This is a genomic window from Rhodococcus sp. BP-160, assembly GCF_019836205.1.
GTDB lineage: Bacteria > Actinomycetota > Actinomycetes > Mycobacteriales > Mycobacteriaceae > Rhodococcoides.
Genome location: NZ_JABUEK010000001.1, coordinates 1253837 through 1310292, shown reverse-complemented (window position 1 = coordinate 1310292; position 56456 = coordinate 1253837). Strand labels below are relative to the sequence as shown.

The following is a 56456-nucleotide window of genomic DNA, read 5'->3' as shown; positions in this document are numbered from 1 at the left end:
GAATTTGCCGAGCGCCTTGGCTCCGTCTCGGGTGGCCAGTGCCACAGCATCTTTGACTCGCAGACCGATGTTGGTCACCGAGGCGCCGCTCTGGTGGGCTACCAGATGTTCGTACGCGCGAGCGGCGTCGATCGTCGACCGCATCGCAGAGAACATGTCGGAACTGAACCAGACGGAGCTGTCGATCGAGAGGGAAGCGTCGATTCCGTGGCGCCGTAGGTGATGGACGGGAGGGTAGCCCTGACCGCAGGTGCTCTCGCTCTCGGTGGACAGGGACACGTTGCCGCCGGTGCCCGCGATCTTCTGGTAGGAACTGTCCGACAGGGACGCTGCATGGACATAGGTGTGACCGGGCTGCATCACGCCGGCTGCGTACATGTTGTCGATGGACTGGTCCCCGATACCGCCCCATACGCCCGCATGAGTGGTCACGCTCAACCCGAGATCCCTGGCTGCGTGGAACGCAGCGATCTCCGGGAATTCGGCGTCCTTGTTCATGACGTCGAATGCGAGCAAGGTTCCGTACAGAGCGGAGTCGTCGCGGCACTCGGCCAGGAAGGATCGGATGGCGGGGTCGGCAGTCCACTGCGCCGGCGGTGCCCACGCGTTTCCGTACGCGAGAAAGAATCGGCCAGGCGAACTCACGAGCGCATCTCGTGCGGCTTCGGCATGGTCGAGAGTCTGCAGTCCGTGCGACCAGTCGACGCTCGTGGTCACCCCGGATTCCAGTGCATCCAGGGCGGAGACTGCGTTCCCGGCTGCGATGTCCTCGGGTCTGAACTTGATGCCGTGGTTGAAGAAATACCACACGGCGTACTGCGCCAGCGTCCAGTCGGCGCCGTATCCGCGCATGACCGACTGCCACATGTGACGATGAGTGTCGATCATTCCGGGCATGACGATGCCGCCGGATGCATCGATGACGTGCGCGTCGTCCGGGGCGGTCACACCATGGCCGACTGCGGCGATCCTGCCGTCCACGACCAGGACGTCGGCGTCGCGGAGCACGGTGTCCGCACTGTCCATGGTGACGACGATTCCGTTGCGAAAGACGATCGGCTGTCGTGATGCGGCTGCTGGGGAGGGTGATGTCACGGGGGTGAATTCCTTGTCTGTCGAGGATGATCGGTAGTTCACAGGCTCATGACCCGGTTCTCGGATCCGAGGAGCACCTGTCCGTAGGCTTCTCGTCCGAGGTTGGGGTCGATGTAGGCGTGGCGCGTGATGATGGCGGCATCGGCCCAGATCTGCGAGAGGATGTTGGTCTCGAAGAAGGCCCCCGAACCGACGACCGTCATCAACGAATCGATTGCCGCGTTCGCCATCTCGGCGACCACGCCGATGTTGTTGCGGAGTTTCGCGCGTACCTCGAAGGGCAGTTCGACTCCTGATCTGGCAGCCCCGTCCACGGCTCGGGCGGCTTCGGTCAGCAACAACTCGGCGATGTGGATGTCGGTACTGGCGGTCGCGACAGCCACCTGATGCGTCGGGGAGTCGGCGGCATCGGCATAGGACGTGTACATCACCGGCTTGCCGGGCACCTTGGCGCAGCAGATCTCGAGTGCACGACGAGCGAGTCCGATGTGCACCGCGACACTCAGCAGGCCGGACGCCGCGGGGATGGACGTCCGCGCGAGGGGTTCGTCGCGAAAGGGCGTCGCCGAATTTCCGGCGGTCATGTCCTCCAGCAACTGAACTCGGTGGTACGGCACGACGTGGGAGTCGACGATGATCGTGTTGCTGCCGGTCGCCTTCATGCCGGCCACCAGCCAGGTGTCCTCGAGGGTGAACGCCGACGACGGTACGAGTGCCAGTCCCAATCGTGGTGGGCCGACGGGTTGCTCGATGAGAACGCCGACCGTGGCCCAGTCCGCGGCGAACGATCCCGTGGAGTACGGCCAGCGGCCACTGATGCGGTAGCCGCCCTCCACTTCCTCACCCACGCTTCCCGGCGCGAACGAACCCGAGAGCCGGGTGTGGGGGAGGTCGGTGCCGAACACATCGTCCTGTGCCTGCTGCGAGAAGGTGGTCGCGAAGCCGGTGGCTGTCACCAGGAGATTGCTGACCCAGGCAGCCGACCCGTCACCGCGGGCCAGCTCGGCGACGACTGCCGCAACAGTCTCGAAGGTCGCTCCCGGCCCACCCAGGCGCTGAGGCAGCAGCATGCGGAAGATGCCGGCGTCGTCGAGAGCTTTCAGGGCTCGCGGTGTGAGTCGCCTGTTCCTCGTCCCCTCTGCGGCCTCTTCCCGGAGGAGCGGAATCAACGCGGTCGCCCGTTCGACGAGGGACAGGTCCAGTGTGTCGGGGTGGTCGTCGTCGGTCCCGATGGTGATCGTCATGTGTGCCTCCGATAGGTCGATGGTCCAGGGTCATCGGGACCGTGGGTGAACAGTGTCAGTGGTGCCTCAATGGGCTGCACTGCACCAGGTTTCGTCGACCTGCAGCGCTGTCCTTCCCCAACCGCACCCGTGAAATCGGTGCGAAGTCCCGCGTCTCGATCATCGCGCCGGGATGTGACTCGGGCAACACCGCGATATTTCGTCACCACCATGCGTCCAGCGCATGGAACGTCGTTCAGGTGTACCCGGCCGTCGGTTCGCCGGTGAGAGCCGGACTGTCGGAGTCGGTGTCGGTGTCGACCCGAATCAGCCCGCGATGTTCTTCAGTCGCAGCGTGCGTGCCCTGACGACGCCCAGTGACACGGACACCGCGCCCACCGTGATCGCGAGCGCAACGCGCTCCCTGTCGAGTGCGTGTGGGGTGCGGGCATCGATGGAGATCGCGCCGGGTCCGGTGAGCGTGAGTGCCGTGCAGGCAGCTGCGAGGACGGCCGGGTACTCGTATCCGCCGTTCTGAGCGAAGAACCCGCTCGGACGACTCACCGCGGCAGCGGACACCATGGCTGCCGCGCCGAGTGCTCCGCACGCACGGGTGCCGATACCGGCGATCATCAGCGCTCCGGCGGTCTCACTGACTCCCGCAACGACGGCTGACGGGCGCCCGGGCTCGAAACCCATTGCCTGCATGCCGCCGGCCGTGGCGGTCAGTCCCGGCCCGCCGAACCATCCGAACAGCTTCTGCGCGCCGTGGGCGAACAGAGTCCCTCCGACGGCAGATCGGAGTAGCAGCAACCCCACGTCCGTCGCTGTGCCGTTCCCGTGTCCAGTCATCGTCATGTCCCCGTCGTCGGGCGGTCGTGCGTGTGTGCGAACTGCATGTCGGTTCGATGTCGCCGAAGTGCCTGTGCGCGAGCGCATCGCCGCAGTGACACCCATCCCCGGATTCTCGGGAAGAGAGTGTCGTAGGTTGTCGATGCGACCATCTTGTGACTGGGCGATGCCCGTGTACACCATCACGAAACACTGCGACCGAATGCGTGGGACGCATAACGGCACTGGGCACAGCACGACGCGGCGCTCGCAGACGGCAGCTCGACGTCCGACGGCGTCCTGCCGAGTGGTCAGTCGGCCCTGTCGGATCGAACCGACGCGATCGCGAGCCGTGCGGTGGTGTCGATGTGATCGCGAACTCGGCGGGACGCCTCGTCGGCGTCGCGCGCGACGATCGCGGTCAGGATGGCTGCGTGTTCTGCAGCAACATTCCTGCTCGGCAGTTCCGACATCTGACGCATGATCTCGGACTCGTCGTAGAGTCGCGCGCGAATGGAGAGCAGACGCCTCGACCCACACGCGGCTGCACACGCGTCGTGGAAGGCTCGGTGCGCCAGATTCCAGCGACGGTCGGCTTCCATGTCGACGAGTGGAGACACGAGTGGAGTCAGGGTCAGCTGATGATGTGCCGCGACCACCGAGGACTCCCACGCGGCGTCGCCGCGCTCGATGGAGCGACGGACGGCCAGCTCCTCGATGTTGCATCGCATGAACGCCAGGTCCGCGAGTTCGGTGATGGAGTTGTCGGGAGCGTAGAAGCCCCTGTTCGGCTCCGACCGCACCAGTCCCTGTGTCGCGAGACGAGTGAGGGCCTCGCGGACGACGCTGAGGCTGACGCCGCTCTCGGCGCACAGGTCGGCGAGATGAAGTCGCTGATTCGGTGCGAACCGGCCGTGGACCAGTCGCTGGTGCAGCTCGCGGTACACCAGCTCCGTTCTGGACCGTGCCTCGCCAGTCCCCGCCATGTCACTCCTCAGTGGGCGCCGGCCCGGTCGCAAAAAATGGATCTTACATCGAAGTATCTATTTTGTTGTCGACCATCGATTCTCGATGACCACCCGTGCCGGCGACCGGCCCGCCCGATACCTCGGATCACTCGTCGTGTCGGGGATTCCGCGAGCGCACCACGTCGACGCGCCGCCGCTGCTGCGCTGCTGCTCTAACGTCGAGGCCCACCGAGCGCTGGTCGAGTAACTCGCTGATTCGGGTACGAAACTCGACGGGTTTCGCATCGTCGAACTTGAATTTTGCTTCGACCTCGAGCACGTCGAGGCGAATTCCGCGGATGCCGGACAACATTCGGCCGTAGGGCGGATTGTCGGGGGTGACGGTGCTGTATCGCCCCTCGGGCTGGAAGTCGGCGAGCTGTGTCTCGAGGAGGTCGGCCTTCTCCTGCGGATCGTCGACGATCGTGGGGTGACACACGAACTGAACGGCGGCGTAGTAGCTCGTGGGTACACCCTCGTGCTCCGGCGCACCGTTCTTCGCGCGCCAGAACGTCGGTACATAGGCGTAGTCGCCGATGACCGAGAGTCGCACCTCCGCAGCCGATTCCAGGTGCGACCAGATCGGATTGGGTCTGGCGAGGTGAAGCACCAACGCCTCGTCGGACGACATGGTGAAGTGTGTGGGCACGGCGACCGGTGCTCGGGACGGGTCTGTGTTGTTGACGACGAGGGTGCCGAACCGGTCCGTCGTGGCCAACCACTCGCGCCACTCGGCCGTCGAGAACGCCGCATCCCAGGGTTGAATGAACACTTCTCAGTCGCCCCTCGTCGCGTCGGACTGTTCGATCAGTCTCGTGGCTGTCCGGACGTTCGGTCCCATGTGGTCGAGATGACCGCTGAGCAGGGCCACGGCCTCCGTGAGAGATTCGGCAGGAAATGCTGCGAGCGTGTCCAAGATGAACAATGCAGATGTGCTGCGCTCGGTCAGTCGTGTCCTGCTGCCCTGTCGCCAGTTCCACCGTCGGCAGGTCACGCCGATGTCGTCCCGCCAGACCACTTCGCCCGGTAGCGGGTGTTCGAGCACCGGTTCACCCCTGTCGGTGGTGTCGAACGGCTCGTCCCCGCGGGCGCGGACGAGCCGCGCGGGTCCGGCGTAGGTCGACAGGTCCTCGCCACCGAGGGGTACCTGATGAAGCACCGAGACCGCGTTGTAGGTGTCGGTGAGTCTGTCGACGCGGGGGAGTCCCGAGTCGACTCTGCGCAGCAAGGCCTCCGCGCTGTTCCTGGTGCGTTGAGGTTTGGCGCCGAAAGCACGGTACGCATCTCGCCACGCGGCGATGTGCGGTAGGTCTTCGACCGCGGTGTCGAGCAGAACCTGTCGTGCGTGGTCCTCCGCCTTCTGCAGCAGAGCCTCGCTGGCGACACTGCTCGGCCCCGGCTCCAGGCCGTCCGCCGCCAGCACCACGACTCGATAGTCCGGGCGGAGCGTGAACACCGCGTCGTCGACGTGGACGCCGTCGAGAACTCGTTCGAGATCGATCTCCTCAGGCATGACGACTATCCGTTCTGTCGTGTTCTCCCACGTGGGGTTCGAAAACGGTCAGGGCGAACGCTGCCGGCGTCCCCGTGACGTTCAGGTAGGCGTGGGCGACGTCGCCGCGGAAGGTCAGCGCATCCCCCGCGTCGAGGTGAACCGATCGATCGGCCACCTCGATCGTGCAGCTGCCGGACCGGACGTGTAACAACTCGCGGGTGCCGGGCGCGTGCGCCTCGCTGCGATGGCAGTCGCCGGGACCCAGCGTCCAGTCCCACAACTCGACCACGTTCGGGGGTGACGTACCGACGACGAGAATGGCGCGTCCGCCGGCGTCTCCGCGCCACAGGACAGCGCCTTCTCCCTGTCGGGTGACGCGTAACGGGTCCGGGACCGGCGGCTCGACCAGCGCGGGCAAGCCCACACCGAGTGCGTCGCTGAGCTTGAGAAGAGTGCCGATGCTGGGGTTCGCGCTGCCCTGTTCGACGTTGACGAGCATGCGCCGACTTACTCCTGCCGTATCGGCGAGACGGTCCAGCGTCCACCCGAGCGCATGCCTCTCGTGCCGAACACGAGCGCCGATGGCAGAGGCGAGCTGCGCGGAGTCGTCAGCCACGCGACAGCCCGGAGACGGCGACGTCGATCGCGCGCGTCAGGTCGTTCCACAGGTCCTCGATGTCCTCGCATCCCACGCTCAGCCGGAGTAGTCCGGCGGGCACATGCTCCTGGCCGGGTAGTTTGGCGCGCCGCTCGATCGTGCTCTCGACGCCTCCGACGCTGGTGGCGGACACGATCAGGTCGACCGCCTCGCAGACGCTGTCCGCAGTGGCGGCGTCGGCCAGCTCGAACGCGAGGATCGCGCCGTAGCCACTCGTCTGTCGCGTGGAGCGCGCGTGACCGGGGTCGTCGGGAAGTCCGGGATACCGCACCCGCTGCACGTGCGGCGACTGGTGCAGGCGTCGGGCGAGTTCACCTGCCGACCTCTCGCCCTGGGCCAACCGCAACGCCATCGTGCGTACTCCCCGCAGCGCGAGGAACGTCTCGAGAGCACCGGGAGTCGCTCCGCCGACCTCGCGTCGTCTGCGAAGCCGAGCGAGCAGACTCGCATCGGACGTCACGACGACACCGAGTAGAAGGTCCGAATGACCACCGATGAACTTGGTGGCGCTGTGGATGACGATGTCGGCACCGAGATCGAGCGGTCGCTGCCGCAGCGCCGTCGCGAAGGTGCTGTCCACGACCACGAGGGCTCCGGCGTCGTGGGCGGCGGCAGTGATCGCGGCGATGTCTGCGACCTCGAGGAGCGGGTTGGTGGGTGATTCGATCCAGACCAGGTCCGCGGCGACCGCCGATACTGCCGCAGTGTCGGAGATGTCCACCAGTACCGGAGTCCACCGTCCTGAGACACGGCCGTCCTCGAGCCCGGCGAGGACCCCCGAATAGCACGCGTTGGGAGCCACGATCACCGACCCCGAGGGCATGCAGTCGAGCACAGCGGTCGCCGCTGCCATGCCGGACGAGAATGCCACGGCATCGCCGCCGTCCAAGGCGCCGAGGACTTCCTCCAGCGCTTCCCAGGAGGGAGTTCCGTCGTCCCTCGAGTACTCACGACCGTCCGAGGTGGGTGCAGCGAGAAAATTCGACGCGGGTGTGATCGGGACGTTGAGTGGATCGCCGAAGGCGCCTGTCCCTCTGCCGGCGCGTATCGCCAGCGATTCCGGGCGAAGGGGGGAACTCGCCGCTCGAATGTTGCCGACGTCAGTTCGCTGGGATGAATGGCTCATGATTCTCCAGTTCGCCGTGAGAGAAACTCGACAGTGCAGTATGATGCATCATAGTACCCAGAGCACCGGCTGAATCCGGCGATTCATGTGGGGGCAGTGCACTCGACTACCCGCCGGGGAAGTGCGGGGAGTGATACTCCGGCCCGCATCGACAGAGGTGGTCACGCATGAACGAGTCGGCCCGCACCCTGACCGGCGAGGATGTCGCCCGCTTCCGTGCGGAGACGCCCGGCGTGTCGTCGCGCGTACATCTGAACAATGCGGGTGCAGCAATGATGGCGACCCCTGTCGTCGACGCCGTGATCGGTCATGTCTCGCTCGAAGCGCACATCGGTGGCTACGAGGCGTTCGCCGAGAGTGCTTCCCGCGTGGATGCGATCTACGACAGTATCGCCGGGATGATCGGTGCGTCGAGGGACGAGATCATGTTGGCGGACAGCGCGACTGGAGCATGGCAACGCGTGTTCTACTCGCTGACGTTCGAGCCCGGTGACCGTATCCTCACCACCGAGTCCGAGTTCGCGGCCAACTATGTCGCACTACTGCAGGTATGCCGGCGGACAGGTGCGACAGTCGACGTCATCCCCGACGACTCCTCCGGCGATCTCGATCTCGAGGCATTGGAACGATCGATGGACGACCGTGTGCGTCTGATCAGCGCGACCTGGATACCGACCAATGGCGGGTCGATATGTCCGGCCGTCGAAGTCGGACGAATCGCCGCAGAACACGGCGCGACGTACCTGCTCGACGCATGCCAGGCAGTCGGCCAACTGGAGATCGACGTCGAGCAACTCCAGTGCCATGTTCTCACCGCGACGGGCCGCAAGTTCCTCCGCGGGCCGCGCGGCACCGGTTTCGGATATGTGCGGCGTGATCTGCTCACCTCACTGGAACCAGCCTTCATCGACGTGTTCGGCGCTCCGCTGGTCGCGCCGGACCACTACGAACTACGTGACGATGCACGGCGATTCGAGACCTGGGAGGCGGATTACGCCGCGCGTCTAGGTCTCGGGGTCGCCGTCGACTATGCCGTCGCGGTCGGCATCGACCGCATCCGGATCCGGAACGCCGAACTCGTCCACCGTCTCCGTACCGGACTGTCCGATATCCGGGGCGTCACTCTTCGGGACCGCGGAACAACTCACGCCGCGATCGTCACGCTCACCCACGACGCGATGTCGGCGAACGACATCAAGACGGCCCTCGCGCGATACGACATCAACGTGTCGGTCTCGCCCCCTGCCAGCACGCCGCTCGACTCGTCGACTCGCCGTTTGCCACCTGTGCTGCGCCTGTCGCCGCACTACTACACGACGACCGACGAGGTCGACTTCGTGGTCGATCGTGTGCGGCACATCGTGCGGGGCTGACAGCTGTCGTGATCGTGCATCGCAGCCTCGGTGAGGCGTGGTCAGAGTTTTCGCACTGCACCGACGGCGAGGCATCCCACCACGGCAACTGCGGCGAACGCGTAGAAGTTGACCTGATACCCGGGGCTGCTACCGGCAATCCAACCTCCGACCAGGGGGCCGCAGATGGCGAGGAAGATCGAGACAAAGGCAGCTCGGCCGTAGTCCTCGCAGTTCTGGAGAAATGTGCCTTCTGCGTCGGACAACACCTCCGACAGCGGCGCACCCACCGCGTCGAAACGGTAGAGACCGATGACGTCGGCGTCCAGAACGGCAGCTGCGGTCCCGGGGAACGCCGCCCCGACCTCCTGCAAAGTCAGCGCAGACTGGAGAGCGGACATGCAACGATCGAGATCAGCGGGATGGCCGTCATCTGCCGACATTGCTGCCTCTCTTCCCGCGGTGGGCAGGACTGCCCCGGGTTGCCCCGGGCGAGGATGTCATTGTCGGGGGACATTGGTGACAAGGTTGCGATGAACGGTCGGAAAGTACCCGATGGAGTGACACCGCGAAGCAGGAGTGGACACGGAGAGGACGCGCGGCCGGAGGGCCCCGACCACCACCGCACCGACTCCCCATGTCTAGACCACGTCGGTTCCGCCTGCCCGCCGATCCTGCGCGAGCGTCGGATCAGGACCCCGATTCTCCCGCGAACCCCGGCCCGGCTTCCGCCGACACATTTCTTGCCGTGATCTCCTGTCCACAGCAATCGCAGTCCAGTCGCGGAGCGGCGATCCGACCGCAGGGCCCGTGGCGTAGGAGGATCGGCGGACCAGCAGGATGCGGTAGGTGCCGGTCGCCCCACCGCATGAGGAGAACGATGGTGGGAAACAGGTCCCTGCCCGCGTCGGTGAGGCGGTATTCGTGACGGTCGGCGACGTCCGGGTGGGCGACCTTCTCGAGAAGTCCACTGTCGACGAGAGTGCGCAGTCGAGCCGACAGCGTCGGACGCGGGATACCGAGATTTCGGACGAAGTCGCTGAAACGTCGCACGCCGAAGAAGGCCTCACGCAGGATCAGCATCGTCCAGCGCTCGCCGACGACGCCGAGGGCTCGCGCTACCGATTCATGGTCGAATCTGTGCGACAGGGGATCGTCTCTCATGATGACGTCATCGTAGTCGGGTGCGGCACCGTCGACCGGCCGTCCGTCGGCGAGATCGTGCGTACCGGTCACCGGACTGCGGTCAGTGCTCGAGTTCGAGAATCAGTTTGCCCTGATTCCCACCTCGGAACAGCTCGAGCATCGTGTCCGGGAAATCGCTGACGGAACCGCGCCGCAGCGACATCGGGGCCTTCAGTTCGTCCGCCGCCAGCCACGCCGCCAGTGCGTCCGCACCTTCCTGATAGCGGTCCTCGTAGTCGAAGATCACGAAGCCTGTCATGGACGCGCGCGCGACGAGCAACTGCATGTAGTTGGCGGGGCCGGATCCGGGTTCGTTGTACTGGGAGATCGCACCGCACAATACGATTCGGGCTCCGCGCGCGAGTCGGTTGAGAGCGGCCTCGAGGGCGGGTCCGCCGGTGTTGTCGAAGAAGACGTCGATCCCGTCGGGTGCGTGGGTTCTCAGTTCGCGTCGCAGGCTCGCACTCTTGTAGTCGATGGCCGCGTCGAAACCGAGGTCGTCCACCAGCCATCGGCACTTGTCCTCGCCTCCCGCGATGCCGATGGTGCGGCACCCGTGAAGTCGAGCGATCTGGCCGACGATACTGCCCACCGATCCGGCCGCGCCGGACACCACCACCGTGTCGCCGGCGCGCAGTCGACCGACGTCGAGCAAGCCGAAATAGGCTGTGAGCCCGCTGATGCCGAGGGCGCCCAGGTGCACCGGTGCCGGTGCGATCGAGGTGTCGATGATGGTCACGTCCGTGCCGTCGGACACGGCGTAGTCCTGCACACCGAACATTCCGGAGACGTCGGAACCCACCGGGAATTTCTCGTGCCGTGATTCGATCACGGTGCCGACGGCCAGCGCACGCATCACCGCGTCGATCTGTATTGCCGGCAGGTAGGAGTCGCCGGCGTTCATGCTGGCTCGGGTGCCGGGATCGATCGACAGGTGGCCGACCTCGACGACGAACTCGCCGTCGCCGGCGGAAGGCACCGGTCGTTCGACGATGGACCAGTTGTCGGAGGTGGGAAGACCGTTCGGCCGTGAGGCCAGACGGCACTGGGTGTTGAGTCGGGTCATGATGCGATCTCCTCGTGCGGTGATGTGGCTCGGAATTCCGAAACGCAGGACAGGACAGCGCTACCGCCGGGGTCCTCCGCCGTGGACGCCACGACGGCCACGGTGTCCGCACCGGCATCCAGGAATTCCTGCAGTCGTGTGTGGATCTGGTCGGGACTGCCGATCGCGCCGATGGCCGCGATGAGTTCGGCGGGTATCTCGCGGGCCAGTGCGGCGCGTGACGCACCCGCCCGCGCGCGAGCGACGAGTTCGCCGAACCCCAGCTCCGTGAACATCTCCCCGTACCCGGGTGGGGACAGATAGACGGCAAGTTGGCTGGAGATCTGGGCGATCGCTGTATCTCCGGGACGGAGGGCGACCGGCACCCACACCGACAGGCGGGGCCGACTGCGCCCGACGGCTGCGGCGTCGGCGTCGATCTGACGGCGGACGTCTCGGACCCGTTGCGGCGAGACCAGGTTGAGGACGATCTCATCGGCGGTGCGGGCGGCGACCTCGCACATTCTGGGGCCGAACGCGCCGACGGCGATTCGCGCATCCGGTAGTGGGTGACGTAAGCGGAAGCCTTTGCTGCGGATCAGAGTTCCCTCGAACGAGGACCGTTCGCCCGTAAGGATCTGCCGAAGGCATTCGATCGTCTCGCTCATTCGCACCGCGGTACGGTTCCACTCGCGACCATGCCACCCGCCCACGATCGCCGGGCTCGAGGCACCCAGCGCGATGTCGACCGAGCGTCCGGTGAGGGATGCCACCGAGCTCGCCCCGAGGGCGATCGCGACCGGATTGCGCACGCTGATGGGAAGGGGTCCGAGGGTCAGGCGCAGTCCCGGGGCACGGGAGCCGATGGCAGTGGCCAGTGCGAACGAGTCGTAGGTGGCCATCTCCCCGATCCACAGCGAGTCCATCCCGACCCTGCGGACCGTCGTCGCGATCTCCAGCGCTTCGGTGTCCGCGCGGTCCAGCCACAACGGCAGTGCTGCGTTGATCCGTCGCGTGCTGTCAGGCGACGTGGTCACAGCTGCGTGGTGTCGGTGGGAAGCCCCAAGAGCACCCGCCCGTTCAACTCGCGTGAGGCCTCGTTGACCTGGAAGTGGGCCGATGCGGTGAAGGCGTCACGGAAGCGGCGCTGCAGAGGCGAGTCGTCGTAGATCGCGCTGCCGCCACCGAGGTCGTACATGGACCCCACGATCGTCGTGGAGGTTCGGGCGCCATGAGTGGCGGCGAGCCGCAGCTTGTTACGTGCATCGACCGGCACGGGTACATCGCCGAGGCAGTACTGCCACGCCTCGTCGATGGATTGGTAGTAGAAGGCCCTGGCGCCTTCGAGCGCAGCTTCCGCGGTTGCGACGGCGCCCTGGGTCGCCGCACGTTCGGCCAGCGTTCGACGTGATCCCCCGCTCCGCTTTCCGGCGGCGAGCTCGACCAGATCGTCGATCGCAGCACGCGCGTTCCCCATCGCTGCCGCGGCGATGCACAGTGCGAAGAATCCCAGGGGCGGGAAGCGGAACAACGGGCGATCGATGAGGGGCCCGCCGGCGAGCGTGAACACCCGCTCCTCGGGCACGAACACCTCGTCGGCAACCGTGTCGTGACTTCCGGTGCCGCGCAGGCCCAGGGTGTGCCAGGTGTCGAGCACCGTCAGGTCCGACGTGGGTACGGCCAGAATGCGGTGCTCGCCGTCCAGCAGGCAGCCGAGGAACAGCACGTCGGAGTGAGTGACACCGCTACAGAAGGGCCATCTCCCGGAGACCACCAGCCCACCCGGAGCACGGCGCGCTGTCCCGCGGGGCGCCCACACCCCTCCGGCGACCGTGTGCCCGCCACCGAACAGGTCGTTCCGGGTGGCTTCGGGCAGGAATGCGACAGGCAGACCGCTCGTGATCGCGATCGAGGTGCACCACCCGGTCGCCGCATCTCCCCGCGCCAATGCCTCCGAGCAACGAAATGCCTCGCCGGGCGGCAGCTCCATCCCTCCGAGATCGGCCGGAGTGCAGGCGTTCAGGAGCCCGGAAGATGTCAACGCGTCGATCAGGTCGGCGGGAAGTCGCCTGTCCCCGTCGATGCGATCCGCCATGCCGTGCGCGGCTCGTGCGATCCGTTCGGCAACGTCGGTGATGCCCTCGTGCGCCGTCGCCTCGGAATGCGTGTCGTCGATTGTGATGGTCATCGGTCTTCGTCCCGTCACTGGTGCGAACTGGAGTGGTTCATACTTCTTACCACTCGGAGTTCAGTTTGTGAACCAGTTTCGCAACAGTCATCTCGAGTCTCGGCGCCGGTAGCGCGATGGCCAGATGCCGTGACGACCCGTCGACGTACCCGGCTCCCGTCGACGTACCCGGCTCCCGTCGACAGCGGACACGTCGTCGCTCATCCGGCGGGTCGGTCGACCCGAGCGGCGAGTGTGTCGGCGAACCAATCCGCGATCACGGCGTTGCGTTCCGCGGCGTGGTTGTACAGCGTGTGTTCCCCGTCTGACCAGTGCAGGTAGGTCGTGGTGGCGGGAAGGGCGGCTCGTCGGTAGATCACAGGATTGCTGTCGTCGACCAGCGGGTCGGTGTCACCGTGCAGGATGAGGGTCGGAACAGTGATGCCGCTCCGCTCCGGGTCGAAGCGCAAGGAATCGAGTACGGCGTCGATGCGCTTCCGGTCCGCGCTTCCCATGACCGCAGCGAAGGCACCCAGCGCGGCGGCGGGAGCGCCCGGAGGCAGGGACGGAGCTGCGGGCGAACCGTTGATGCCCACCGCGTCGACTCGCTGATCGACGGCGGCGAGATGGGCCGCGAACAGCCCACCGAAACTGTTGCCCTGGATCCCGATCGGTCCGTTCAGTCGTTGATCGGCGACAACGACGTCGATGAACCGTGAGAAACCGGCGGTCACGTTCTCGTCCAGCACGAGGTCGTGTTCGAGCAAGGGGAGACCCTGCCCGGGTCCTTCCGCGAGAACGCAGGCCAGACCCCGGTCGGTCAGCGCGCGGGCCATGCCGAGAAAAGCTGCGCCCCAACCGTTCAGACCGCCCCAGATGATGACCGTCGCGTGTGGAGCACGTGACGCCGGCAGGAGCAGCCATCCGCTCAATTCGCCGTCGAGATAGGGAACGTGGAGCCGCTCGACGGCGGACTCGCTCACTGCTGCAGCGGAAGTGAGATCAGCGACGTGGCGCTGATAGAGCCGGCGCTTTCTCGCATCGGTGACCGGAACCGCCATCTGAGCGACGTACACGGCGGCCGCTGCCGCGGTGTACGCAGCGTGTGCGGTCAGGAGGTGTCCGCTCTCCTCGGCGACGCGGCCCTGTTCGCGGCGGCGATCGGCACACTCCGACGCCACGTCCGACCACTGCCGACCCCGGGCCGTCGCATCGAGCAGGTCGCGTGCGTCCGAAGAGTTCATCCCGTAGTCGGTGAGGCGGGTGTACGGGATCTCGCGGTGCAGGGCAGCGGCCGGGCCCTCGACGTCCGACTCGCCGATGTCGGTGATCCGGAGTGCGTGGGCGAGATCGTCGATGAGGTCACCGACACCGTCCGCATCGGGCGTCGTGCCGAACAGCACGAAGTCCGGACGCGTGACGTAGCCGAAGACGTCGAGGTCGTCGAGATAGGACTCGTACACCCCGTCCACGTCATCGATGTCGGCCAGCACCACGGTTTCGACACCGATGAGATTCAGCAGCGCCAGCCGGTGTCGGTCGAGTGCCACGACGTCGCGGACGACCAGCGCGAACCCGGCTCCGACGACGTCGTCGAATCGGCCCACTCGGCCGAACCGGCGGATGCGTCCCTGAGGGACCAGAGTCCCGACGCGGGGGAGCGCGGTGCCCTCGGGCCCTGTGCGGATCACTCCCGATGTCAGTGGGGGTGGACCCAGCGGCGGCGGGGACACTTCTCCGGACAACATCGCCCTGTCTCGTTCCGCTGCCTTGTCCACATCATGCATGTTGGCGATGGCCCCCAACATGATCGAACCGTGCGTCAGAGCGGTCACGTGTGGACGACGCTCCAGTTCGTAGGTCTCGAGGAGGTCCGTCGACGCCCGACCCGACAACACCAGATCCAACTTCCACGTCAGGTTCACGGCGTCGCGGATACCGCCGCACGCGCCCTGTCCGAGATACGGCGGCATCGTGTGTGCGGCATCGCCGGCCAGGAAGACTCTGCCCACCTTCCAGTCGTCGGCGATGCGGGACTCGAACGTGTAGACGATCTGGCGGATGAAGCGGACGTCGTCGGGGCCGAGTCCGTGATGCTCCTTCAGCAGACTCCATGCCCGGTTCGGGTCGAGAAAATCCTCGGTGCTCTCGCGGTCCATCAGGGCGAATTCGAACCTTTGCCGCGAACTTCCGATCTGCATGAACATGTGTCCGCGGGCCGGGTCGCAATATTGCCGGGTTCCGGCGAATTCGGGGTCGGGTGGATTCACCCACTCGACGTCGACGTTGAGCCACCGTTCGTTGAACCCGAAATCGACGCGCGAGACGTCGAGGGCAGATCTGACCTCGCTCCGCCCACCGTCCGCCGCGATGACGTACTTCGCTCTGATCTCGCGGATCTGGTCGCTTCGGCTGCGACGCAACGGATCCCACTCCGCAATCATCAGAGTCACGCCGTCCTCGTCCTGCGTCAGTCCGCTGAACGCCCATCCGCGGAGGAACTCGACCGACGCCGACGAGCGGACGCGCTCGTCGATGGCATCCTCGATGTCGGGTTGGTAGACGGAGTAGTCGGCGTCGAAACCCATGGGTCGGTGCCCGTCGATCCGAGCGTCGAGAAGAACATCTCCGCGACCGTTGACCCAGGTGTACGAGGCCGGAATCGAATCACGCAGAGCGCGATCGACATCGGCGACGGATTGCACTGCTCGTGCGGTCTCGCCGTCGATGTGGGTGATCCTCGGCTTGCCGTACAGATTCGGCCACCGCTCCACCACCGCCACGCGATGGCCGAGGCGGCCCAGGTTGGCCGCGGCTACCAGACCGGTGGGGCCGTAACCGACGATGGCCACGTCGAAGACGTCACTGCTCGGATTGTTCATGGCTGCTCCTGCTCGGCGCTGCGCAGTGCGGTCGACTGCACGTGAGGGCGGGTGGTGACGGGTGTCACAATGAATGTGAACGTGACTGTACATTTGCATATGGAGAGGGTCAAGGGTGGCATTACAGTGACGAGATGACCGCTGTCCCGCCCGTCGCCGTTCAGGCACGAAGCCGTCGTACGCAGGAACTGATAGCAGAGGCGGCGTACGCGCTCCTGATGGAGGGCGGAGTGGATGCATTGACCATGCCGGCGTTGGCCGTTCGCGCGGGTGTGTCGGTCGGAAGTGTGTACCGGCGGTTCGGCGACAAGGATCGGCTACTGGCAGCCGTGCAGGAGGGTTTCGCGCAGACTCTTCGGCGAGAGGTCGAACTCGGATACGACCACGGACCGACTCCGGCCGACGATGCGCAACCCGAGCAGGTGATCGCCTTCGCCGTGGGCGCAGCAGTCGATGCCGTCATGAGCCGGCCGCGCGTACTGAAGGTTTTCCTACATCTCGGTGTAGCCAGCCCCGCGGTCCATGACGTGGGCCTGCGTGCGGTCGATCAGACGGGCGTTCGTTTCGCGCGAGTGCTGGACGGTGTCCCCGTGTCGCATCCGGACCGTGCCGCCGCCATCGATTTCGTCTTCCATCTGATCGACGCGGAACTGTCCTATCGACTGTTGCACACGGCCGACGATGACATCGACACCCTCGACTGGAGCGACCTCCGGCATCGACTCACGGATGTCGTGATCGGTTATCTCCTGTCCCCGGCCACGGCGTCCACGCGTTCGTGACAGGGGCCGCCGGTAGTCGGCGTCACGATCGAAGATCGCCACTGTCCGTGCGTCCGGGGGCGAGGACGATGTCGAAGCGCACACGCGACCAGGTGGTGTCCGCGAGGTCTCGGCCGTCGGGAGTCGCTGTGCCGACGGGTTGTTCGACGAAGTCCTTGACCAGAGAGTCCTTGACGCCGAACACGGTGTCGTGGCGGAGAAGGTCGTCGCCGCTGACGAAGATGTGGGTGACCAGCGTCCGGAGCTCGGGAGCGCTCACCATGAAGTGCAGGTGTGAGGCGCGCATCGGGGAGCGGCCGGTCGCGGCGAGCATGCGTCCCACCGGTCCGTCGTGCGGAATGGGATAGGGGGTGGGAGTCAGGGCCCAGAATCGGTAGGCGCCGTCGGAGTCGCTGTAGAGGTGGGCGCGTGCGGAGACGCGGTCGTCGTCGTACTGGACGTCGTAGAAGCCGTCCTCGTCTGCTTCCCACACTTCGATGCGTGCGTTCGGTACGGGATGCCCGTCGGTGTCGCGGACGGTGCCTTCGACCCAGCACGGCTGTCCGGCGGCGCCGCCGGCGAGATCGCCGCCGTTGTCGATGCGCGGCGCGTCCTCGACGAAGAACGGCCCGAACACCGTTGCCTCGGTGGCGTCGCCGTGGGCGACGTTGTTGACGTTGATGGTCTGCATCGAGGCCCCGAGTACGTCGGAGAGCAGGATGAATTCCTGGCGGCGGTCGTCGGTGATGTGGCCGACCTCGGTGAGGAACTCGATGGCGGTGTTCCATTCGTCCTCGGTCAGGCGTACGTCGCGGACGAAGGCGTGCAGGTGAGTCACCAGTGACTGCATCACCGTTCTCAGTCGCGGGTCGGCGCAGCCGTCGAACGAGCGGAGGACGGTGGCTGTCAACGTCTGCTCCACCGTGTCCTGCGCCGTGGTGGCCTGCTCGGGGGTGACGACGGGCGTGCCCTGATCGGTCATGACTGCTCTCGCTCATCTGTACTCGGTGACGGTGTGGTGGTCGGTCGGTCGCCCGCCAAGGAAGCTCGCAACAGTGATGCGACATTCTCGGCGGTGATCGGTCGAGGGTTGCCGTAGGAGCGGCTCGTGACTTCGTCGGCGATGCGGTCGATGTCCGCCTCGGCCATACCCAACTCGCGCAGTGAGCTCGGTGCACCGAGCTCACGCGAGAGCCGCCACAACCGATCCGCGGGGGCGCCGTCACCCGGCAGTGCACGCGAGAGTGCGGCGACGGCCGCGGGTGCGTAGGGAGAATTGAACGCGAGGACGTGCGGGAGCACCACGGTGTGCGTGGGCGCGTGGGGCAGGTTCAGCGTGCCGCCGAGGGCGTGGCAGAGCTTGTGGTGCAACGACATCGTCGTCGCGCCGAGGGTCGCCCCGCACAGCCACGCGCCGTAGAGCGCGTCGCTGCGCGCCTCCCGGTCGCCGGGTTCGGCTGCGATCGCGGGCAGCGCGGACGCGAGTGCTCGAACACCTTCTTCGGCGAGCAGGGAGATGATGGGGCTTGCATCGGGGGCGTAGAGCGCCTCCACGGCGTGCGCCATCGCATTGATGCCACTGGTCACCGAAATCCCTACCGGCAGGGACACGGTGAGATCGGGGTCGTAGACGACGCTGCGAGGCAACACCTTCGGGTCCCGTCCGGTCTCCTTCCGCCCGTCGGTGGTCAGACCCCACACCGGGGTCATCTCCGATCCCGCGTAGGTGGTGGGGACCGCGACGATGGGAAGGCCGTGCTCGAGCGCGATGATCTTGCCCAGGCCGATGGCGGACCCGCCACCGACGGTGACGCATCCGTCCGCCCCCAGGTCGACCGCCGCGGCGCCGGCGCGCTCGGCGCCGACCGCCGGGACATGCATCACCGCGTCCGCGCGCACTCCGACGCATCGGTCTCCGAGCACACCGGCGACGAGTTCCGCGGTGTCCTCCCGGCCGGGTGAACAGAGCACCAACACCCGATCCAGTCCGATCTGCCCGAGTTCCTCGGGCAGTGACGCCAGCGCGCCCGAACCGAAACGCACCCGCATCGGGTTGGCGTCGTACACGAAGTCACGAATCACGATGTCGATCTCCCTGCCCCTCTGATGTCCCGAAGGTGGTCCGACCCGTCCGGTGGCGCCAGGTCGGTCCTCATCATCGGACATTTACTATCACCCTGTGAACACCATGTCCATTCAGTAACATCATCGCTGCGGACACAGTCGCGCCGTGACAGAGAGGACGAGCACCGAGTGAACGCCATTGCGTTGGTGGCCAAGGCCGGGCAGATCGTCGACGAGGTGAGCAGACTCGGGCCGTCGACATCCGCGGAACTCGCTCTGGCAGTTGCCGAGCCACGCCCGACCGTGCATCGCATCGTGGTCGCCCTCGAGCAACTCGAGGTGATGCGGCCGACCGGTGACGGTCGCGTCGAACTCGGTTCCGCGATGGTGCGGTGGGGCGATGCGGCCGTGGAAGCGTTCGTCGACCGAGCAGAACTGCGATCACGACTGCACTGGGTTCGCGAGCGCTTGGGGATGAGCGTGTACTTCTGCGTACGGCACGACGACGGCGTGTTGTGCCTCGATCTGGTCGACGGAGCGAGCGTGGACATGCGCGAGTTGGCCCCCGGGCGGATCCTGCCCCGTCATGCCGGTGCCGCGTCGCGCGCGCTTCTCGCGTCCGACACGCAGGAAGCCGTCGACGCCGTTCTCGCGGGATCGCTGGACCGCGTCGCCTCCGGGACCCCGGTGACCGCCGAGGAGGTACGGACCCGACTCGACCGGACCGTGGCCCGCGGATGGAGCGTCGACGACAACGAGATCGTCGAGGGCGTGGCGTCCGTGGCCGTGTGTGTGCGGCGCAGCGACGGCACCGCCGCGGGCGTCATCTCGGTCGCCGGACTACGAGCCGACGTGCTCGCACAGGAGGAGGCAGCCGGTCGGGTGCTCACGGTCGCGGCCGAGGCGCTCGCAGTCATCATGGATCGGCCCCCGTCGATCGGCCCGCGTCCCGGCGCCGTGTTCCACCGGCCCGGCACATCGACCGGGACCCGCGCTCCGGCACTGATCGTCAAGGCCGGCGCCCTGATGGACGCGCTCGCGGACGAGCGGATCGTCACCTCGGCCCGGCTCGCCGACGTGATCGACGAGCCGGTCAGCTCGGTCTACCGCATGCTCGCCACACTCTCCGGCCTCCGGTGGGTGGAGCAGATCGGTCACCGCGGCGGCTACCGCGTCGGGAGACGTGTGCTGTCGCTGGCCGGCGAATTCGCTCGGCGACTCGATATCCGACGGGCAGCAGTGCCCGTGCTGCAGGAGATCCACCGGGCCACCGGTGAGACCACGTTCCTGTGTATCCGGCACGGCAACCGAGCGGTGTGCATCGAACGGATCGACGGCATCCGGGTCAACAGTCGAGTTCTGCGTCTGGGGCGGTCGTTGCCCCTGCACGTCGGTGCCGCCCCCCGGGCGCTGCTGGCCTTCGAGGACCGGGAGAACTGGGAGAAGTACGCCTCCGTCGAGCTCGACGACGTGGGTTCCCGGACGGCCCTCGTCGCGCAACTGGAGGAGATCCGGGCACGCGGTGTCGCGCTGAGCGACAACACCGTCACACCCGGCATCGCTGCGATCGGCGCCCCGATCTTCGACCACCGCGGCGAGGTCGCCGCGTCGCTGTCCCTGAGCGGACTGCGCGAGGGTGTGCTCGCCGACCGTGGCGACGGGCTCTCGGCGACCGACCTGGTGGTCCGGGGAGCCGCGGAACTCTCCCGTCATCTGGGCTTCGACGTCGCGCGTCGATCGAGCACCGGACGGGTCACGGGACCAGCGACTGGAGAACCCGTCTGAGTCGCCGAACAGCGTTGTCGTCGAGCGAATTCAGGATTTTCGCCTGTACCGCGCCGAGAGCGTGCTGAGCGTCGGCGCACAGCGTCCGGCCTGCCGTCGTCGCGCTGATCCGTTTGTGTCGGCGATCGTCGGGGTCGACGGTTCGGGAGATCAGGCCGCGGTCCTCGAGGTCGTCCACCAGGGCGACTATCTGACTCGGATCCAGGCCGAGTTTCTCGGCGATCCGTCGTTGGCCGATGCCGTCCTCACCCTCGCATGCGAGCGCCAGGACGGAATACGAACGAACGCGGAGATCGAAGGGCGCCAACGCTGTGGTGGCGGCCTGTGTCATCGAGGTCCCCGCGCGGGTCAACAGGAACCCGATGTCGTCGGACAGGGGCGAGGTGTCGATCATGTGATCCCTCCTTCTCTGCTCCGGAGCGATCGTAGCGAATATTAATCGTTGACAATGTCAATGATTGATGTTTATGTCATGTCGGATCACGAGAAGGAGACTGATATGGGGCTCGACAACACGGTGGCCGTCGTCACCGGCAGCGGCCAGGGACTGGGTCTGGCCTACGCGAAGGACCTTGCGCGCCACGGGGCGGCAGTCGTGGTCAACGACATCGACCGAACGACCGCTGAGGCCGCCGTCTCGTCGATCCGCGAGGCGGGTGGACGGGCGGTGGCCGTGGTCGCACCGGTCGGCAGCGCTGACACCGCCGACGAACTCGTCGCCACCGCCGTCGACAACTTCGGTCGACTCGACGTCATGGTCACCAACGCAGGCATCCTTCGCGACAAGGTTCTGTGGAAGATGACCGACGACGACTTCGACTCGGTGGTGAACGTCCATCTGCGCGGGACGTTCACCTGCGCGCGTGCAGCCGCTGTCCACTTCCGAGCACAGGGGGACGGTGGACGGATCGTGTGCATCGGCTCACCGGCGGGCCAGCGCGGAAATTTCGGGCAGACGAACTACTCCGCGTCCAAAGCGGGGATCGTCGGCATGGTTCGAACGTGGGCGATGGAGCTGAAGCGTGCCGGGGTGACCGTGAACGCGGTGTGCCCGGTCGCGGCGACGTCGATGACCGAGAGTGTTCCGTTCCTGCAGAGGTACATCGACGCCATGCGTCACGGTGAGGAGCTTCCGCCGTTCGCGCGTCGCGAGCTCGGTTTCGGCACTCCCATCGACGCCGCGGGCATCGTCTCGTTCCTCGCGAGCGACGCGGGTGCAGAGATCACGGGGCAGGCCTTCGCTGTCGGTGGCGACCGCCTCGCGGTGTGGACTCATCCGGACATGACCGCCACGTCCTACCACGACGGCGGCTGGGCAGCGGAGGACATCGCGGCTGCCTGGGCATCGACGTTCGCCGACAGCCTGCAGTCGGTCGGGGAGAACATCCCGACCGAGCCGACGTCATGAGTGCGAAGTACGAATGCGCCGTCGACGTCGATGCCATCGTCGCGCTCGACGTGCACACCCACGTGGAGGTCGACGGGTGTGGACACCGATCGCTCGACGACGACCTGATGGCGGCGTCGGAGAAGTACTTCGGGTCCGGCGCGGACCGCACCCCGAGTATCGACGCGATCGCCGACCATTACCGCGCCCGCAACATGGCCGCCGTGGTGTTCACCGTCGATGCCGAGGCAGCCACCGGACATTCGCCGAACTCGGTCGAGGAGATCGCCGAGGGTGCAGCCCGCCACAACGACGTCCTGATTCCCTTCGGATCCGTCGATCCGTGGAAGGGTGCTGCGGCGGTTCGCCGCGTCCACCGGCTCGTCGACGAGTTCGGTGTGCGCGGATTCAAGTTCCACCCGAGCCTGCAGGGATTCGAGCCGAACGACAGACGGTTCTACCCGCTCTACGAGGCCATCACCGAAGCCGGCGTGCCGGCGTTGTTCCATACCGGTCAGACCGGCATCGGTGCCGGCCTGCCCGGTGGGCACGGCATCAAGTTGCGGTACTCGGACCCGATGCTGCTGGACGACGTCGCCGCGGACTTCCCCGACCTGACGGTGATCATGGCGCACCCGGCGGTTCCGTGGGCCGACGCCCAGATCTCCATTGCCACCCACAAGTCCAATGTGTACATCGATCTGTCGGGTTGGTCTCCGAAATACTTCCCACCACAGCTCGTGCGGGCCGCGAATTCGATGCTCCGGCGCAAGGTGTTGTTCGGTTCCGATTTCCCGGTGTTGACACCGGATCGGTGGATGAAGGACTTCGCGCAGCTCGACATCCGGGACGACGTTCGTCCTCTCGTACTCAAGACCAATGCACTGGCCGCCCTGGGCCTGTCGTCGAAGGAGACCTCATGACCACGCGAATCGCGACTCTGGCCGAGCTGAAGAGTCTGGTGGGCACCGAGCTGGGCACCAGCTCGTGGATCGATGTACCGCAACAGCGGATCGATACCTTCGCCGACGCCACGGACGATCACCAGTGGATCCACGTGGATCCTGTCCGCGCGGCGGCCGAAAGCCCCTTCGGTGGTCCGGTGGCGCACGGTTACCTGACGCTGTCTCTGATCATCCCCATGTGGGAGGAGCTTCTCGTCGTCGGTGACGTCACCACGAAGATCAACTACGGGCTGAACAAGGTTCGGTTCGTCAGTCCGGTGCCGGCCGGCGGTCGTGTGCGCCTGGCTGCCGTCGTGACGGCATACGACGAGCTCGCCGAGAACGGCGCCCAGGTCACGATCGCCGCAACCATCGAGTTGGAGGGAAGCCGGCGTCCCGCGGTGGTCGCCGAGGCCGTCCACCGCATGTTCGCCTGACAGACCGAGAACGAGAGAACGGATCGAGATGCGTGATCACGGTGTGGGATCGTGGATTCGTCGGCGAGTCAGGCAGAGCCCCGGTGCCTCGGCGATCGAGTTCAGGGGCAGAACACTGAGTTACGACGAAGTCGACGACCGTACGGTGCGCCTCGCTCACGTTCTGCGAGGGCTGGGTGTGCGACGCGGCGACCGGGTCGGGATCCTGTCGAGCAATCACCCTGCATACCTCGAGTTGCTGTTCTCCTGTGGAGTTCTCGGTGCCGTGTTCGTACCTCTGAACGCACGACTGACGGCTCCGGAAGTCGCGTTCGCTGTGGAGGACTCGGGCCTCTCGGTGTTGGTGCATTCGGCGGAACTCGGTGACATCGCCGCTACCGCCGTCGGAGTGTCCGGCGTGCGGCGCATCGTGCTGGACGACGAGTACGACACGCTCGTCGCGGGTGCCGACTCCGGGCGCATCGACGAGGCTGTGGGGGGAGCGGATCCGTGCTTCATCATGTACACATCCGGCACCACGGGTAGGCCCAAGGGCGTCGTGATGTCGCACGACAACGTACTGTTCGCCGTGCTGAACGCAATCCTCGATCTGGATCTGTGCAGCGACGAGGTCGCACTGGTGTGTGCGCCGCTGTTCCACACGGCGGCCCTCGACATGGTCGCTCTTCCCATCCTGTTCAAGGGCGGCGTCGTCATCGTCGAGGAGGGTTTCGACGCCGGTCGAGTACTCGACATCGTCGAATCACGTTCTGTGACCTACACGTTCGGTGTACCGACGATTCTCGACTCGCTCGTGGCCCACAGCCGCTGGGCCGAGACCGACCTGACATCGCTGCGCAGAATCGTCGTCGCGGCGGCGCCTGTACCACCCCGCACGCTGCGCGCGTACGCCGAGCGTGGCGTCACCATGTGCCAGGGCTACGGCTTGACCGAGAGTGGACCCGGAGCCACGATCCTGGCCTCGGTGGACGCCGAACGGAAGGTCGGCACTGCCGGGGTACCGCACACCTTCACCGATGTCAGGATCGTCGACGGAATGTCGAATCCGGTGCCCGCGGGTGAGCGTGGGGAGATCCAGATCCAGGGACCGAACGTCATGACGGAGTATTGGGGGCGACCCGATGCGACGGCGGAGGTTTTCGACGACGGGTGGCTTCGCACAGGCGATATCGGGATCGCCGACGCGGAGGGCTTCATCACGATCGTCGATCGGCTCAAGGACATGATCATCTCCGGCGGCGAGAACATCTACCCGGCCGAGATCGAAGCCGCTTTGCTCGACCTCCCCGGAGTCGAGAGTTGCGCAGTGTTCGGCGTACCGGACCCGCGATGGGGCGAGTCGGCCGTGGCAGCGGTCACCTTCACCGACGCCGCCGAGATGACGATCGGCTCGCTCGCCGACGCACTCGGTGGTCGGATCGCCAGGTACAAGCTGCCCAAGCGGTACGTGCTCGTGGACGACATCCCGCGGAACCCGACCGGCAAGATCCGCAAAGATCTACTCCGCGAACGTTACTCGGAGAGCGACGCGGGTGCGGCAGCCGAGTGAGCACGTCCGTTCGTCAGCTGTCCGCGTCTCGTAGAGCGGATGCTGCCGAGGCGAACGCACGGTTGCTGTTGGGGACTCCGGCGTAGACGGCGGTGTGGAGGAACACTTCGGCAAGCTGCTCCGGTGGTATCCCGGCGCGCAGCGCGGCCCGGATGTGCATGTCGAGCTCGTGCTCGTTGCCCATCGCGGTCAGGATCGCGAGCGTGAGCAGTCGGCGGGTGCGATGATCGAGCCCGGGCCTGCTCCAGATGTCACCCCATGCGGTGCGAGTGATGAAATCTTGGAAAGGTTCCGTGAAGGCAGTGGCCGCGGCCGTTGCGCGATCGACGTGCTCGTCACCGAGTACCGACCGTCGTACCGAGTCACCGATGGCTCGGGCTCGGGCGCGGCCGGGATCGGCGCCGATGTGCTCGAGAACCAGACGGGTGACGTTTCCCGCCTGTTCGATGCTCGCGAGGTGAGCAGCGGGACCGACGACTTCCATCCGGGCGCCCCGGATGCCCTCGGCGAGTCCGGACATGACCGAGGAGGGCGTCGCGGGATCCCCGTCACCGGCGACGGCCAGTGTGCGTGCCGTGATGCGGTCGAGGTCCGGTCGCGCATCCCACACCGCGAGAGCCTCGCAGCATGCTGCGTATCCCTCGGCGTCGACGCCGTGCAGCATCGCGAGTGACCTCTCGACCAGTTCGGGGTCGCGATCGGCCAGTGCGGGAGTGAACCACCGTTCGACGATCGAGCCGGCGATGGAGCTCAGGCCGTCGCGTCGCACGGTGTCGGCGCGAGCTGTCCACGCGGTGGAGTCACCGAACCGCGCAGCGGTACACAGCAGCGTGAGGGATGAGACGCGCTCGGGTCGGTGTATCGCGATCCACTGGAAGACTGCCCCTCCCAACGACAGTCCGACGAGATGCGCACGCGCGACCCCGAGGTCGTCGAGCAGAGCGAGTACGTCGTGTCCGAGGTCTGCGATCGTGTAGGGACCGTCCGGGGCCGGACTGCCCCCGTGTCCGCGATGATCGGCTCTGACCACCGTTGCGGTCGATGACAGCGGTGCGATCTGGGGGTCCCACATCGATCGATCCGATCCGAGCGAGCCGAGCAGAACCACGGTGCCCGCTCCGTGCGGTCCGACGATCACGTCGTGGGCGAGTGCAACGGTCATGAGGTCCCTCCAGAGGTGCCGGTGATGTGGCCGAGCGCAGAATCGACGAAGTCGGCCGCATGGCCGGTGTACTGCTCCGGGTCGGTCAGTGTTCGCACCGTGTCGGCGCTCAGATGTTCGAGCACAGCGGGATCCTCGTCCAGCGGTCTGCCGTCGACACACGCCGAGGTCACGATCACGCGCGCATCGTCGGTGTGGTCGGCCAATGCGGCAGTGACACGCTCGGCAAGGATCGCTCCGCCGGTGATGTCGAGATTGCGACGCATCACGTCCGTGTGCACGCGCAGTCCGGTCAGGCAGTCCGCGAGACGTGCCGCGGCGCCGCCTGTCCCGCGAACGATGTCGGTGGTGGTAAGCCATTCGGCATGCCACGCGCCCGAGGCGCGTTGGTGGTCGTGCGACATCGCGAACAGGATGGTGGCCACCGAGCCGGGAACCCTCGATGCGGCGGCCCGAGCGGTGATCGCGGCGACGGGATTGCGTTTGTGGGGCATCGCCGACGAACCACCAGGTGCATTCTCCGACACCTCGCCTACTTCGGTCGCACTCAGCAGGACGATGGTGAACGACGGTCCGGACACAGCCCCGGCGAGAACACCGAAGGCCGTCGCGATGCGTGCGAGCGGCACCCTGTCGGTATGCCATGGTCCGGGAGAATTCCGGAGACCGAGGCGTAGTGCAAGATCGGCGGACACGGCGGGTCCGTGGGGATGAAGGGATGCAAGAGTGCCTGCAGCGCCGCCTAATTGGACCGGAGCTGCGTCGAGCGTCCTCGACAGGGCGACCGCGGCGTCGTGAATGGAGACTGCCCACCCAGCAGCCACGGCCCCGAAGGTGGTGGGCACTGCCTGTTGTCCCAGTGTGCGTGCCACCATCGGGGTGTCGCGATGCCGACGGGCCAGTCCCGCAGCCGCGTCGACGCACCGCCGCGCGTCGCCGAGCACCACGTCGCCGGCTCTGCGCATCAACAGCATCAGTGCGGAGTCCATGATGTCCTGGCTGGTGGCACCCAGGTGGACCGACCGAGGTGGAACATCGGCGGCAGACCTCAGTCTCTCGACGAGTGCGATGACCGGGTTCCCGCCGGCCGCGGACTCGTGGCCCAGCCCGGCAGGGTCGAGGGTCATCGCCAGTTGACCTGCTGCACGGTCTATTTCGGCTGCATCGAGTGCCGGAACGAGGCCGGCGGCAGCACACGAGTGTGCCAGCGCCACCTCGACGTCGAGAAGCGCGCGGATCCACGATGCGTCGCTCACAGCGGCCGATGCAGCGCTCGACCCGAACACGGGGTCGAACAACGGTGAGCTCACAGCAGGAAGAACGGGGTTTCCAGCCCGTTCTCGTCCTGGACGACGACCCGTAGGTGGTATCCACCGGGCACCGAATCGGCGATCAGAGCAGACCTGCGTTCGACGGGCACCGTAGACAGCACGGGATCCACCGCATTGGCTTCCGTCTCGTCCGGGAAGTAGACCCGGGTGACCAGGCGTTCGAGCATTCCCCGCGCGAAGATGCCGATATCGATGTGGGGCGCCTCCGTGCGACCGTCCTCCGCGGGAAGTGCGCCGGGCTTGACGGTGTAGACGGTAGCCGTGCCCGTCTCGTCCGCGACTGCCCGGCCGAAGCCTCGACATCCGTGCGGTGACGGTGCAGCGCGTCCTCGAGGATCGGCAACGTGATCGAAACGGCCGGCGGCGTCGGCCTGCCAGGTCTCGATCATCGCGTCGGCGATGGGACTTCCGGACCCGTCGATGACGGTGATCGAGACGCCCACTCGTCCGGCGGTGCCGGGTGGAACCACATCGGGCCCGTCCGGCCACGGCAGTCCGATGTGGAGGTACGGTCCGACCGTCTGCGAGGGGGTCTGACCGAACGGCACCGTCGTGAAGTTGCCGGGCGTCGGCGAATAGCGCGGCGAGAACACGGGTTCCGGTGTATCAGTCGTCATGGTCTTCTTCCTCGAACGGAGTGGCGTTGCGGCCGCGCAGGACGATGTCGAAGCGGAATCCCAGTGCCCAACTCTCGCGGGTCGCATCGTGATCGTAGACACCGATCATGCGCTGACGCGCACCGTCGGGAACGGAGTTGTAGATGGGATCCTGGAAGAAGAGCGGGTCGTCCGGGAAGTACATCTGCGTCACCAACCTCTGGGTGAAGGCGGTGCCGAAGAGTGAGAAATGAATGTGCGCCGGTCGCCAGGCATTCGCGTGATTACCCCACGGATACGCACCGGGTTTGACGGTGGTGAACGAATAGCGTCCGAGCGCATCGGTCAGGACACGTCCGACACCGTCGAAATGCGGATCGAGCGGTGCCGCCCAGGTGTCGCGTGCGTGTCGGTACCGACCGGCTGCGTTGGCCTGCCACACCTCGACCAGAGTGTTCGGGATCGCGTGCCCGTCGCTGTCGAGTACGCGCCCGTGCACGACGATGCGTTGGCCCTGCGCCTCCCCGCCGGCGACCGACGTCAGATCGGAATCGGCCTCGGTGACCCGCCCGTCGCCCAGAACAGGACCCGTGATCTCGGTCAACCTTTGCGGCAACAGGATCAACGGTGACCGCGGATGCCTGAGCGAGGTGGTGCGGTAGTCGGCGAAGTCTCGCGGCGCGTGATCCGCCGACTGATCGCGATAGGGCTGCGACGGCAAGGCGGTAGGGAGAACGGGGTCGGGCGGGACGGACATCACGGCCGTCCTGTCGTGGGCCACCCCGTGTAGCCCTCGGCGAGGTAGGCGGAGCCGCTGTCGGAGCCGACAATGCTCGTCAACTCGGCCAACTGGCGTTGTTCGTCGAAATCCGAGGTGTCGGGTAGTCGGTGCAGCATCGTCGTCATCCAGTAGGAGAAGTGTTGGGCTTTCCACACCCTGGCCAGAGCCCGATCGCTGTACCGGGACAGGACGTCGAAGTCCGCTGTCGTGAATGCTCGTTCCAGGACCTCCGCCAGAACTCGAACATCGGCGAGCGCCAGATTGAGTCCCTTGGCGCCTGTCGGAGGCACGGTGTGACCGGCGTCCCCGACGAGGAGGAGGCGACCGCTGCGCAACGGTGTCTGTACGAAACTACGGAAGGGCAGCACCGACTTCTCCAGAACAGCACCGTGTTTCAGCTCGAATCCGTCGTCGCCGGACAGCCTGGTCCGCAGTTGTTCCCAGATCCTGTCGTCCGACCACGTAGAGGGGTCCTCCGCGGCGTCGCACTGGAAGTACATGCGCTGTACGTCCGCCGTCCGTTGGCTGATGAGGGCGAAGCCGTCGCGGTGCCGGGCGTAGATCAGTTCGGGTGCACTCGGCGGAGCCGCGACCATGACCCCGAACCACGCGAAGGGATACTCGCGGAAGTACTGCGTCGCGCCTCGAACGGATGCGCGACACATGCTTCGCGAACCGTCGGCTCCGACGACGATGTCGGCATCGACCCGGTGTACCGAATCGTCGTCGTCGGTGTACGTGACATAGGGATGGTCGTCGACATCGTGAATCTCCGTGTCGCCGAGACCGTATCGAAGGTCACCGTCGTCTCGTGTGCGGCACGCGTGAAGATCGAGGAAGACGTCGGTCTGAGGATAGAGCCAGCACGAGGCGTCGGCATGGCGGCGGAAGTCGATGCGATGGCTGACTCCGTCGAACCGTAAGTGGATTCCCTCGTGTTCGTGACCGTCGGCGAGAACGCGGTGGGATGCACCACTGTCCGTCAGCAGGCTGACGCTGTCCTGTTCGAGGATGCCGGCGCGATGCGTTGTCGCGATCCGGTGGTGACTCCGGGTGTCCAGCACGATGCTGTCGATGTCGGCGACGTGCAACAGATGGGACAGAAGCAGGCCGGCCGGGCCGCCGCCGACGATGGCGACCTGCGTACGTGTCGTGGTCATGTCCGGGAACGGTAGTGACAGCCACCACTGCCGTCGACGGGATAGTGTCACTGAGTGACATTCACCGAGGAGTCGTCGGAGGCCGTCGGCACGACCTCCATGGTGGGTCGTGTCTTCTCGGTGCTCGACGCATTCTCGACGTCCCGGCGCACCCTGCGGCTCGCCGAGATCGCGGACAGCGCAGGTCTGCCACGACCGACCTCGATGCGCATCATCCGTCAGCTCGTGGAGCACGGCGCGCTGGTCCGTCACGGCATGGAGTACGAAGTGGGTCCGCGGATGTGGCACCTCGGCCTGCTCGCAGCCGTCCAGAGTGACCTCCGCGACGTCGCCGCGCCCTTCCTCAACGACCTCCACGCGGCGACGCGGGCCACAGTGCATCTGGCGGTGAGAGAGGGTGACAGAGCGCTGTATCTCGACCGTCTGGCCGGAAGCACGTCGGTCCCGGTGGTCAGCCGCGTGGGCGAGACGTTGCCGATGCACTGCACGGGGGTCGGCAAGATCCTCCTCGCCTATGCGCCCGACGACGTCCGACGCAGGGTGATGGACCGGCTGAGCAGGCAGACTGCTCACACGCTCACCAATCGGTCCGTCCTGACCGCACAGCTCGACGAGGCTCGCCGACGCGGATTCGCGACCACGACCGAGGAGATGACGTTGGGGGCGTGCTCGGTGGCCGTGCCGGTGCTCGCCGACGGGAGCGCAGTTGCTGCTCTCGGCGTCGTGGTGCCGCGTCTCGGTCGTGACACCGCTCGCTTCGTTGCCGCGATGACCGTCGCAGCGCGGGGTGTCGGTCGCATGCTCGACCGGGAAGTCCTGATGCGTAACGGAAATACGTGACCCGCGGGGCGCGTGCGGCAGCCCCGTCCGGCGCGCTCACGAGTAGGACGGAGCTTTCACGTCCGAGAAGGCCGCCAGCGTCGGAACGAGAACTGCGACGAGAACTGCTGCTGCGCCGAATGCGACCAGTGCGCTCCCGAGTCCGCCGAACACGGCGCCCAGCGCGACGACGACGAGAGGGCTCGCGAACTCGCCGGAGAACATGGCTGCGGTCCACGCGCCGGTTCCGCGGGCGCGCTGAGCGAAGTCGAGGTCGCTCACGACCGCGAGAAGAAGTGTGGGAAGCAGTAGTCCGCACCCGGCCGACACGACGATCCCGCCGGCCGCGACGAGCAGGGGAGACGCCGCCAGTCCGACCATTGTCAGTCCGACGCCTGATGCACCGAATGCGATCGGCAGCAAAACTTTCGGACCCGCCCCGGATACTCGGCCGAAGGTGAATGCGGCAAGGGCTGTGGCGATTGCGACGACGGCACTGACCGCGCCGATGGCGCCAGGGTTGTCGACACCGACGGCGTCGAGCGCGATCGGGATCTGGACGATCGGTGCGTAGAACACCGCTCCACCGAACAGCGTGACGGCCAACGGCACGAGCAACGGCCGCCAGTGAACCGGTGCGCCCGTTCGATGCACCGTGGCTGTCGAGCGAGGCTGCCACAGCACGAGCGGCGCGATGATCGCGAAAAGTATGCCGACGGTGTAGAGCCAGAACGGGAAACGCCAGTTGTTCTGTGCCAGTGCGCCTCCGGCTCCGATGAACACCACGGCCGACAGGCTGGTGAATACCACCTGCAGCCCGAACCAACGTGCGCGCTCGGTCCCCTCGAAGTAGTCGGCGATCAGGGTCGTGCAACAGGTCATGATGGCGGCCTCGGCAACACCGACACCGAGTCTCGACGCCACGATCGAGGACAGCGAATCCAGGAAGAACGGCGCCACTCCGAACAGCGAGTACACGACCAGTGCCACGGTCAGGAGACGGATACGGCCGACCCTGTCGATCACCCGTCCCGCGACCAGCGCGAGCGCGCCGATCATCAACGCCGGCGCCGTGACGGTGAGTGGCACCAGGATGTCGACCCCGGGTGTGTCGGCGAAGGCGTCCTGCATCTGTGGCTGGATCGGGGCGAGTGACACCGCACCCAGCACCGGGAGACAACTCAGCGAGACCAGCAGGATCCCGTGCCGCCGACCTGGCCTTCTTCCGAGATCGGGGAGGTCGGAACCGAGTCGAGTCATGTGTCTCTCCGTCATCTGTGAGTCGGCTTTCGTGAGGTGGGTCACGTGTCGGCGATCAGTGTGTGCCGTCGTCGGCTGTCACGGAAATTGCACATGCTGAGGTCGGTCATCAGCGTGGGTTATAGCCGGGGGTCAGCGGTGGCCATCACTCCCAGTGATACTGATCATTTGCGACGCTTCTTTGACTGATGCGTCAGGAGGGCGCAACAGTGGCTGTCATCACACCGTCGCCGAACGAAAGTCACTCTCCCGTGGATACTGCGTCCCTGCCCCTGCCCTCCCTCGCACTCGGTACCGCCGTGTTCGGCGACGGACCACACGCTGTACTTCTGTCCTCCGGCAACTTGCTGGAGTTGGATTCCATTGCAGGTGATCTCGGACTGGCTACGCCGATCACCACGCGTGCCGTCCTCGAGGACTGGGACCGAGTGCTGCCGATACTGCGTGCATCGGCAGAGTCGGGTGCCGGCACGTGGAGAGCTCTTCAGGACGGACAGCTGTCGGCACCGATCGAACCGCGTCAGATCCTGCAGGCCGGCGCCAACTACCGGACACATGTCATCGACCTGGCCGTCAAACATGCCGACCCCTCGGACGGCCGAACGGAGGATCAGGTTCGTGCCGATGCTGCCGAGATGATGGACAAGCGTGCGTCCGAGGGTGATCCGTACTTCTTCGTCGGACTGCCCTCCGCGGTGACCGGTCCGCACGACACGGTCGTTCTTCCGGCAGGCACACACAAGAACGACTGGGAACTCGAACTGGTAGCCGTCGTCGGTCGGCACGCGTACGGGTTGTCCGTCGACGAGGCCTTGGACGCCATCGCCGGCTACACCATCGCCAACGACCTCACGACGCGTGAGCTCGTGTTCCGGCGGGACATGCCGGAAATCGGAACCGACTGGCTGCGTGCCAAGAACGCGCCGGGATTCTTGCCCCTCGGGCCTTGGATCGTGCCGAAGGATGATGCAGGGGACGTGTCCGAGATGCGGCTGACTCTCGAACTGGACGGCACGGCGATGCAGGACGAGTCGACGAAAGACATGTTGTTCGACGTCGCCGCATTGGTGTCCGCGGTGTCCCAGTCGGTGCAGTTGATGCCGGGTGATCTGATCCTGACCGGCAGTCCGGCAGGCAACGGCATGCACTGGGGTCGACTTCTGCGCGACGGTGACGTCATGACCTCCACCATCACCGGACTCGGCTACCAGCAGACCCGCGTGGTGGATGCGTCATGACATCGGTACTCGTCATCGGCGCCGGCATTGCCGGAGCAGCAGCGGCAATCGCGTTGGCCAGGGGAGGCGCGTCGGTCGATGTGGTGGAGAAGACGCAGCGTGACCATGCCGCAGGATCCGGTATCACCCTCCAGGGCAACGCGCTTCGCATGTTGAGGTCGCTCGGTGTGTGGGACGAGGTGCAGAAGCAGGGCTACGGTTTCGACACCGTCGGCATTCGCGCGCCGGACCCCCGGGGAACCCTGTTGGTCGAGGTCGATGACGCTCGAACCGGGGGCGCGGACCTTCCCGCCGGCATGGGCATGGAGCGCCCCGTGCTGACATCCATCCTGCGCTCGGCCTCCGAACGCGCCGGCGCCGACATGAGGTTCGGTGTGGCAGCGCGGTCCCTTGCCCGGGACGGATCCGGCGTCACGGTGACTTTCTCCGACGACACCGTCGGCCGGTACGACGTCGTGATCGGAGCAGACGGCGTGAGGTCGTGGACCCGCGCCGCGATCGGGATCGACCTCCTGCCGCGCCCGACCGGCATGGGTATCTGGCGGCTGGTCGGACCGCGACCGGACACCGTCACGCGCACAGAGTTGTACTACGGCGGCGCCGGCTACATCGCCGGATACTGCCCGACGGGCGAGAACTCGCTGTATGCGTACATCGTCGAAGATGCCCGCGACCGCACGGGTCTGTCGCCGGAGCAGCGCCTCGCCGTCATGACCGGCCTGGCCGAGAGCTATCACGGACCGTGGGACGAGATCAGAGCTCGTCTCGACGATCCGGCGTCCATCAATTACACGTGGTTCGAGACGCACGTGCTGGAGGGTCCGTGGCACCGCGGCCGCGTCGTGCTGATCGGAGATGCCGCGCATTGCTGTCCACCGACGGTCGCGCAAGGTGGCGCTCAAGCCCTGGAGGATGCGGTCGTGCTGGCAGATGTGTTGCTGGGCGGGGACGACATCGACGACGCGCTCCTCGACTCCTTCACCGCGCGACGCCTGCCCCGGGCGCGCGCCGTGGTGGAGGCCTCGGTCCAGATCGGAACCTGGATGCTCGAGGGTGATTCCTCGGCCGACGTGCCCGGTCTGATGAACCGCGTCGCAACTCTGGTCAGCGAGGCACCATGAGCGGCCGCACAGTGGACGTGCACGCGCACGCCATCGTCCCCGAGGTTGAGGCCGCCGTCACTGGACAGTCGGGTCTGGCGGAGCATCGGGCTCTCGACGCCCGACGCAACGGTGCCGAATCGCTCGCCGTGTCCGGGAAGATGGTCGCCGCTCGCATCCCCCAACTCACGGGGCTGGATCGACGTCTCGCCGATATGGACGCTGCCGGAATCGACGTGCAAGTGGTGTCGCCGTCGCCGTCGCAGTATCACTACTGGGCGGACCGTGACGTGGCTCGGGTGGTCACCGAGAGTGCGAACCGTGGCATCGCGGCGTTGGTCGCCGAGGAGCCGTCGCGGCTCGTCGGTCTGGGTCTGATTCCCCTGCAGCATCCGGAGGCGGCGGTGGCGGCCCTCGACGACGCCGTGCTGACCTGTGGGCTCGCCGGCGTGGAGATCTCGTCGTTCGCCCCGGGTGTCGAACTGTCCGACGGACGGCTGGAACCCTTCTGGGCGCGCGCGGCAGAACTGGGAGCGGTGGTGTTCCTGCATCCCTTCGGGTGCTCGCTCGACGAGCGTCTCGATCGCTTCTACCTCTCCAACACGGTGGGTCAGCCGGTGGAGAACGCTGCGGCACTCTCTCATGTCATCTTCTCGGGTGTACTCGATCGCCATCCCGCCCTGAAACTGCTGGCGGCGCACGGAGGTGGGTATCTCCCCACGTACATAGGCCGTTCGGACCGCGCCTGGGAAGTCCGTCCTGAGGCGCGACGGTGTGCCGATCGCCCCAGCACCTACCTCTCCCGCATCACGTTCGACTCGCTCGTGCACGGAGCGGGCGAACTTCGAGCCCTCGTCGATGCTGTCGGGCCGGAGTCGGTCGTTCTCGGTTCGGACTATCCTTTCGACATGGGCAACGACGACCCGGTCGCGGAAGTCCACGCAGCAGGCCTGTCCGACGCGATCACCCGATCGATACTCGGCGACAACGCAATTCGTCTCGGTTTGTCCCCAGCACCGTCAGGAGTCACCTCATGAGCGACTACGTCTTCACACATCTCCGGCACATCGACATCGCCGTGCCCGACTACCAGCAGCAGCTCGACTTCTACACCCATCAGTGGGGGCTGACCGACGTCGGAAGCGACGGCGACGTGACCTACCTCGCGGCTGAGGGATCGCCCGAGCGTTACGTCGTCCGAATCCGGAAGGCAACCGACAAGCGGCTCGATCTGGTGTCCTACGGGATGGCCGACAACGCAGGTGTCGACGCCCTCGCCGAGCGTCTCGCGGTGGGTGGTGTGCAGTTGGTCGGCGAGCCGGACACTCTGCAGACGATGGGCGGCGGCTACGGGTTCCGCTTCTTCGACATCGACGGACGCACCATCGAGGTATCGGCCGATGTCGCGGTCAGGCAGCATCGCAAGGTCGAGGAGGGGGAGTCGATTCCGGTCAAGCTGTCTCATGTGGTCCTGAATTCGCCCGATCCGGAGGCCACGGTTGCGTTCTACGACAAGTGGTTCGGATTCCGGTTGTCGGACACGCTGACCCATCCCCGGATGGGGGAGATGATGTGGTTTCTCCGGACCAATCCGCAGCACCACAGTATGGCCGTCGCTCGAGGCCCCCATGTGTCCTTGCACCACGCGTCGTTCGAGCTTCGCGGCATCGACGAGTACATGCGCGGAACCGGGCGCATGTTGAGGGCAGGCGTCGAGAAGATCTGGGGTCCCGGACGCCACAAGGCCGGGAACAACACGTTCTCGTACTTCCTCGACCCCAACGGCAACACGATGGAGTACACCACCGAGCTCGAGGTTCTCGACGAGGACACCTGGCATCCGCACCTGCTCGACTTCTCGGCACCGGAGGTGTCCGATCAGTGGGGTACTGCCAATGCGATGGACGAGTTCGTCGCCAAGAAGTCGTTCAACGACCCTGACAAGGGCCTCTTCGTGGCGCCGCCGGTATGAAGTTCGCGAGGTACGACTACGCCGGCGCGACGTATGCCGGTGTGGTGCGAGGCGACCGTGTGCATGCCGTGGCGGTGTCGATGGGGGAGTTGGTGAACGCCGGACTGTCTCGTGCTCTCGACCTCGGATCCGCCGCGATGGACGGGCCGTCGGTCGCGCTGGACGAGGTGGCTCTGCTGGCACCGTTGCAGCCGGCGACCATGCGCGACTTCGTCGCATTCGAAGAGCATGTCGAGGGTGTGCGCCGCAGTGTCGACGGGCAGGTCGGCGTCGTCGACGCGTGGTTCGAAGCCCCCCGGTTCTATTTCACCAACCCGTACACCGTCAGCGGTCCGGGAGCCGTGGTCGCACCGCCCGCAACATGTCGCGCACTGGATTTCGAATTGGAAGTCGCGGCGATCGTCGGTAAGTCCGGTCGAGACATCACGACGGCGAATGCGCACAAGCATGTCTTCGGCTACACCATTCTCAATGACTGGTCCGCGCGCGACATCCAACGCCGTGAGATGGAAGTGGGCCTGGGACCGGCGAAGGGCAAGGACTTCGCCAGCACGTTGGGGCCATGGATCGTGACGGCCGACGAGATCCACAGCCGTCGTGACACCGACGGATTCCTCGACCTCACCTGCACTGTCGACGTGAACGGTCGACGTGTCGGCCATGATTCGCTCGCGAACATGGGATGGAGCTTCGACGCTCTCGTTGCCTACGCGTCTCGTGACTCGTGGATTCATCCGGGGGACGTTCTCGGAAGTGGGACAGTCGGAAACGGGGGTTGTCTCGCCGAGCTGTGGGGTCGGCGGGGCGAGCAGACACCGCCACCGCTCCAGGCGGGCGATGTGGTGACCATGACTGTCGAGGGCATCGGAACATTGGAGAACACCGTCGGGACATCGCACGCAGTGCCGCAGGTTCCCCCTGCGAGGGTCGTGGACCACCGGCGTATCAGGGACGGACGCGCGGATGTCCGATCTCTCCCACGGAAGGTAGTCACATGACCAGCACTCACGAGAACCCGCGGGCGCTCGACCGCACCGACCCCGAAGGCGAGATCGCGAAATCAGCGACCCGGAACCGTAACTGGGGCAGGTGGGGCGAGGACGACGTGCGCGGGACGATGAACTACCTCACCGACGACCTGCGCGCTGCTGCAGGATCGTTGATTCGCAAGGGGACGTCGTTCTCGCTGTCGCAGAGCTTCGACATGTCCGGTCCGCAGAAGGGCTGGCGTCGCCGGACGAACCCGGTCCACACGATGCTTGACACCGGAACCGATGCCGCGGCCGGCATCCAAGGATTTCCGCACGGACTGGGCGGGGCAGACGACGTCGTCTGCATGCCCCTGCAGTGTTCGACGCAGTGGGACGGGTTGGGCCACATCTTCGATCACGGGACGGCGTGGAACGGTCGACCGGCAGGTTCGGTCGTCACCAGTCTCGGTGACGGGGTCACCGGGATCGAAACGGTCGCCAACGGCATCGTCGGTCGTGGTGTCCTGCTCGATGTCGGGAGACAGTTCGGCGACAACGGTGAGCTTCCCGACGGCTTCGCCATCACCACCGAGCATCTGACCGCCACGATTGCGGCGCAGGGCCGCACGTCCGACATTCGGCGCGGTGATCTGGTGCTGGTCCGCACCGGTCAGTTGAGCAGGGCTCGTCGTGACGGCTGGGGCGACTATGCCGGCGGCGCGGCGCCGGGACTGTCGTTCACCACTGCGGATTGGTTGCACGACAGTGAGATCGCTGCGATCGCTACCGACACATGGGGGTTCGAAGTGCGGCCCAACGAGTTCGATGTCGCATTCCAACCCCTGCACCAGGTTGCGATCCCCAACATCGGATTGTTCCTCGGCGAGATGTGGGACCCCGACGCCCTGGCCGAGGACTGCGCCACGGACGGAACGTACGAGTTCTTCCTGACCGCAGCGCCGATCCCGGTCACGGGAGCCGTCGGAGCGCCGGTCAATCCGATCGCGGTCAAGTAGGAGCAGTCGTCAGCCGAGCTCTCCGGTCGCCAGATCGGCGGCACGAATCACGATGTCTCGCAGGAAGACATGTTCGGGATCGCGGTCGTACACCGGGTGCCACCACATTGCCTCGACCAGTTCGCCGACGTCGACCGGGCACGGCATCGTGCGGACTCCCGAGTTGAGGGGGAGGAGCCGTACCAACTTCTCCTGCAGCAGCGCGATTCGGTTGCTGCCCGCGACGAGGCCGGGAACGGTCAGAAAGTTCTCCGTCACGACTTGGACTTTCGGCTCGATGCCGAGCATGCGGAGTTGGCGATCGGCCGGGGTCGCCGCCGTCTGTCCGTGGAACACCACGACCCACGGCGACGACCTGAGGTCGTCGACGGTCACCTCGGCGGTCGCACTCTCGTTGTCTGCCGATACGACCATCACCCACCGATCGCGGTAGAGATCCCGGTGCGGAAGGTCGGTCACGAAGCCATGCGGCACGAGTATCAAGTCGGTGCCGACCAGCGTATGTTCGGCGCGGGCAACGAGATCCGGGTTGGTCGGCTGGAACCGGAGTCGTGCATGGGGCGCGGCCTCGGCGAAGAGTCCGGCAAGCGTGTCGCCCAGTACGGTGATTCCGTAATCGCTGACCAACACCGCGAACTCACGCGTCGATTCGGCGGGATCGAATTCCGGTTGGGCGGCGAAGACTCGTTCGACACCGTCGAGCGCGAGGCCGGCGCGCTGCCGGAGCTCTGCCGCGAGCGGAGTCAGGTGGTACTCGTTGCCGACGCGATAGAGAAGTTCGTCGTTGAAGTGGCGCCGTAGGCGAGCCAACGCGGCCGACAATGCGGGCTGACTCAAGCTCAGTTGCTGTGCTGCTCGGGTCACGCTCTTCTGTTGGAGAAGGGCATCGAGCGACACCAGCAGGTTGAGGTCGAGGTTCGCTACGCTGATGACCTTCCGCACCGAACGAGCATAGTCCGACAACGCTGCCTCGAACCGGGAGGAACGCCTCTGAAACTCTTTACACAGGGAAGTTCACGCCGGTGAGCGCTTCCGAGATCGACCACAGTCGCCGAGCTCTGCGGTCGTCCCGGGCTGCGACGTCGGGTACTTCGACGGCTGGCGCGCCGCGGATGCCACGCCGCCGCGGCCCGAGGAATTCGCCCCCTCGGAGTGTGGGGTCGGTCGCGGCGCGGCAGCTGGGCAGAGCCCCCATCGCGGTCGTGTGCAGCATCGGCGCGAGGACGCGGAACAGCGCTTTCTCGCGCCGAGAGGCGTTGCGGGAGAGATCGCTCCGTGCGAGACCTGGATGGGCAGCGACCGCGATGGTGTTCGTGCCGGACAATCGCCTGGTCAACTCTTGTGTGAACAGCAGGTTCGCGAGCTTCGACTCGCCGTATACCGTCCATGGGTCGTAGTCGTGGTCGCGGCGGAGGTCGTCGAAGTCGATGTCCTCGACCTGTCGGTGCGCGAGTGCGCTGACCGTCACGACGCGAGACCCGGGTGTGTCGAGCATCGACGGGAGCAGCAACCCGGTCAATGCGAAGTGGCCGAGATGGTTCGTGCCGAAGATCCGCTCGAGACCGTCCTCGGTGAGAGAGCGGGGGGAGTGGGCGATCCCGGCGTTGTTCACCAGAACGCTCACCCGCGGATGGTCGGCCGTGAGCTGCTCGGCCGCTGCGCGTATCGAGGCCAGCGAACTCAGGTCGAGCCGTTGGACCGAGACGGCGGCCATCGGATGCCGTGCGCGTACACGCGTGGCTGCCGAACGGCCCCTCGCCTCGTCGCGGACGGCGAGCACCACATGTGCCCCGCGACCGGCCAGCGCCGAGGCGGTCTCGTATCCGATGCCTGTGTTCGATCCCGTCACGACGACGGTCCGCCCACTCTGGTCGGGGGCGTCGTCGATGGTCCACGGGTGTCGATCCCGTGTAGGTGCCGCTCGCTTCATCAACGGCGGTAGCTCGACGGCCAGATCCCGTGACGACCCGGCGAGAGGATCCCGTGCGGATCGACTGCGTCCTTGATCTTTTCGGCGAACCGCCTGTAAGCGTGGTCGCCGAAGCCCATCTGCTCCTGCGCAAGATCCATGAAGCTGAGGTGCGCTCGGTACTCGCAGTAGCCCTGCTGCCCGAGCAGGCGCAGCAAGTGCTTGGCGGTGTCCAGCGCTGCCTCGACCTGGTTCGGATCGTCGCGTACGTAGAACACAGGCGTGACCACGGTGGCAGACCGGTCATTGGTGACGAAGATGGCGCAGGAGTAGTTCACCCCGGTCCGTGCCACCACCTCCGATCGGACCTGGCGCATGACTCCCGCGACCTCGGCCCCACGTAGCGGGACGACAGGGGAGAAGCCGACATGTCCGACGAAGTCGGGGAGAGCGTCGATGAAGTCACGGCACGGAATCCCACCGGAGAGTCGATCCATGAAGCCGGCCGACTCCAGCGTGTGCCAGTTCTCGGCGGTGTACGTCGCCAGGCGCGTGACCTTCCCGCCCTCGATCGCCGACCACGCCTGCCTGATCCTGCGTTCGTGCAGGTCGAGTGTGTCGGGGTCCGACCACAGCGCCGTCCGTACGCCCCACCGCCCGATTCCGGTCTCGTCCGCGAGTTCGTCCAGTTGCTCGTCGGACCATGTCGGGGCCACGAAGGGAGGAAATTTCCCTCGGTGCTCGGGGAAGTGCACCTCTCCCGCGGTGAGCATGTCCTGGATGTTGGGGACGCCGCGGAGAATGCCCTCCTGTCGGAGTTCGCGCACGATGTCGATGGCCTGGTCGAGTTGCTGATCTCGCGGAATGGACAGGTAGAACGGCGAATACGCTTTGGGGCGCTTCATCAGCCAGATACCCATGCGCGTGACGATGCCGTAGTTGGACTGCATGAAGAGTGGGTCGAGTACCGGTCCGAGACCACGCTTGTACGTGTGCCAGCTTCCGTTGCCCTGCTGGGCTCCCATTCCGGTCCGCAGGAGCGATCCGTCGGCGAGCACCACCTCCATGCCGCACTGCGCGGAGAAGTCGGATCCTGCCGGCATGAACGTGACACCGTTGTCCAAGGAGTTGCCGATCACCGATCCCCAGCCGATGTCCGGAACGGAGACCAACAGTTCGTCCCCGCGAGCGTGAAGTTCCTCGTACAGGTCGAACCATCGGACACCTGGCTCCACCACCGCATAGGCGAGTTCCGGTTCGATCTCGAGTACGCGGTTCATCTTCCTCAGCGAGATCAGTACCGAGCCGCGCACCTGCGCGGACGGGCCGCCGTAGCCGTTGTTCCTGCCCTGCGACGATGCCCAGACGGGAACGGAGTTCGCGTTCGCGATCCGCAGGAGGTCTTGAACCTGCTCGGTGGACTGCGGGAACACCACGAGAGACGAATCGTAGGTTCGGTCCTCGGGGAACCAGTACGGATCGCGGTAGTCGTCTCGCTCGGCCTGATCGATCGACGCGTTCTCTCGACCGACGACGGAGACCAACTGGTCCCGCACCGACTCGGACAGTACGAACGGGTCGGGAACCGGTGGGCCGCTGATCGGTTCGATGTCGGTGACGTGCAGGGTCATGGGTGTCCTCACGGTCGGTCGAGCAGAGGGATGATCGTCGTCAGATGGGGTAGTGCCGTGAACCCGATTGGATGGTGATCCACCGCAGGTCGGTGAATTCGTCCAGGGCCGCTCGGGATCCGAACCGACCCCAGCCGCTGGCGCCCACTCCGCCGAAGGGCATCTGAGCCTCGTCGTGGACCGTCGCTCCGTTGATGTGACAGATGCCGGACCGGATGCGCGAGGCGACGTCGAGTGCCGCCGCGGCGTCCCTCCCGAACACTGCTGAGGAGAGCCCGTACTCGGTGTCGTTGGCGACCGCGACGGCCTCGTCCACCGAGTCCACCTCGATGATCGACACGACCGGCCCGAAGGATTCCTCGTCGTAGATGCGCATGGCCGGCGTCACGCCGCGCACCACGGTCGGTGCGACGAACAGACCGTCCGCGGATCCGCCCGTCAGGATGTCGGCACCCTTGGCACGGGCGTCCTCGATCAGGGCGACGACGTGGTCGACGGCGGCGCTGTGCACCAGAGGGCCGACCTGTGACGCGGCGTCGGACGGTGGCCCGACCACCAATCTTCCCGCGCGTGCGGACAGCAGCGCGCAGAACTCGTCCGCGACGTCCCGCAGAACCACGATCCGCTCGGTCGACATGCAGATCTCGCCCTGGTTCATGAACGCCCCGAAGCTCGCGGCGGCGGCCGCCTCCTCGAGATCCGCGTCCGGCAGCACCAGGAACGGCGCCTTGCCCCCGAGTTCGAGGAGGACGCGCGTGAGGTGGCGGCCTCCGAGTTCACCGATGATGCGACCGACACGACTCGACCCGGTGAAGTTGACTCGCGTGACGTGCGGGTGAGCGACCAACGCTTCGACGATCGCGGGGCCGTCCTCCGGGGCGTTGCTGATCAGATTGACGACGCCCGTCGGGGCTCCCGCTTCGTGCAGGATCTCCACGATCGCCGCCTGGGTGCAGGGGGTCTGTTCGGAGGACTTGAGGACCACGGTGTTCCCCCACACGAGCGGCCAGACGACGGATCGCACGCCGAGAATGAGGGGGGCGTTCCAGGGCGCGATTCCGACGACGACACCCACGGGCTGACGCACCCCCAGTGCCGTCAGCCCCGGCACGTCCGACGGGATCACCTCGCCGACGGCCGAATATGCCTGAGCGGCGGCCTCGTCGAGCATGGTGGTGGCGACGTGCACATTGAACCTGCACCACGGCAGGGTCGCCCCCATTTCCCGACTCATCATCGCCACCAACTCGTCGGCGCGCTCGCGCATCAGGCGCGCTGCAGTCGACAGCACAGCCCGCCGCGCGCTCGGTGGCCGCGACGACCAGTCGGCGAACGCCTCCGCGGCGGCGGTGACGGCCTTGTCGACGTCCGCCACCGATGCCGCTGCCACGCGGGCGATGGGGGTGCCCGTCAGCGCCTCGACGGTGTCGAAACTACGGCCGCCCTCGGCGTCCACCTGTCGGCCGCCGATGAACAGGTGGGTCGTGCGCACTGCGACCTCGGTCAGAGTCATGACGATCGTGTACCTCCGTGAATTGCGGTCGCTGCCGCAGGATGTGGGTGTCGCAGCGGACGCTGCTGTCGAGATCCGTCCGGGATGTCAGGCCGGGGGCAGCCGCTTGGACTGCTGCATGTGAGCCACCCTCCATCCGTCGTCGGTGTTCCGCCAGATCCTGGTGACCACTTCCTCGATCGGGAACGGCGGCAGTTCCTCGTCGAACACGATGTGCATCTCCTGCAGGCACGACACGACGGCGTATTCACCTCGAACGGTCACCCTCGTGTCCCTGGCCCGTGCGACGACGGCGTGGCGGCGTCGGGACTGGAACTCGACGAAACTGTCGACGGGATCGATCTTGCCCACCGGCCCGTGGACGACGTGGCTGTCGTCGAGCATCAACGCGCGCAGTGCGTCGAACCCGATCGTCAGTGCGTGCAGCCACGCGCGCTCGGCCTCCAGAACGGAGGCGTCGACGTCGCGATCATGCGAAATGATGCTCATAGGTCCAACTCCAGAATCGTCGAATGTGATCGGGAAGTACAGGTCGCGAATTGTCCGAGCGCTCGTTCGCGGTCGGTGAGGACGTCGTCTCGATGGTCGGGCTCCCCGGCGAGCACGGTGACGATGCACTCCCCGCAGATTCCCTGCTGGCAGGAGTACGGTGCGTCGATTCCGTTGTCGATCAGGACGTCCAGCACGCTGTCCGTGGCCGGGACCACGAATTCCTCGCCGCTACGCGCCAACCGGACCACGAAGGCGTCGCCGGCCGCCGAGGCCGCTGCCGCCCACGACGGTGCGAAGCGTTCCATGTGGACGGACGACGGATCCCATCCGATGTTCGCCGCGGAGGTGATGACGAAGTCCATGAAACCGCCGGGACCGCACACGTACAGTGCCGTGTCGCTCCGAGGACTCCCCACGTCCGTCGTCACCGCCAGACGCCGGTCCGGTGGACCGTCGTCGAAGTGGAAGGTGACCCGTGGATCACCGTCCAGTTCATCGGCGAAGGCTGCGTCGTCGCGACTGCGTGCGCAGTAGTGCAACTCCCAGTCCGCGTCCACTGCACGCAGCGCGTACGACATCGCCAACAGAGGGGTGATGCCGACCCCTCCGGCGACGAGTACGTGGCGGCGAGCGTCGCCCGCGATGCCGAATCGGTTCCGCGGCGACGAGATCCGAACCAGATCACCCTTCGCCAACGCGTGCATACGCACCGACCCGCCTCGCGACGCGGGTTCGAGGAGGATGCCGAGGCGGTAGCGCGACCGATCGTGGGACGGTCCGCAGAGCGAGTACTGGCGAACGAGACCCAGTTCGTCGTCGACGAGTACATCGATATGTGCACCCGCCTCGAACTCCGGCAACTCCGCGCCGTCCGTCCGCACGAGATCCAGCACCTCGATGCGGTCGGTGGCCATTCTGCGGCTCTCGACGATGGTGTCGAGCCATTGGTCCGTCATGGGCGTTCGTCAGACTCCGACATCGGCAGCGGTACGTGACTTCTTCGTGCGCTCCGTCGGCTCGACGGCGAGCACGCCCGAGTCGACGTGTCGAACGAAGCTGTCGTCGTGCTCGATGTTCATCGGGTCCCGTCCTTCCTCCACGTCCTCGACCATGGCGAGCAGCATGCGGCGAAGCATGACCACACCCCGGTCCGCGGTGGCCAGAGTCTCCTCCGAGTGCAAGGTGATCGGCCCCTGCGAGCTCTGCGCCTCGGTGTCTCCCGGCGTCCGGTGCTTCTCGTCTTCGGTCATCTCGTAGTTCTGCTTCTCGTCCTGGGTGATGCCGAACGCGAACTCGTTCATCCGCTGCGGATCGGTCGACCGGATCGAGAAGAAGATCCGGTGGCTCGTGTCGTCGGACGGCACGACCCACATCACCTGGTCGTGCCGCACACCGGGCGAGACCCGCACGTAGTCGGGCAGACCGAACACGTTGGGAAGCTGCAGTTCGACCATGAATCCGAGGTCGGCTACGACGCCGGTGTCATCCGGTTGCTCGAACCGGTGGATGTACTTGAGGCCGTGTTCGGTGCGCTCGTACGTCACCCGATCGGCAATGGTGGGAGCGTGGAAGAACTGCTCCGGATAGCCGAAGGTTCCCGTTCCCAGCATCTGGAAGCCGCTGTGCGTGGAGTGGAGCCAGGTCACGTGGGTGGGATCCGCCGCATTCTCGTAGTTCTGCAGCCAGTTGAAGTCGCTCGGCATCCCCGTGATCGCTGCGTGTGGCACCGGCCAACTCGCGTAGTACTTCTCGCCGTCACCGAGGTCCTCCAGCGCGTCGAATCGTGGCAGTGCGGGCTTGCGATCGGGCGGACCCATGTAGACGAAGACGAGGCCGTAGCGCTCCTCGACCGGGTACCACGGCTGACGCACCTTCTCGCGCTTGAGTCCTCCGCCGGGTTCCAAGGCCTGATCGAGGCAGTGACCCTGGACGTCGAACTTCCAGCCGTGGTAACAGCAACGAATGCCGTCTTCCTCGATGCGGCCGTAGTGCAGGCTGGCCCCGCGGTGAGCACACCGCTCGAAGACGACACCCGGGCGCCCCTGACCGTCGCGGAACACGACCAGGTTCTCGCCGAGGACCCGGGTACGCTCCGGAAGTGCTCCGGCGACCAAGACCTCGGAGCTGGCGATCGGGTGCCAGTAGCGGCGCAAGGCTTCGCCCATCGGTGTGCCGGGGCCTACCTCCGTCAATCGTGCGTTGTGTGCGGGAATCGGTCGTCCGTAGCCGGTACCGGTGTCGGACGTGGCTGTGGTCATCGAATCGTCTCCTGATCGGTCGTGATGGTTGTAACTCTGAGCGACAACGGGTTCGACGGACGTGCGCTGTCCGTCGTGGAGGGCTCGGGTGGCTGCACGGGTCACCCCACCAATCCGCTGATCGAGTCGAGGGCGTCCCCGGCGATCGCCCCGTCCGTGATGTCGTCGGCCCCACCCACGCCTATCCCGCCGATGACCTCGCCGTCCGCGGTGACGATCGGAACTCCGCCGGCGACGGGGAGCAACTCCGCGTCGACGAGATGCACGGGCGAGTGCTGCATCGTGGGTGATGCCGCGAAGGCGGCGAACTGGGCGGTGGTCTTGCCGCTGACTGCGGACGTGTACGCCTTGCGGCGTGCGGTCTCCACACCGAGTACGCCCACACCGTCGTCTGCCAGCAGCGTCTTGATGATCCCGCTGCGGTTGACGACGACGACGCACACCGCCCGGCCGTCCTGCCGGGCGCGAGCGATGCCGTGTTCGGCAGCACCCGTGGCGATCTCGTAGGTGAGTGGTTCTCGCATGTCGATGTCCTCGGGTCGTGGGTGAAGGTGAATCCGTGAGTGGGGTCGTGTCGTCACGTCGAGGAAGTCGTGACCGTCGTGAACGGACCGCCGCCCATCAAGCTGCGTTCCTCGGGTGGGATGGGGTCGAGGCTCACTCGGACATCGATGCAGGTCGGCCTGCGGGACCGCAGCGCGGACTCGATGGCGGGCCGCAGTTCCGACAGCGTGTCGACGTCGATGCCGTCCGCGCCCAGCGCGCGTGCCACGGCACTGTACGAGCCGTTCGCCAGCCGGTTGTGCGTCACCCGATCCGTGCCGAACAGCCATTCCTGGGTGTGCAGCGTCGCACCCCAGGCTTGATTGTTCAGAACTATGACGACAACCGGGAGCCCGGCCCGAACCATCGAATCGAACTCTGCCAGTGAGTAACCCACGGCTCCGTCACCCGTGACGAGAACCGTCGCGCGCTCTCGGTTCGCGTACTGGGCACCGAGTGCGGTGCCCATCTGACATCCCATCGAACTGAGATAGCCGTGACCGAGGAAGTGCGACACGTTCGCCGACGCGATCGTCTCGGACAACCAGAGTTCGGTCAAGGCTCCGTCGACGACGATGACCGACTCGTCCGGGACCGTCATCGCTATCGTCCGCACCGCGAGGAACGGGTGGATGGCACCGGTGTGTGCTTCGGCCTCCGCCAGAAGAGTCGCGGTGTGCTCGTCGGTGGCCTGCTTCAGCCGCGCGAGCCAGGCCTTGCGTTGTGCAGGTGCGGCTCCCACACCGAGACGGTCGCCGAAGTGGGCGACGGTGGCCACCGGATCGGCCTGGATGCCCACCTCGACGTTCTGCAGTCGTCCCAGTTCCCGTCCGTCGGGATCGATCTGGAACACGCGAGCTCCCCGGGGCACCAGTTGTCCTGTCGCGAACCGCGTCGGAAGACCGAACCGCACTCCGAGCACGAGAACCATGTCCGGTCGGTCGTCCGGTGCGAGCGTTGCCAACGACTGTACGAGACCGACGTGCCAGTCCGAACCCGTGAGGGCGCCGAGTCCCTCGTAGTCCGAGACGAGTGGGATGCCGGCACGCGAGGCGAAATCGTGCAGCTGCGCGCGGGACTCCCGCGAGCCGAATGCGTTGCCGACGAGCGCCACCGGGCGTCGGGCCGTGCTCAGCGCGTCGAGAATGCGATCCGACATGTCGTTCGGTGCACACCCGTACCCGTCGATCACGGTGCGGTAGTTTTGCGTGTCCGTCGTCTCGACGGATTGTCTGAGCACGTCCCAGGGTATGTCGAGCAGGACGGGGCCCCGCGGTGTCGACTCGGCGGTGCGGATCGCCTGCGCCAGAACACGGGGGATCAAGTCGGCACGTGTCACTCGATGAGCGAACTTGGTCACCGGTGCCGCCATCGCGACCTGGTCGAACCCGGCCTGCTGGTCATTGACCAGGTCGGTCGCCAGTGGTCCGGATCCCGTGATGTACAACATCGGAGTTCGATCGAGGTGGGCGTTGGTGATGGAGGTCAGCACGTTGGTGAAGCCGCCGCCCGCGGTGACGACCGCGACCCCCATCTCTCCCGTGACTCGTGCGTATCCCTCCGCCGCATGTCCTGCGTTCATCTCGTGGCGGACGTCGACGATGTCGAGGTCCTCGTCAAGGGCGGCCTGGAAGATCCCGTCCACATGCGCGCCGTTCAAGCTGAACAGCACGGACACGCCTGCGTCGAGGAGACCTCGAACCACGAGTTCGCTGCCGGTTGCCGATGTCATCGGGAAGCCTTTCGAAGGATGGATCACGAGGTGCCGAGTGGGAAGGCCGGAGGCCGGTCGGCATCCGCTGAGAATGTGTGTCGTGCAACGGCATCGACGGGGTCGTATCCGTAGATCCACCCGTTGTCCGTGAGGGGATCGCCGGCCGCATAGGCATCGTCACGTGCCCGCTGCTCCACGCCGTCGGGCAGGTGGTTGACCAGTGAGCGACCGTGCGACACGTGCTGCATTCGCGTGGTCCGCGGTCGGCGGATCGCTTCGTACGCTTCGAGAGAGGACTGGACGTCGGGGCGGTGCTCGGAGAGGCACAGCGCGAGAACGGCAGCGTCCTCGATGGCCTGCGCGGCTCCCTGCGCGAAGAACGGAAACATCGGGTGCGCCGCGTCGCCGAGCATCGTCGCGTTGCCGCGATTCCATCCGTCCAGGGGTTCGCGATCGAGGAGAGCCCACCGGCCAGGGGTGCCGGCCGCTTCGATCAGCCTCGACAACCTCGGATCCCATCCCTCGAACTCCGCGACCAGTTCCTCCGTCGAGGCCGTCGCGCTCCACGACTCGACGGTGGCGGCGCTGGTGGGCGCGAAGGCCACGACGTTGACGAACTCACCGCTCGAGACCGGGTAGTGCACGAGGTGGCGGTCCGGGCCCACCCACAGCGTCTGCGCGGCGCGCGTCGCGAACTCCGGTGCGTGGGAGGCCGGGACGAGCGCACGGAAAGCGCAGATCCCCGACTCGCGTGCGGGATGGTCTCCGGCTATGGATCGTCGGACGACGGAATGCACACCGTCCGCTCCGACGAGCAGCCCGGGACGTATCCGATCGCCGTTCTCGAACGTCACCACGGCGTCCTCGCCGTCGAACGACACGGACGTGGCGCGCATCCCGAGCCGAACGGACGACTCCGGTACAGCCGACCGCAGAGCGTCGAGCAGGTCTGCTCGGTGAGCGGTGTAGGTGTGTTCGCCGTAGAGGTCCCGGCAGGCCGATTCCAGATCTTCGGACGACAACACCGACCCGTCCTGCCACCGACGGAACTCCCAGCCGACGTCGAGCCTCACGGCGCGGGTGAGCAGTCCTTCCAGCACTCCCAGCCCGCGCAGCAGCCGTCCCGCGTTCGGTGCGACCACCAGGCCGGCGCCGATCTCGGTCAACGCCCGCGCCTGCTCGTACACGATCGGCGCGAAGCCCTGTGCGCGGAGCGACGCGGCTGCCGCGAGGCCGCCGATGCCACCGCCGACGATGGCGATGTCGATACTGTCCGATCCCATGATCTGTTGAGCTCCTTGAGAGTTCGGTGATTGCCGAGGCGAGTGTCGACAGGATCAGCATCCGGTCGGGACGAAGTTCTGGGAACAGCAGTGTTCGTTCAACGGATATCCGTACAGTGGTCCGATACCGGAGCCGAGGGGGACCAATGTCGCGTACGAGCGAGCCGGGACGAAGCGTCGCATCGCGTCTGTCCGACATACTGTTCGCATTCGACTACGAGCACACCGAGCTCACCTTGTCCGACATCGTGCGCCGAACCGGACTCCCGCATGCCACTGCGCGCAGACTTGCTCTCGAGCTTGCCGAAGTGGGCGCACTCGAGCGCGGAGCCGACAACATGTTCCGTATCGGCTTGTCGCTGTGGCGTCTGGGCACCCTGGCGCCTAATGCGGAGATGCTCAGGACCACGGCACAACCTTTCGTCGAGGACCTGAGTGCGACACTGCACCAACATGTTCAACTGGCGGTGCTGCAGGGTGACCGGGCAGTGGTGATCGAACGCCTGTCCGGACCGAACGCGATCGAACTCGAGTCGCAGGTCGGCGGTCTTCTTCCGCTTCATTGCTCGGGTGTGGGCAAGGTGTTGCTCGGTCACAGCAGCCCCGCCTTCATCGACACCGTTCTGGGAGGGACACTGCGGCGTTACACAGCACGAACGATCGTCGACCCGGACGTGTTGCGTAAGGAGTTGGCGTACTGCCGCGCGACGGGGACCGTCGTGGTCCGTGAAGAGCTCAGTGACGGCGCCGATTCCGTGGCGACGCGAATCATCGACCAGCGCGGGGTGGTCGTGGCCGCTCTGTCGGTCGTGGTCTCGGCCGGGTCGGTCAAGCATCAGGCGGTTGTGCCACAACTCGTCTCGAGCGGCATCGGTATCTCACGTGCCCTGGGATGGCGGCCGGGGGTCGCGATTCGTTCCCACTCTTCCGAACCGGTCGATTCCGACAAGACGAGGTGACGATCGGACGCGCCGTTCTCGATCCGGGCGGCGTTCACATGACGGGTTGGCGCCGCGACAACTGCTGGAATCCCAACTTCCACCCGTCGGGGGTGTCGAACCAGACCCTGGTCACGCCGGCCTGGATCAGGAACGGAGTCAGTTCCGCATCCATCCGAACCCGCATTCTCTGGTGACACGAGACGATGGCGACTCCCGGATGCTCGACCACGAGGACATCGCTCGTCTCGGCCTCGACGATGGCGCCCATGGACGCGTTGTATTCGAGGAACTCCTCCCGTCCGTGAATATGGCCGACGGGTCCGTGGACCACGGTGCACTCGTCGAGCATCAGCTCGCGCTGGTCGTCGGTTCCCTCCTGAATTGCCCGGAGCCAGGCTTCTTCGGCGCCGTCGATCGTTCGGGCGTATGTCATCACGGTCATGTCTGTTCCTGTCGATGGGTCGAGGGTGCGGGCCCACACAGAGAAGCCCATGCACGCGTTCGCCGAGCCTCGATGTTCGTTGAACGAACAGTCGATGCGATATCGGATGGCGACGCAGAACACTGGCTCGGACAGATGACCCAGGCAGTGGAGGAGTTCGAGTGAGTAACAGACTGGCCGGCAGAACCGCCGTGATCACCGGTGGTACGACAGGAATCGGCCAGGCGATAGCCGTGAAGCTCGCATCGGAGGGAGCCGACATCGCGGTGGCGGACCTCGACGACGCCTCGGATACCCGCAAGCTCGTCGAGGCGGAGGGCACGCGCTTCGTCAGCGGCCGGGTCGACATCTCGACGGAGGACGAGATCGACTCCTTCGCACAGACGGTGCGCGAGACTTTCGGTGGTGTCGACATCGTGGTCAACAATGCCGCGGTCGTTCTCATGGGCGACTTCGAGCACGTCACCTTCGCCGAGTGGCGAAAAACGTTCGCGGTCAACGTCGACGGTGCCTTCCTGACGACCAAGGCTTTTCTTCCCGACCTGATGCGATCGGTCGCGGGACGCATCATCAACATCTCGTCGTCGAGTTACTGGACTCCGCCTCCGCCGTTCGTGTCGTACGTCTCGGCGAAGGGCGCGCTGAACGGTTTCACCTCGGCCCTGTCCGCAAGCCTGGGGCCGCACGGGATCACGGCCAACAGCATCGCTCCGAGTCTGGTGCGGACGGCGTCCTCCGTGAGCAAGACGAACGAGTCGTTCTTCGAGAACAGTGTCCGGCTGCAGGACGTCAAACGGACTCAACTGCCGGACGACGTCACCGGTACCGTCGCCTTCCTGGCATCCGACGACGCCGAGTTCGTGACCGGGCAGATCCTCGTCGTCGATGGGGGCAGCACCCGGCGGTGATCGGCCGACCGTCACCATCGACTCTCGCGCCCGAGTCCGGCTCGCACATTGTCTCAGCGCCCCCGCTACATCGACAACGCGGGCGCTCCGGGGATACTGCCGCCCGACCGTGTTGTGGCGGGCCGGAACTCGAAGAGCTCGAGCTGATACCCCACCGATCGGTCGCCGCAGAGGTCTGCCAGCGCCGCGGCGAGGGTCGCGTGGAACTCGTCGACGATCCGCTGCAGAACCGTCTCGTCCCGTCCGCCCGCCACCTTGACGCGTACATGCACGTATCCGGTATCCCCGCCCGCGACGTCGTCGGCGACGCGAAACGTGTCGACCACCGTCGCGAACGTTCGGATCCCCCAGTCGGGGAACACGTTCAGACGCTGCGCCGTGGAGTGCAAAGCATCGACCAGGGCTGTGACATCCACCCGGTCGGCGAGGTTTCTCGTGTACTCGATCGAGATGTGCGGCATGGATGTGCTCCCTCGTTCGCGTCGGCGACCTCGACCATGACGTTCCGGCGCGTACGCCCGTACTCATCCTCATGCCCGGACGGTGCCGGTGCAACGGCAGCTTCGTGGCCGTGATCATGCGTCCGCTGCATGACGCCCGACGAGGAATGGGCACCGAAAAGTACCCCATTGTCACGTTCGTAGTGACGCACGTAACGTTGACAACCGATCGTTCATCACTGTCGAAAGGTGTTCACATGCAATCAGATTCGGTACTCGCCGACCGCGAATCGCTCACGGTGGATCCGCTCTTCTCCCCGGTGACGCTGGGATCCACGACGGTCCGGAACAGGTTCTTCCTGCCGGCGATGCAGCGAGGCTCTCGCGGCTACCGGCCCACCGCCGGGATGGCGTCCACACTCCGAGCCACGGCGGAACAGGGGCCGGGGCTGATCATCACGGAGGGCGCCGCCCCCGAACATCCCGCGGGCTACTGGCAACCTGCCTTCAGCATTCTGGGGCGTGGGACCGCCGACGACTGGGGACATGTGGTGCGCGAGGTGACGAGCACCGGTGACGTCGTGGTGCTGATGCAGCTGTGGCACCCGGGTGCGTTGCGGCTCGTCGTGGACGGCATCGAGAACCCGTATCCGCATCACCCCGCATGGAGCCCATCGGGCCTGATCCAGGAGGGACGGCACAACGGGGTGGCCATGACCGCGCAGGACCTCGAGGACACGAAGAACGCCTACGTGGACAGTGCCGTCATCGCCAGGAGTCTCGGTGCGCACGGGATCGAACTGCACTGCGCACACGGCTATCTGCTCGACCTCTTCCTGTGGCACGAGACGAACGTGCGCACCGACGAGTACGGCGGTGACACGCTGGTCGAGCGTGCGTCGTATCCCGCGGAGATCTTCGCGGCGATACGGGCTGCGACGGGGCCGGACTTCATCATCTCGGTTCGGTTCTCACAGTGGAAGGAAGTGGACTACGGCGCGAAGATCGCACAACATCCGGACGATCTCGGACCCTTCCTCGACCGCCTGGAGCGTGCCGGCGCGAACGTCTTCCACATCTCCGCGCGGCGCTTCGACGCACCGGGGTGGCCCGAACTGGACACCCGGAGAAGTGTCGCGGCGTGGGTGAAGGACATGACGAGTCTGCCGGTGATGACGATCGGAAGCGTCGGGCTGTCCACCGATCTGGCGAGCGACGTCTTCGACGACAAGGAACCGCTCTTGCAGGTGGAGGAGGACATCGTCCGCGTGCGTCACGGCCTCGACCGGGGTGACTTCGACCTGATCGGTGTCGGACGTGCCCAGATATCGAATCCTGATTTCGTGGATCGGGTGCGGCGGGGCGACTACGATGGGCTCCGCGAGTTCCGGAAGTACCGCGATCTCGCCGAGGCCTACGAAAGCTATTCGCACGAGGGGCAATTGGTCGACCAGTCCCGCAAGGGGGACTGACTCCCCGGACTCACCCTCGGCCCCTCGGCCCGGATGCCTCGGCCACGTCAGGAACGGACGGCTCATGACGGCAGACTCCGCCGCACGCGACACCACGTCGGTGGATCTGGTCATGAACGACATCATGGTCGTCCTTCGTGGTGTTCCCGCCGCCTCCGAGGGCGCCGAGGATCTGTGCCGGCACCTGGCGTGCCTGCTCGCGGAATTCGATCGGAACAAGGCCGCCCCGGTCGTCGGCGTCGTCGGACACGTCGGGAACTACTGGAGGAACTGGCTTCTCGTGATCTCGCGGGTCGGTCCCCTCCGGCCGTCGGCCATGCGTCGGTTGCTCGACACGCTCGATCCGACCCACCCCCTGTCGCAGAAGATGCTCACCCACAACCTCCGGGTGCTGGAACGAGACGGGATGTACGAGCGGAGGGTGGTCGCGGACGTCCGAAAGCACGTCGAGTACAGCCTCACCCCCATGGGTCGCGAACTGTCCGACCTGATCATGACGCTCGTCGAGTGGGCGCTCCTCCACACCGACCGCATCCAGGAGGCACGCGTGCTGTTCGACGCCGCCACCGGTGCCGGTACGCCCGGGAACGACTCCACCCACCGCGTCTGATCGCGGTGGGTGGACGTGGGCTCGACCGGTCCGCCCGGCCGCAGGGTGCCGGGCGACGCACGGTCAGTGCTCGTAGGTGTCGAGGTCTCGGTCCTTGCTCTCGCGGCTGAGGCCGATGAACACCGCGCTGACGAGTGTCAGCCCGATCATGTACAGCCCGACGAGGTACGTGGATCCGCTCGCGGCGGCCTGCAGCGACACCAGGATGACCGGCGTGAAGCCGGCTCCCAACAATGTCGCGGCCTGATACCCGAGCGACGCACCGGTGTAGCGTGCCGACGTGCCGAACTGCTCCGCGATGTAGGCGGCCATCGGGCCGAACGTCGCGGACTGCACGATGGAGAAGCCGAGAACGAAGGCCACGGTCACCAGGAACGCATTCCCGGAGGACAGCAGCGCGAGGACCGGGAAGACGAGCAGCGCGAAGGCGCCGAGACCGGCGAGCATGACCGGTCTGCGTCCGACCCGATCGGACAGGCGCGCGAACCCGAGCAGCGCGAAGATCGCCACGAACTGGCAGACGGCGAACCCGAGCAGCACATCGGATCTGGGCACACCCGACTTCGTCGCATGGCCGATGGCGAAGGTCGCGAACATGATCTGGATGGCGACGCCGGCCATGCACCCGCCGGCGACGAGGACCAGGTTCCGCGGTCGGCGCAGGATGCTCTTGATCGGTGCGGTCCGACGGTCGTCCGAAGACTGTACTGCGCTGCGTTGCAACGCTTCCGTGAAGACTGGGCTCTCGGACACCCGGCTGCGCACGAAGAGGCCGACGACGAGAAGCACCGCCGAGAGCAGAAACGGGATGCGCCATCCCCACGTGAGGAAATCGTCCTCCGGGAGGAGTGCGACGACGGTGAGGGCGAGCGTGCCCAACAGCGACCCGGTGGGAGCCCCGGCATTGGTGAACGCGGCGGCGAAGCCGCGGCCGCGTCCCCCGACGTGCTCGAGCGACATCAGGGTTGCGCCGCCCCATTCCCCGCCGATGGCGATTCCCTGCAGAACCCGGAGCAGGATCAGGATGACCGCCGCCCAGGATCCGATGGCGGAGGCAGGAGGTACCAGGCCGATGAGGAACGAGGCGGCGCCCATCACGGTCATCGACACCAGCAGCATGGACTTGCGGCCGTGCCGGTCTCCGAAGTGACCGAAGATCATGCCGCCCAACGGTCGTGCCAGGTAGCCCGCGGCGAAGGTGCCGAGCGAGGCGATGGTGCCGGCGACGGGGGAGAGGTCGGAGAAGAAGACGGGCGCGAAGACGATCGCGGCCGACGTCGCGTACAGCAGGAAGTCGTAGTACTCGATGGTGCTGCCGAGGTAGCTCGACAACACCACTCGCCTGATCTCGCGCCGTCGCGTATCCGTCGGCGGCGGCGCGGACGGCGAGTGCGTCGCGGCGCGCGGCCGTAGTGGTGTCGGCTCCACTGGTGTGCTCATGATCGGTGGTCGTCCCCCGTCGTGTCTGCGAATCGAAGTAGTCTGTGTGCGAATCGAAGTGGTGCCCACCGGGGTCGGCCGTCGATGCGGACGACCGACCCCGCCGGGAGTGCGTGGGTCACGCCACGGTGGCCTCGATCTTGTCGTAGCGCACCTCGCGGACGCGCTCCATGACGGTGGCCAGCGGTTCCGGCTCACGTCCGGTGATCTGCTCGACGTGGCGGCTCTGCAGGGCCTGGTACCCCTGCGCGACAGCTACTTCCGCGGACACGAGTTCATCGCTCGCCCACAGGTGGCCGTCGGGGCTCGGGGGCATGGTCGGATCGTAGGTGCGGGGAATGCCGACCGCGTCGAAGAACGCCAGACGGTCGTCCTCGGAGACCGGCGTGTACTCGATGGGCGAGGAGTGCACGTGCGAGGCGAGGGCGGCGATCTGGTGAAAGTTGAGAAGTTCGGGACCC

At 66.2% G+C, this 56456-nt stretch carries 55 protein-coding genes (2 of these 55 running past the window's edge); 18 read left to right on the top strand and 37 right to left on the bottom strand.

What is annotated here, in order from left to right; genetic code table 11:
- From HQ306_RS06245 to HQ306_RS06210, 8 genes are all read right to left on the bottom strand, one after another.
- Window positions 1-1026: the 5' portion of an amidohydrolase family protein gene (locus HQ306_RS06245; RefSeq protein ID WP_222628363.1), read on the bottom strand. It extends 357 nt beyond the left edge of the window; only the first 1026 of its 1383 coding nucleotides appear in the window; its start codon is at window positions 1024-1026; its stop codon lies beyond the left edge, outside the window.
- Window positions 1027-1133: 107 nt separating this feature from the next.
- Window positions 1134-2339 carry an acyl-CoA dehydrogenase family protein gene (locus tag HQ306_RS06240; protein WP_222628360.1) on the bottom strand — a complete coding sequence of 402 codons (1206 nt, stop codon included), beginning with the start codon at window positions 2337-2339 and terminating at the stop codon, window positions 1134-1136.
- A gap of 306 nt (window positions 2340-2645) precedes the next feature.
- Complete coding sequence (locus HQ306_RS06235; RefSeq protein WP_261770270.1) at window positions 2646-3170, bottom strand: DoxX family protein; 525 nt, start codon at window positions 3168-3170, stop codon at window positions 2646-2648.
- 290 nt (window positions 3171-3460) lie between these two features.
- The gene (locus tag HQ306_RS06230; protein WP_222628354.1) at window positions 3461-4135 is read right to left on the bottom strand and encodes a GntR family transcriptional regulator; all 675 of its coding nucleotides are present in this window, start codon (window positions 4133-4135) and stop codon (window positions 3461-3463) included.
- Between the two features lie 127 nt (window positions 4136-4262).
- A complete protein-coding gene (locus tag HQ306_RS06225) occupies window positions 4263-4928 on the bottom strand; it encodes an FMN-binding negative transcriptional regulator (RefSeq protein WP_222628351.1) in 666 nt (221 codons plus the stop codon).
- A 3-nt stretch (window positions 4929-4931) separates the two neighbouring features.
- Window positions 4932-5669 (bottom strand): B3/4 domain-containing protein, encoded by a 738-nt coding sequence (locus HQ306_RS06220; RefSeq protein WP_222628348.1) that lies wholly within the window; start codon window positions 5667-5669, stop codon window positions 4932-4934.
- On the bottom strand, window positions 5662-6267 hold the full coding sequence (locus HQ306_RS22545) for a helix-turn-helix domain-containing protein (protein ID WP_222628346.1): 606 nt from the start codon (window positions 6265-6267) through the stop codon (window positions 5662-5664). The genes HQ306_RS06220 and HQ306_RS22545 overlap by 8 nt, the downstream gene beginning before the upstream one ends.
- Window positions 6260-7435: a PLP-dependent aspartate aminotransferase family protein gene (locus HQ306_RS06210; protein ID WP_222628344.1), complete on the bottom strand. Its 1176-nt coding sequence runs from the start codon at window positions 7433-7435 to the stop codon at window positions 6260-6262. The genes HQ306_RS22545 and HQ306_RS06210 overlap by 8 nt, the downstream gene beginning before the upstream one ends.
- A 167-nt stretch (window positions 7436-7602) precedes the next feature.
- Between HQ306_RS06210 and HQ306_RS06205 the strand changes: the two genes are divergently transcribed.
- Window positions 7603-8808 carry an aminotransferase class V-fold PLP-dependent enzyme gene (locus HQ306_RS06205; RefSeq protein WP_222628341.1) on the top strand — a complete coding sequence of 402 codons (1206 nt, stop codon included), beginning with the start codon at window positions 7603-7605 and terminating at the stop codon, window positions 8806-8808.
- A 41-nt stretch (window positions 8809-8849) separates the two neighbouring features.
- On the opposite strand, the gene HQ306_RS06200 is transcribed toward HQ306_RS06205, so the two are convergent.
- The 6 genes from HQ306_RS06200 to HQ306_RS22095 form a co-directional block, all read right to left on the bottom strand.
- Entirely contained in the window at window positions 8850-9188 is a 339-nt protein-coding gene (locus HQ306_RS06200; RefSeq protein ID WP_222628338.1) for a hypothetical protein, read from the bottom strand.
- A 289-nt stretch (window positions 9189-9477) separates the two neighbouring features.
- A complete protein-coding gene (locus HQ306_RS06195; protein ID WP_222628335.1) occupies window positions 9478-9951 on the bottom strand; it encodes a helix-turn-helix domain-containing protein in 474 nt (157 codons plus the stop codon).
- A gap of 82 nt (window positions 9952-10033) precedes the next feature.
- Window positions 10034-11038, bottom strand: coding sequence for an NADP-dependent oxidoreductase (locus tag HQ306_RS06190; RefSeq protein ID WP_222628332.1), 1005 nt, complete (start codon window positions 11036-11038; stop codon window positions 10034-10036).
- Window positions 11035-12054 carry an LLM class F420-dependent oxidoreductase gene (locus HQ306_RS06185; protein WP_308115479.1) on the bottom strand — a complete coding sequence of 340 codons (1020 nt, stop codon included), beginning with the start codon at window positions 12052-12054 and terminating at the stop codon, window positions 11035-11037. Before HQ306_RS06185 ends, HQ306_RS06190 begins: the two co-directional genes overlap by 4 nt.
- Window positions 12051-13205, bottom strand: a complete 1155-nt coding sequence (locus HQ306_RS06180; protein ID WP_222628329.1) for an acyl-CoA dehydrogenase family protein — start codon at window positions 13203-13205, stop codon at window positions 12051-12053. Before HQ306_RS06180 ends, HQ306_RS06185 begins: the two co-directional genes overlap by 4 nt.
- A 200-nt stretch (window positions 13206-13405) precedes the next feature.
- A complete protein-coding gene (locus HQ306_RS22095; RefSeq protein ID WP_261770269.1) occupies window positions 13406-16066 on the bottom strand; it encodes a bifunctional 3-(3-hydroxy-phenyl)propionate/3-hydroxycinnamic acid hydroxylase in 2661 nt (886 codons plus the stop codon).
- Between the two features lie 134 nt (window positions 16067-16200).
- Here HQ306_RS22095 and HQ306_RS06165 point away from each other — a divergent pair, with 134 nt between their 5' ends.
- Complete coding sequence (locus HQ306_RS06165; RefSeq protein WP_222628326.1) at window positions 16201-16848, top strand: TetR/AcrR family transcriptional regulator; 648 nt, start codon at window positions 16201-16203, stop codon at window positions 16846-16848.
- Window positions 16849-16870: 22 nt separating this feature from the next.
- Here the strand turns inward: HQ306_RS06165 and HQ306_RS06160 are convergent, their stop codons facing one another.
- Together HQ306_RS06160 and HQ306_RS06155 are read right to left on the bottom strand one after the other, a co-directional pair.
- A complete protein-coding gene (locus tag HQ306_RS06160; RefSeq protein WP_222628323.1) occupies window positions 16871-17809 on the bottom strand; it encodes a dioxygenase in 939 nt (312 codons plus the stop codon).
- The gene (locus HQ306_RS06155; RefSeq protein ID WP_261770315.1) at window positions 17806-18876 is read right to left on the bottom strand and encodes a maleylacetate reductase; all 1071 of its coding nucleotides are present in this window, start codon (window positions 18874-18876) and stop codon (window positions 17806-17808) included. Before HQ306_RS06155 ends, HQ306_RS06160 begins: the two co-directional genes overlap by 4 nt.
- A 204-nt stretch (window positions 18877-19080) precedes the next feature.
- Between HQ306_RS06155 and HQ306_RS06150 the strand changes: the two genes are divergently transcribed.
- Window positions 19081-20676, top strand: a complete 1596-nt coding sequence (locus tag HQ306_RS06150; protein WP_222628318.1) for an IclR family transcriptional regulator — start codon at window positions 19081-19083, stop codon at window positions 20674-20676.
- Here HQ306_RS06150 and HQ306_RS06145 read toward each other — a convergent pair.
- Window positions 20645-21070 (bottom strand): MarR family winged helix-turn-helix transcriptional regulator, encoded by a 426-nt coding sequence (locus HQ306_RS06145; protein ID WP_222628314.1) that lies wholly within the window; start codon window positions 21068-21070, stop codon window positions 20645-20647. The genes HQ306_RS06150 and HQ306_RS06145 overlap by 32 nt on opposite strands.
- Window positions 21071-21175: 105 nt before the next feature.
- Here HQ306_RS06145 and HQ306_RS06140 point away from each other — a divergent pair, with 105 nt between their 5' ends.
- Genes HQ306_RS06140 through HQ306_RS06125 form a run of 4 tightly spaced genes read left to right on the top strand, consistent with a single transcriptional unit; the run spans window position 21176 to window position 24993 of the window.
- Complete coding sequence (locus HQ306_RS06140) at window positions 21176-22084, top strand: SDR family NAD(P)-dependent oxidoreductase (protein ID WP_222628311.1); 909 nt, start codon at window positions 21176-21178, stop codon at window positions 22082-22084.
- Window positions 22081-22986, top strand: coding sequence for an amidohydrolase family protein (couO, locus tag HQ306_RS06135; RefSeq protein ID WP_222628307.1), 906 nt, complete (start codon window positions 22081-22083; stop codon window positions 22984-22986). Before HQ306_RS06140 ends, couO begins: the two co-directional genes overlap by 4 nt.
- Complete coding sequence (locus tag HQ306_RS06130; RefSeq protein WP_222628304.1) at window positions 22983-23444, top strand: MaoC family dehydratase; 462 nt, start codon at window positions 22983-22985, stop codon at window positions 23442-23444. The genes couO and HQ306_RS06130 overlap by 4 nt, the downstream gene beginning before the upstream one ends.
- A gap of 28 nt (window positions 23445-23472) precedes the next feature.
- A complete protein-coding gene (locus HQ306_RS06125) occupies window positions 23473-24993 on the top strand; it encodes a long-chain fatty acid--CoA ligase (RefSeq protein WP_222628301.1) in 1521 nt (506 codons plus the stop codon).
- A gap of 13 nt (window positions 24994-25006) precedes the next feature.
- On the opposite strand, the gene pcaD is transcribed toward HQ306_RS06125, so the two are convergent.
- Genes pcaD through HQ306_RS06100 form a run of 5 tightly spaced genes read right to left on the bottom strand, consistent with a single transcriptional unit; the run spans window position 25007 to window position 30023 of the window.
- Window positions 25007-26155 carry a 3-oxoadipate enol-lactonase gene (gene pcaD, locus HQ306_RS06120; protein WP_222628299.1) on the bottom strand — a complete coding sequence of 383 codons (1149 nt, stop codon included), beginning with the start codon at window positions 26153-26155 and terminating at the stop codon, window positions 25007-25009.
- Window positions 26152-27465 (bottom strand): lyase family protein, encoded by a 1314-nt coding sequence (locus tag HQ306_RS06115; RefSeq protein WP_222628296.1) that lies wholly within the window; start codon window positions 27463-27465, stop codon window positions 26152-26154. Before HQ306_RS06115 ends, pcaD begins: the two co-directional genes overlap by 4 nt.
- Window positions 27462-28103, bottom strand: a complete 642-nt coding sequence (gene pcaG / locus HQ306_RS06110) for a protocatechuate 3,4-dioxygenase subunit alpha (RefSeq protein WP_222628293.1) — start codon at window positions 28101-28103, stop codon at window positions 27462-27464. The genes HQ306_RS06115 and pcaG overlap by 4 nt, the downstream gene beginning before the upstream one ends.
- Window positions 28093-28839: a protocatechuate 3,4-dioxygenase subunit beta gene (gene pcaH / locus HQ306_RS06105; protein WP_222628290.1), complete on the bottom strand. Its 747-nt coding sequence runs from the start codon at window positions 28837-28839 to the stop codon at window positions 28093-28095. Before pcaH ends, pcaG begins: the two co-directional genes overlap by 11 nt.
- A complete protein-coding gene (locus HQ306_RS06100) occupies window positions 28839-30023 on the bottom strand; it encodes a 4-hydroxybenzoate 3-monooxygenase (protein WP_222628287.1) in 1185 nt (394 codons plus the stop codon). The genes pcaH and HQ306_RS06100 overlap by 1 nt, the downstream gene beginning before the upstream one ends.
- 99 nt (window positions 30024-30122) lie before the next feature.
- Between HQ306_RS06100 and HQ306_RS06095 the strand changes: the two genes are divergently transcribed.
- Window positions 30123-30863, top strand: coding sequence for an IclR family transcriptional regulator (locus tag HQ306_RS06095; RefSeq protein ID WP_222629341.1), 741 nt, complete (start codon window positions 30123-30125; stop codon window positions 30861-30863).
- Between the two features lie 36 nt (window positions 30864-30899).
- Here HQ306_RS06095 and HQ306_RS06090 read toward each other — a convergent pair whose 3' ends face one another.
- Window positions 30900-32102, bottom strand: coding sequence for an MFS transporter (locus HQ306_RS06090; RefSeq protein WP_222628284.1), 1203 nt, complete (start codon window positions 32100-32102; stop codon window positions 30900-30902).
- A gap of 251 nt (window positions 32103-32353) precedes the next feature.
- Here HQ306_RS06090 and HQ306_RS06085 point away from each other — a divergent pair, with 251 nt between their 5' ends.
- The 6 genes from HQ306_RS06085 to HQ306_RS06060 are packed head-to-tail and all read left to right on the top strand — an operon-like array spanning window position 32354 to window position 38399.
- Window positions 32354-33340, top strand: coding sequence for a fumarylacetoacetate hydrolase family protein (locus HQ306_RS06085; protein ID WP_222628275.1), 987 nt, complete (start codon window positions 32354-32356; stop codon window positions 33338-33340).
- Window positions 33337-34461 carry an FAD-dependent monooxygenase gene (locus HQ306_RS06080; protein WP_222628274.1) on the top strand — a complete coding sequence of 375 codons (1125 nt, stop codon included), beginning with the start codon at window positions 33337-33339 and terminating at the stop codon, window positions 34459-34461. Before HQ306_RS06085 ends, HQ306_RS06080 begins: the two co-directional genes overlap by 4 nt.
- A complete protein-coding gene (locus HQ306_RS06075) occupies window positions 34458-35477 on the top strand; it encodes an amidohydrolase family protein (RefSeq protein ID WP_222628273.1) in 1020 nt (339 codons plus the stop codon). Before HQ306_RS06080 ends, HQ306_RS06075 begins: the two co-directional genes overlap by 4 nt.
- Window positions 35474-36412: a VOC family protein gene (locus HQ306_RS06070; protein ID WP_222628272.1), complete on the top strand. Its 939-nt coding sequence runs from the start codon at window positions 35474-35476 to the stop codon at window positions 36410-36412. The genes HQ306_RS06075 and HQ306_RS06070 overlap by 4 nt, the downstream gene beginning before the upstream one ends.
- Window positions 36409-37410 (top strand): fumarylacetoacetate hydrolase family protein, encoded by a 1002-nt coding sequence (locus HQ306_RS06065; protein WP_222628267.1) that lies wholly within the window; start codon window positions 36409-36411, stop codon window positions 37408-37410. The genes HQ306_RS06070 and HQ306_RS06065 overlap by 4 nt, the downstream gene beginning before the upstream one ends.
- Window positions 37407-38399, top strand: a complete 993-nt coding sequence (locus HQ306_RS06060; protein ID WP_222628265.1) for a cyclase family protein — start codon at window positions 37407-37409, stop codon at window positions 38397-38399. The genes HQ306_RS06065 and HQ306_RS06060 overlap by 4 nt, the downstream gene beginning before the upstream one ends.
- Window positions 38400-38408: 9 nt before the next feature.
- Here HQ306_RS06060 and HQ306_RS06055 read toward each other — a convergent pair whose 3' ends face one another.
- The 10 genes from HQ306_RS06055 to HQ306_RS06010 form a co-directional block, all read right to left on the bottom strand.
- The gene (locus HQ306_RS06055) at window positions 38409-39341 is read right to left on the bottom strand and encodes a LysR family transcriptional regulator (RefSeq protein ID WP_222628263.1); all 933 of its coding nucleotides are present in this window, start codon (window positions 39339-39341) and stop codon (window positions 38409-38411) included.
- A gap of 58 nt (window positions 39342-39399) precedes the next feature.
- On the bottom strand, window positions 39400-40329 hold the full coding sequence (locus tag HQ306_RS06050) for an oxidoreductase (RefSeq protein ID WP_222628261.1): 930 nt from the start codon (window positions 40327-40329) through the stop codon (window positions 39400-39402).
- A complete protein-coding gene (locus HQ306_RS06045) occupies window positions 40329-41939 on the bottom strand; it encodes an FAD-binding oxidoreductase (protein ID WP_222628258.1) in 1611 nt (536 codons plus the stop codon). The genes HQ306_RS06050 and HQ306_RS06045 overlap by 1 nt, the downstream gene beginning before the upstream one ends.
- 40 nt (window positions 41940-41979) lie before the next feature.
- Window positions 41980-43452 carry an aldehyde dehydrogenase gene (locus HQ306_RS06040; protein WP_222628256.1) on the bottom strand — a complete coding sequence of 491 codons (1473 nt, stop codon included), beginning with the start codon at window positions 43450-43452 and terminating at the stop codon, window positions 41980-41982.
- A gap of 87 nt (window positions 43453-43539) precedes the next feature.
- On the bottom strand, window positions 43540-43941 hold the full coding sequence (locus HQ306_RS06035; protein ID WP_222628254.1) for a nuclear transport factor 2 family protein: 402 nt from the start codon (window positions 43939-43941) through the stop codon (window positions 43540-43542).
- Window positions 43938-44900: a PDR/VanB family oxidoreductase gene (locus tag HQ306_RS06030; RefSeq protein ID WP_222628252.1), complete on the bottom strand. Its 963-nt coding sequence runs from the start codon at window positions 44898-44900 to the stop codon at window positions 43938-43940. Before HQ306_RS06030 ends, HQ306_RS06035 begins: the two co-directional genes overlap by 4 nt.
- Before the next feature lie 9 nt (window positions 44901-44909).
- Window positions 44910-46202 (bottom strand): Rieske 2Fe-2S domain-containing protein, encoded by a 1293-nt coding sequence (locus HQ306_RS06025; RefSeq protein ID WP_222628250.1) that lies wholly within the window; start codon window positions 46200-46202, stop codon window positions 44910-44912.
- A gap of 101 nt (window positions 46203-46303) precedes the next feature.
- Window positions 46304-46726, bottom strand: coding sequence for a heme-binding protein (locus HQ306_RS06020; protein WP_222628248.1), 423 nt, complete (start codon window positions 46724-46726; stop codon window positions 46304-46306).
- A 53-nt stretch (window positions 46727-46779) separates the two neighbouring features.
- Window positions 46780-48477: a thiamine pyrophosphate-binding protein gene (locus HQ306_RS06015; protein ID WP_222628246.1), complete on the bottom strand. Its 1698-nt coding sequence runs from the start codon at window positions 48475-48477 to the stop codon at window positions 46780-46782.
- Window positions 48478-48500: 23 nt separating this feature from the next.
- A complete protein-coding gene (locus tag HQ306_RS06010; RefSeq protein ID WP_222628244.1) occupies window positions 48501-49742 on the bottom strand; it encodes an FAD-dependent monooxygenase in 1242 nt (413 codons plus the stop codon).
- Between the two features lie 146 nt (window positions 49743-49888).
- Between HQ306_RS06010 and HQ306_RS06005 the strand changes: the two genes are divergently transcribed.
- Window positions 49889-50701 (top strand): IclR family transcriptional regulator, encoded by an 813-nt coding sequence (locus HQ306_RS06005; protein ID WP_222628237.1) that lies wholly within the window; start codon window positions 49889-49891, stop codon window positions 50699-50701.
- 34 nt (window positions 50702-50735) lie between these two features.
- On the opposite strand, the gene HQ306_RS06000 is transcribed toward HQ306_RS06005, so the two are convergent.
- The gene (locus HQ306_RS06000) at window positions 50736-51125 is read right to left on the bottom strand and encodes a nuclear transport factor 2 family protein (protein WP_222628235.1); all 390 of its coding nucleotides are present in this window, start codon (window positions 51123-51125) and stop codon (window positions 50736-50738) included.
- 161 nt (window positions 51126-51286) lie between these two features.
- Between HQ306_RS06000 and HQ306_RS05995 the strand changes: the two genes are divergently transcribed.
- Window positions 51287-52033, top strand: a complete 747-nt coding sequence (locus HQ306_RS05995; protein ID WP_222628233.1) for an SDR family NAD(P)-dependent oxidoreductase — start codon at window positions 51287-51289, stop codon at window positions 52031-52033.
- A 65-nt stretch (window positions 52034-52098) separates the two neighbouring features.
- Here HQ306_RS05995 and HQ306_RS05990 read toward each other — a convergent pair whose 3' ends face one another.
- Window positions 52099-52494: a 5-carboxymethyl-2-hydroxymuconate Delta-isomerase gene (locus HQ306_RS05990; RefSeq protein ID WP_222628232.1), complete on the bottom strand. Its 396-nt coding sequence runs from the start codon at window positions 52492-52494 to the stop codon at window positions 52099-52101.
- 236 nt (window positions 52495-52730) lie between these two features.
- On the opposite strand from HQ306_RS05990, the gene HQ306_RS05985 reads away from it, so the two are divergent.
- Together HQ306_RS05985 and HQ306_RS05980 are read left to right on the top strand one after the other, a co-directional pair.
- Window positions 52731-53945: a 12-oxophytodienoate reductase gene (locus tag HQ306_RS05985; protein ID WP_222628230.1), complete on the top strand. Its 1215-nt coding sequence runs from the start codon at window positions 52731-52733 to the stop codon at window positions 53943-53945.
- Between the two features lie 64 nt (window positions 53946-54009).
- Entirely contained in the window at window positions 54010-54555 is a 546-nt protein-coding gene (locus HQ306_RS05980; RefSeq protein WP_261770266.1) for a helix-turn-helix domain-containing protein, read from the top strand.
- A 63-nt stretch (window positions 54556-54618) separates the two neighbouring features.
- On the opposite strand, the gene HQ306_RS05975 is transcribed toward HQ306_RS05980, so the two are convergent.
- Entirely contained in the window at window positions 54619-55995 is a 1377-nt protein-coding gene (locus HQ306_RS05975) for an MFS transporter (protein ID WP_222628228.1), read from the bottom strand.
- 118 nt (window positions 55996-56113) lie between these two features.
- Window positions 56114-56456, bottom strand: partial view of an SDR family oxidoreductase gene (locus HQ306_RS05970; RefSeq protein ID WP_222628226.1) — the 3' portion only. Its footprint extends 599 nt past the window's final position; only the last 343 of its 942 coding nucleotides appear in the window; its start codon lies off the right edge, out of view — the gene reads right to left on this strand; its stop codon occupies window positions 56114-56116.

Coding starts and splice junctions, on each gene's coding strand:
- HQ306_RS06240 (WP_222628360.1), bottom strand. CDS start 2,339: ATGACGATCACCATCGGGACCGACGACGACCACCCCGACACACTGGAC.
- HQ306_RS06235 (WP_261770270.1), bottom strand. CDS start 3,170: ATGACTGGACACGGGAACGGCACAGCGACGGACGTGGGGTTGCTGCTA.
- HQ306_RS06230 (WP_222628354.1), bottom strand. CDS start 4,135: ATGGCGGGGACTGGCGAGGCACGGTCCAGAACGGAGCTGGTGTACCGC.
- HQ306_RS06220 (WP_222628348.1), bottom strand. CDS start 5,669: ATGCCTGAGGAGATCGATCTCGAACGAGTTCTCGACGGCGTCCACGTC.
- HQ306_RS06210 (WP_222628344.1), bottom strand. CDS start 7,435: ATGAGCCATTCATCCCAGCGAACTGACGTCGGCAACATTCGAGCGGCG.
- HQ306_RS06205 (WP_222628341.1), top strand. CDS start 7,603: ATGAACGAGTCGGCCCGCACCCTGACCGGCGAGGATGTCGCCCGCTTC.
- HQ306_RS06200 (WP_222628338.1), bottom strand. CDS start 9,188: ATGTCCGCTCTCCAGTCTGCGCTGACTTTGCAGGAGGTCGGGGCGGCG.
- HQ306_RS06195 (WP_222628335.1), bottom strand. CDS start 9,951: ATGAGAGACGATCCCCTGTCGCACAGATTCGACCATGAATCGGTAGCG.
- HQ306_RS06190 (WP_222628332.1), bottom strand. CDS start 11,038: ATGACCCGACTCAACACCCAGTGCCGTCTGGCCTCACGGCCGAACGGT.
- HQ306_RS06180 (WP_222628329.1), bottom strand. CDS start 13,205: ATGACCATCACAATCGACGACACGCATTCCGAGGCGACGGCGCACGAG.
- HQ306_RS22095 (WP_261770269.1), bottom strand. CDS start 16,066: ATGAACAATCCGAGCAGTGACGTCTTCGACGTGGCCATCGTCGGTTAC.
- HQ306_RS06165 (WP_222628326.1), top strand. CDS start 16,201: ATGACCGCTGTCCCGCCCGTCGCCGTTCAGGCACGAAGCCGTCGTACG.
- HQ306_RS06160 (WP_222628323.1), bottom strand. CDS start 17,809: ATGACCGATCAGGGCACGCCCGTCGTCACCCCCGAGCAGGCCACCACG.
- HQ306_RS06155 (WP_261770315.1), bottom strand. CDS start 18,876: ATGCGGGTGCGTTTCGGTTCGGGCGCGCTGGCGTCACTGCCCGAGGAA.
- HQ306_RS06145 (WP_222628314.1), bottom strand. CDS start 21,070: ATGATCGACACCTCGCCCCTGTCCGACGACATCGGGTTCCTGTTGACC.
- HQ306_RS06140 (WP_222628311.1), top strand. CDS start 21,176: ATGGGGCTCGACAACACGGTGGCCGTCGTCACCGGCAGCGGCCAGGGA.
- couO (WP_222628307.1), top strand. CDS start 22,081: ATGAGTGCGAAGTACGAATGCGCCGTCGACGTCGATGCCATCGTCGCG.
- HQ306_RS06130 (WP_222628304.1), top strand. CDS start 22,983: ATGACCACGCGAATCGCGACTCTGGCCGAGCTGAAGAGTCTGGTGGGC.
- HQ306_RS06125 (WP_222628301.1), top strand. CDS start 23,473: ATGCGTGATCACGGTGTGGGATCGTGGATTCGTCGGCGAGTCAGGCAG.
- pcaD (WP_222628299.1), bottom strand. CDS start 26,155: ATGACCGTTGCACTCGCCCACGACGTGATCGTCGGACCGCACGGAGCG.
- pcaG (WP_222628293.1), bottom strand. CDS start 28,103: ATGACGACTGATACACCGGAACCCGTGTTCTCGCCGCGCTATTCGCCG.
- pcaH (WP_222628290.1), bottom strand. CDS start 28,839: ATGTCCGTCCCGCCCGACCCCGTTCTCCCTACCGCCTTGCCGTCGCAG.
- HQ306_RS06100 (WP_222628287.1), bottom strand. CDS start 30,023: ATGACCACGACACGTACGCAGGTCGCCATCGTCGGCGGCGGCCCGGCC.
- HQ306_RS06095 (WP_222629341.1), top strand. CDS start 30,123: ATGGTGGGTCGTGTCTTCTCGGTGCTCGACGCATTCTCGACGTCCCGG.
- HQ306_RS06090 (WP_222628284.1), bottom strand. CDS start 32,102: ATGACTCGACTCGGTTCCGACCTCCCCGATCTCGGAAGAAGGCCAGGT.
- HQ306_RS06080 (WP_222628274.1), top strand. CDS start 33,337: ATGACATCGGTACTCGTCATCGGCGCCGGCATTGCCGGAGCAGCAGCG.
- HQ306_RS06075 (WP_222628273.1), top strand. CDS start 34,458: ATGAGCGGCCGCACAGTGGACGTGCACGCGCACGCCATCGTCCCCGAG.
- HQ306_RS06070 (WP_222628272.1), top strand. CDS start 35,474: ATGAGCGACTACGTCTTCACACATCTCCGGCACATCGACATCGCCGTG.
- HQ306_RS06065 (WP_222628267.1), top strand. CDS start 36,409: ATGAAGTTCGCGAGGTACGACTACGCCGGCGCGACGTATGCCGGTGTG.
- HQ306_RS06060 (WP_222628265.1), top strand. CDS start 37,407: ATGACCAGCACTCACGAGAACCCGCGGGCGCTCGACCGCACCGACCCC.
- HQ306_RS06050 (WP_222628261.1), bottom strand. CDS start 40,329: ATGAAGCGAGCGGCACCTACACGGGATCGACACCCGTGGACCATCGAC.
- HQ306_RS06045 (WP_222628258.1), bottom strand. CDS start 41,939: ATGACCCTGCACGTCACCGACATCGAACCGATCAGCGGCCCACCGGTT.
- HQ306_RS06040 (WP_222628256.1), bottom strand. CDS start 43,452: ATGACTCTGACCGAGGTCGCAGTGCGCACGACCCACCTGTTCATCGGC.
- HQ306_RS06035 (WP_222628254.1), bottom strand. CDS start 43,941: ATGAGCATCATTTCGCATGATCGCGACGTCGACGCCTCCGTTCTGGAG.
- HQ306_RS06030 (WP_222628252.1), bottom strand. CDS start 44,900: ATGACGGACCAATGGCTCGACACCATCGTCGAGAGCCGCAGAATGGCC.
- HQ306_RS06025 (WP_222628250.1), bottom strand. CDS start 46,202: ATGACCACAGCCACGTCCGACACCGGTACCGGCTACGGACGACCGATT.
- HQ306_RS06020 (WP_222628248.1), bottom strand. CDS start 46,726: ATGCGAGAACCACTCACCTACGAGATCGCCACGGGTGCTGCCGAACAC.
- HQ306_RS06015 (WP_222628246.1), bottom strand. CDS start 48,477: ATGACATCGGCAACCGGCAGCGAACTCGTGGTTCGAGGTCTCCTCGAC.
- HQ306_RS06010 (WP_222628244.1), bottom strand. CDS start 49,742: ATGGGATCGGACAGTATCGACATCGCCATCGTCGGCGGTGGCATCGGC.
- HQ306_RS06005 (WP_222628237.1), top strand. CDS start 49,889: ATGTCGCGTACGAGCGAGCCGGGACGAAGCGTCGCATCGCGTCTGTCC.
- HQ306_RS06000 (WP_222628235.1), bottom strand. CDS start 51,125: ATGACCGTGATGACATACGCCCGAACGATCGACGGCGCCGAAGAAGCC.
- HQ306_RS05990 (WP_222628232.1), bottom strand. CDS start 52,494: ATGCCGCACATCTCGATCGAGTACACGAGAAACCTCGCCGACCGGGTG.
- HQ306_RS05985 (WP_222628230.1), top strand. CDS start 52,731: ATGCAATCAGATTCGGTACTCGCCGACCGCGAATCGCTCACGGTGGAT.
- HQ306_RS05980 (WP_261770266.1), top strand. CDS start 54,010: ATGACGGCAGACTCCGCCGCACGCGACACCACGTCGGTGGATCTGGTC.
- HQ306_RS05975 (WP_222628228.1), bottom strand. CDS start 55,995: ATGAGCACACCAGTGGAGCCGACACCACTACGGCCGCGCGCCGCGACG.